Here is a 42,432-nt window from a genome sequence, read left to right on the forward strand (position 1 = left end):
CCAGGTCAGCCGGCAGCGTGTTTCGGCGCTCGCGCGATCGCGGCTGCGGACCGACCAGGCCAGCCTGCTGCCCGCTTTGGCGCTTGCGCGCGGCCCGACGAGGTCAGCCAGCTGCCCGCACCCGGCATCACCGGCGGCCTGCTCGCCATCGCCCGCTTCGCCGGTGGCGGTGCATCGCGCGCGGCCCAACCAGGTCAGCCGGCCGCGCGCTTCGGCGGGGCCTGCACGACCGTGAACGGCTCGTTGCGCACCTCGGACGCGGTGAGCAGCGCCCGGTCCAGCGCCCGCGCGATGGCGGCCGCGGCCGTGCGCAGCTCCGGCAGCAGGCGCTTGGGTGCCAGCCGGGAGACCGGTGCGGTCGTCGACACCGCCGCGTGGACCGTGCCGTCCGCGCCGGTGATCGGTACCGCGAGGCTGCCGACCCCGGGCATCGTCTCCTCGATCTCCAACGCGAACCCCTTCGCCCGGACCACGGTCAGCTGCTTGCGCAGATCGTCCACCGAGGACACCGTGCGGGAGGTCAGGTGTGTCAGCCCGGCTTCGTCGAACCGGGCCAGCTGCTCATCGACGTCGGGGGAGGTGGCCAGCAGCACCTTGCCCGTCGCCGTGGCCGAGGCGGGCAGGCGGCCGCCGATGCGGGAGTGCGAGTGGATGTTCGCCTCGCCGGCGACCTTCTCCAGGAACAGCACGTGGGCGCCGTCGAGGACGGCCAGGTGGATCGTCGCGCGGGTGGCCGCGAACAAGTCGGCCAGCGCCGGCCGCGCGACCGCGCGCAGCACCGCCGACGCCGGTACCCGCTGGCCGAGTTCGAACACCCGCAGCCCGAGCTGGTAGCAGTCGCCGCGGCGCTCCAGCAGGCCCCACTCGACCAGCTCCTGCGCCAGCCGGTACGCCGACGCCTTCGGCACGCCGGACCGGCGGCTCAGATCGCTCAAGCCCAGCTGGTAGGCGCCGGATTCGAAGGCGCCGAGCAGCAGCTGCGCCTTGCCGAGCACCGAATTGGGCCGGCCGTCGTCCTCGGTGGACATGGCACCTCCTCGCGGCTTGCGATTATCACCACCCGGAAAGATCCAAGTCCAGCGGACGTCACCGTCCGTTACCGGCGGGTTTCCGGCCGTCCCCGTCGTGAAACGGTCCGGTTACCCGGTTCGGTAGGCGGACCGCGGGCGTGGGCCGACCGGCGGTGAGGGCGAACACTCCCGGACACGTTCGTTCCGACCACACAGGGAGCCGCATGACGACGGTGCGATACGGCTACGCCACGGTCCCCGGCGGGCAGGTGCACTACGCGGAGCAGGGGATCGGCCCCGCCGTGCTCCTGCTGCACCAGACCCCGCGCTCGCTCGACGAGTTCCGCGAACTCCAGCCGTCGCTGGCCGGGGACCACCGGGTGCTCGCGCTCGACATGCCGGGGTTCGGCAACAGCACGCCGCTGCCCGCGCCCCAGCGCATCGAGGACTACGCCCACGGCGTTCTCGCGGCGCTGGACGCCCTCGGCGTGGACCGCACGGCGGTGCTCGGGCACCACACCGGTGGCGTGGTGGCGGTCGAGCTGGCCGCCGCGGCGCCCGAGCGGGTCACGGCCGTGGTCCTGTCGTCGACGCCGTGGGCGGACGCGGGTTACCGTGCGTCGCATGTGGACGGTCCTGGTGTCGACGACGCCGCTCGCGAACCCGGCGGCGGCCACCTGCTCACGTGGTGGGAGCAACGGCGGCCCCACTACCCGGAGGCGGCGACCGCGCTGCTCGACCGGTTCGTCAGGGACGCGCTGGCGCCCGGCGTCGATCCGCGCGAAGGCCACCTGGCGTGCGCGCGGTACGAAATGGAACGGCGGATCGGCGAGGTACGTGCCCCCGTTCTGCTCCTCGGCGGGAGCGACGACCCGTTCGCCTTGCCCGCCTTGGCTTCCCTGGAACGGAACCTGACCGCGGCCGCCGTCGTGGAGCGGGCCGTGATCGACGGCGGCACCGTCGCGCTCATGGAGGACAAGGCCGAGGAGGTCGCGGCGGTGGTGCTGCCCTTCCTGCGCCGGTCCGCTGATTGAACCCGCGCGTTGCCGATGTCCCGGCACACCAACCAAAGTACGGCAACTCGACCGGCTCTTCCGGAGGCAGCTATGACACAACCACAACGGCAACAGTCCAGGGCCGCGCTGGCCGGGTGGTTCGGCACCACCGTCGAATTCTACGACTTCTTCGTCTACGGCCTGGCGGCGTCACTGCTGTTCCCGAAGATCTTCTTCCCCGCGGCCGATCCGGTGGTGGGCACGCTCATCTCCCTCTCCAGTTTCGGGGTCGGCTACGTCGCGCGCCCGTTCGGCGCCCTGCTGTTCGGGCACCTCGGCGACCGGATGGGCCGCAAGTCCATTCTGGTCACCACGCTGATGATGATGGGCATCGCGACCACCGCCATCGGGCTGCTCCCGTCGTACGGCACCTGGGGCATCGCCGCGCCGATCCTGCTGGTGGCGCTGCGGATCGTGCAGGGTGTGTCGCTCGGCGGTGAGTCCAGCGGCGCCGTCCTGCTCACCGTCGAGCACGCCGAGAAGCACCGGCGCGGGTTCTTCGGCGGCATCCTCAACACCGGCACCGCGGTCGGGACCATCCTGGCCAACGCGATGTTCCTGCTCGTGGCGCGGCTGCCCGAGGCCGACCTGGTCGCCTGGGGCTGGCGGATCCCGTTCCTGGTCAGCGTGCTGCTCGTGGTCGCCGGCCTGGTGATCCGGCTCGGCCTGCGGGAGAGCCCGGAGTTCGCGGATGTCAAGGACACCGGCGCCGTGCACAAGCTGCCGCTGGTGGACGTCCTGCGCAAGTGCGGCGGCACGGTCGTCCTGGTGACGCTGGCGACGCTGGGCGCGGGTGTCACGATCACCGTGAGCTCGGTGTACGTGCTGACGTACGGCAAGACCGAGCTGGGCCTGAGCACGTCGGCGATGCTCGACGTCCTGCTGCCCGGGCTGTTCGTGGTCGTGATCGGCGCGCCGCTGTACGGCAGGCTGGCCGACCGGATCGGGCCGAAGACGGTCTTCGTCACCACCGCCGCGTCGATGGTCGTGCTCCCGTTCGCCTGGTTCCCCCTGCTGAACACGGCGAACCCCTGGCTGATGTTCCTCGGCTTCGCGCTGCTGTTCGCCGGGTACGCCGGCAACTTCGCGATGTTCCCGGTCTTCTTCTCGCAGGCGTTCCCGGTTTCGCTGCGGTTCAGCGGGATGGCGATCGGGTTCACCCTCGGCACGATCTTCGGCAACGCCTTCGCCCCCGCGATCAGCGCGTCCCTGCTGGAGTCGACCGGTACCTGGGTGTCCGTCGCCGCGTACATGGCGGCGGCATGGGCGGTGACCGCGGTCGGCGGGCTGCTGCTGCGGCCCGCCCCGTCCGAGCAACCGGAGATCCTCCGTGAGGCGTCCGGGGCGCCGGCGGCGTGAGGATCGGCGTCCGGGTTCCGCCGTGCGCGCCGCTGCCCGAGCTGGTGGCCTTCGTCCAGGAGGTCGAGCGCCTGGGGTTCGACGACGTCTGGTTCCCGGACTCGCAGCTGCTGTGGCGGGACGTCTTCGCCACAGCGGCCGCGGCCGCCGTGGGCACGTCGAGGATCGGACTGGGCACGGCGGTGACGAACGTCGTGACCCGCCACCCCTCGGTGGTGGCCGGTGCGGCGCGGACCGTGGCCGAGCTGGCGCCCGGCCGGTTCGTGCTCGGCGTCGGCGTGGGCAACAGCTCGGTCGTCCCGGCCGGGCTGGCCCCGTCGACCCGGTCCGGGCTGCGTGCCGGGCTTCAGGTGCTACGGACGTTGCTGGCCGGTGACGAGGTCGACTTCGGTGGCGTGCGGTCGCGGCTGCGCGACCCGGTGGCCGTGCCGCTGCACCTCGCGGCGAGCGGACCCCGGAACCTACGGCTGGCCGGGGAAGTCGCGGACGGCGCGATCCTGCTTTCCGGAGTTGCTCCGGAGCCCTTGGCGGCCGCGATGCGGCAGGTGGCGGCGGGCGGGTCCGTGCCGGTCACCGTGTCGGCGTTCTGCCGCGTCACGGACTCCGTGCGGCGGGACGCGCGCGAGCTGAAGCCGGTGTGCCTGAGCATCGCGGCCAACGGCGGGGCGGCGTTCCTCGAGGAAGCCGGCGTCCGGGTGCGTGTGCCCGAGCGGCTGCCGGAACTGCGTCCGGATCTGCTGCACGCCGAGTCCTGGGACGCCGCGGTCCGGGCTTGTGAGTCCCTTGTGGACGACAACGCCGCCGAGCTGTTCGCCCGGCGGTTCTGCTTGTACGGCACCGAGAACGAGATCGCGGCGCGGCTGCGCGAACTGGACCGGGCCGGCGTGTCGGCGGTGCTGCTGCAGCACGTCGGTTCCTACGACCTGCCGCGGCAGCTGACCGCCGACGTCGCCGGCCGGGTGCTTCCCGCGCTAGCCCGCTAGGTCGAGCGCGATGTCGGTGATCATGTCCTCCTGCCCGCCGACCATGCCGCGCCGGCCGGCCTCGACGAGGATCGCCCGGGTGTCCAGGCCATAACGCACCGCCGCTGCCTCCGCGTGCCGGAGGAAGCTGGAATACACCCCCGCGTAGCCCAGGCTCAGCGTCTCGCGGTCGACCCGGACCTCGCGGTCCTGCAACGGGCGCACCAGGTCGTCCGCCGCGTCCATGAGCGGGAACAGTTCGCAGCCGTGGTCCCACCCCATCAGGTCGGCCACCGCGATGAACGCCTCCAGCGGGCAGTTGCCCGCACCCGCGCCCTGGCCCGCCAGGGAAGCGTCGACCCGGACCACGCCGTTCTCCACCGCGACCACGCTGTTGGCGACGCCGAGGGCGAGGTTGTGGTGGGCGTGGATGCCGATCTGGGTGTCCGCGTCGAGGACGTCCCGGTAGGCGCGCACCCGGTCGCGGACGCCGTCCATGGTGAGCCGGCCGCCGGAATCGGTGACGTAGACGCACGCGGCGCCGTAGGACTCCATCAGCTTGGCCTGCTTCGCCAGCTCGTCCGGCTCGGCCATGTGGGACATCATCAGGAACCCGGCGACGTCCATCCCGAGTTCGCGGGCGGCGCCGATGTGCTGGGCGGAGATGTCGGCTTCGGTGCAGTGCGTCGCGACCCGGACCGACCGGACGCCGAGCCGGTGGGCCTGGCGCAGGTCGCTCACGGTGCCGATGCCGGGCAGCAGGAGCGTGGTGGGGATGGCGGTGCGGGTGACGTCGCAGACCGCTTCGATCCATTCCCAGTCGGTGTGCGCGCCGACGCCGTAGTTGATGCTTGAGCCGGAAAGCCCGTCGCCGTGGGCGATTTCGATGGCGGCGACGCCGGCTTCGTCGAGGGCGCCGGCGATCGCGCGCGCCTGCTCGACGGTGTAGCGGTGCCGGATGGCGTGCATGCCGTCCCGCAGGGTGACGTCTTGGATGTACAGGTCGGTCATCGGAGTGCCTCCTGCCGGGCGGCCATGCGTTCGGCGGTCCGCAGCGCGGCCGAGGTCATGATGTCGAGGTTCCCGGCGTAGGCGGGCAGGTAGTGGGCGGCGCCCTCGACTTCGAGGAACACCGACACCTTCACCGCCTCGCCGGCCGGTACCAGCCGGTGCAGCGGGTCGTCGGCGGGCACGGTGGCGAACTGGACCTTCTGCTTGAGCCGGTAACCCGGCACGTAAGCCTGTACGCGGCCGACCATTTCCTCGATGGACGCCGTGACGGCTTCGGTGTCTACTTCGGACACCAGGCAGTGCACGGTGTCACGCATGATGAGCGGCGGTTCGGCCGGGTTCAGGACGATGATGGCCTTGCCGCGGGTGGCACCGCCGACCTTCTCGATCGCGGACGCGGTGGTCTCGGTGAACTCGTCGATGTTGGCCCGGGTACCCGGACCCGCCGAGCGGGACGAGATGGAAGCGATGATCTCGCCGTAGTGCACCGGCGTCACCGCGCCGACCGCGGCCACGATCGGGATGGTGGCCTGACCGCCGCAGGTGACCATGTTGACGTTGGGCGCGTCGAGGTGCTCGCCGAGGTTGACCGGCGGGACGACGTAGGGCCCGAGCGCGGCGGGCGTGAGGTCGATGACGGTGCGGCCGAGGCCGCGCAGGACCTCGTCGTGACGTCGGTGCGCGCCCGCTGAGGTGGCGTCGAAGACGTACCCGACATCGGCGAACTCGTCCAGGCGGACGAGGCCGTCGACGCCTTCGTGGGTGGTGGCGACTTTGAAGCGGCGAGCGCGGGCGAGACCGTCGGAATCGGGGTCGATCCCGGCCATGGCCGCGATCTCGAGCTGGTCCGACAACCGTAGGACCTTGATCATCAGGTCGGTGCCGATGTTGCCCGAGCCGATGACGGCGACTTTCGCGCTCATGCGGCTTCTCCCTCGAAGCGGATCGTGACTTCGCCGAGGCCGGAGATCCGGGCGGTGAAGACGTCGCCGGGGGCGACGGGGACCATCGGACCCAGCGCGCCGGTGAGGACGGTGTCGCCGGCGCGCAGGGGCTCGCCGCGCCGGGCGAGGGTGGTGGCGAGCCAGGCGGCGGCGTTGAGCGGGTCGCCGAGGCAGTCGCGGCCGGTGCCCTGCGAAACGAGTTCAGTGCCGCGGTGGAGCTGCATCTCGACGTCGGCGGGCTCGATGTCGGCCTCGCGGGGGTCGCCGACGACGAACAGACCGGAGGAGGCGTTGTCGGCGATCGTGTCGACGATGGTGATGTCCCAGCCCGCGATCCGGCTGTCGACGATCTCCAGCGCGGGCGCGAGGAACGCGGTGGCCGCGCGGACGTCGGCGACCGAGCAGTCCGGGCTGGGCAGGTCGGCGCCGAGGACCAAGGCGATCTCCGCTTCCACCTTGGGCTGCAGGAGCCGGCCGGCCGGGACGGTCCCGCCGTGGGGGAGGGCCATGTCGGAGAACAGCGCGCCGAAGTCGGGCTGGTCGACGCCGAGCTGGCGCTGCACGGCCGGTGAGGTCAAGCCGATCTTGCGCCCGACCAGGCGATGCCCGGCCGCGAGCACGCGCTCGGTGTTGAGCCGCTGGACGGCGTAGGCCGCGTCGAGGTCGTCGTCGGCGAACAGATCGCGGATCGGCGGACAGGGCGTGGCAGTGGCGGCCGCGGCCGCGAGCACCTCGGCGGCCTTGGGGACGGCCTCGTTCATCGGGGACCTCCGGAGCAGGGATCGTGACCCGCCAGGTATAGGCCGTGGTCCGGGGGTGTGCCAAAGTTTGTCCCGTGACACGGAACAGCGAGAATGGCAACATGCTGGACAAGGCGGCCGCTGTCCTGGACGTCTACCGGCCGCATGGTGGCGCGTTCCGCCTGACGGAACTGGCAGCCCGGGCGGGACTGACCAAGACGACGGCGTTCCGCCTGGCCGGCGACCTGGTCCGCCTCGGGTTCCTGGAGCGCGCGGGCGATCGCTACCGGTTGGGCGGCGCGCTGTTCGAGCTGGGTTCGCTCGTGCCCCGCCGTCAGGACCTCCGCGAGGCCGCCTTGCCGTTCCTGCAGGACCTGTTCGAGAGCACCCGCCAGACCGTCCACTTCGGAATCCGCGAGGATCGCGAAGTGGTATACCTCGAGCGCATCCACGGCCACGACGCGGTCCCGCTGCCGTCCCGCATCGGTGGCCGGCTCCCGCTCACCTGCACGGCGATCGGCAAGGCCCTGCTGGCGTTCTCCGAGCCGTCACTGGCGGAGGCGATTCTCGCGGATCCCCTTCCGCAGCTGACGCCGGCTTCGATCACCGACCCGGTCCGGCTGCGCACGGCCTTGGAGCAGACGCAGGTGTCCGGCCTGGCTTACGAAGAGCAGGAAGCCGCGCTCGGCGTGAGCTGCATCGCGGCCCCGGTGTTCAGCGGAGCGGTCGCCGTCGCGGCGCTGTCGGTGGCAGTCCCACGCGAGCAATTCCGCCCGGCGCACTTGGCCCCGGCAGTTCGGACGGCCGCGCTCGGCTTGTCACGGACGTTGCGCCAAACCGCCGAGTCGAATTGACTGCCAAGTCTTCCAATGCAGTCCGATCGACAACGTGCTCCCGTTGTCCAGGCGGCGCGATTGCAAGACTTTGCAAGTCGACGCCGTGTGCTTCGCCGATCAAGGTGGCTCGATCACTCTGCGCTGTAGTACTTCTGTGGAGTCACTCAAGCTGCAGGTTCGTGGCTAAACTTAAAGTGGGATTATAGATCAACTCGGTCCTCGGACACTTACCATAACCCCACGCGTGTGGATCGAGGTTAGCCTCGATCCGCACTTGCCGTTTATCAAGTTCTCGCGATCAGCCGGGGCAGCTCAGTGAGCGAGTCGATGACCCAGTCGGCGTTCGCCTGCACTGCGGGGTCATCGGCCCACAGGCGTCCCCATGGGCCGCGCCGGATCAAGGCGGTCCACAGCCCGGCGCTGTGCCCCGCGACCACGTCGTTGTCGCGGTGGTCGCCGACGTACAGGAGCTCGTGGGGAGCGACGCCGGCCAGCTCGACGACGTGCCCGAAGAAGGCCGGATCCGGCTTGGCGACGCCCCATTCGGCGGAGGTCGCGATGGCGTCGACCGGGAGGTCGAGTTTGCGGAGCAGGCTCCCCGCCTTGGCGGTCTGGTTGCCGGCCAGCCCGACCCAGAACCCGCGGGCCTGAAGCTCGGCGAGCGCGGGCCGGACGTCCGGGTAGAGATCGGACTCCTCGATCCGCTCGCCGTTACCGGTCTCCTCTCGACGTTGCCGTTCGGCGGCCACGTCGAAGTCCGGCTTGAAGTACCGGAACGTCTCGGCGTTGTCCCGCCCCGTCGCCGTGACCGCGCCCAGTACGGTCGAGAACGTGTGCCGGCCGACGCCGATCCAGTCGGCCCAGGCGTGCCACTCGCGCGTGTCGTCGAGCACGGTCTCGCCGATGTCGAGGACGACAGCCCTCACCGGCATGGCGTTTCCTCTCGTCCGGTGACGTTCCGCGCTCGAGTCTGTCACTCGGCCGCCACCGAGACGCTCTGCCCCCTGACGACCACCAGCTGCAGCGCGCGCAAGTTGACCAGGTCGGCGAGCGGGTCGCCTGCGGTGACCAGCAGGTCCGCTGAAAGACCTGGTGCGAGTTGCCCGGTTGTATTGCCGATGCCCAGCGCCTCCGCGCTCGTCGTCGTGGCCATCTCGATGATGTCGGCGCGGTCGAAGCCGAGGCGGTCCATGAAGCTGGGTATCCCGGCGCCGGGGTCGCAGGCGAACCGCGGGAAGGGGTCGCCTGAGGTCTGCGGCCGGATGCGGTGCCCAGTGTCGAAGCGGCGTGCCGTGCTGGACACAGTGGACGGTCGACCGTCCACTGTGGTGTCCGCGAACGGCGGTAGGCTGCCGGGCTACGCATGGTCCGCCACGATGCCGAACGCGCGGATCTTGCGGTAGATCGTCGCCCGGGACATGCCCAGGTCCGCCGCCGCGTGTTCCTTGTTGCCTCGGTTGGCCGCCAAGCTGCGGACTATCGCGTCGCGCTCGATCGACTCCAGCTTCGTCAGCTGGCGGCGGGTGAACGTGCGGCACTCCGCCGGGAGGTCCGTCACCTCGATCGTGCCGCTCCGGCGTCGGCGGGCGGCGTCGGCGAGCACCTGGTCCAGTTGGCGGACGTTGCCCGCCCACGGGAGCCGCATCAGCTGGCGCAGGCAACGGTCCGACACCGTCAGCGGCCGGTTCGCCGCGTGGCGCGCGAGCAGGTGGGGGACCAGGCGCTGCAGGTCGTCGAGCCGGTGGCGCAGCGGCGGGACCTCGACCGTGTGCGCGAAGAACGGCATCAGGCGGCCCTGGACGTCCGGGTTCGCCGGTTCGTCACCGAGCGTCGCCACGACCCAGGCCGGCGCCTGGTCCGGCGGCGCGCCCTGCCAGCTGGTCAACAGGTCGGTGAGCCGGTGCAGGCCGTCCTCGGTGAGGGCGTCGGCGCGCCGGATGACGACCACCGGCGGTTCGCCGCGGGTCACGTCGTCGGCCAGGTCCTCGACCCACTCGTCGTAGCCGTCCGCGACGGCCGTGCAGTCGACGAGCACCGGACGGCGCCCGTGCCGGACCGCGACCGCCCGTGCCATCGCCGTCTTGCCGACGCCGCTTTCGCCGCTCAGGGCCAGCCAGCTCCCGTCGGCGAAGCTGCCGTCGGCCGTGGCGCACGCCTGCCGCCACTGCGGGTTGGCGCCCACCAGGCCGGGGAGCTGCAGGTCCTTGCGGGCGGCCCGGCGGCGGGAGTGGGCCTGGTTCTTGACGCGGAACACGCCGCCGGCGAGCGTCGTGCCGCTGTAGACCGGCCGGTACTCCAACCGGGCGATGGTGCCCGACGGCAGGTCGGCGACGACGGTCACCGGTTTCGTCGACCCGACCAGGTCCGCCGTGTGGGTGATGAGCGCGGCGCGGTCGGTCACGTCGTAGAGCTCCTCGGCGTGGCTGTTGACCATCACGACGTCCTGGTTGACGGCCAGGATCGCCCCGGAGCCGCGCTGGCAGGACGCGAGGTACTCGCGGAAGAGGGTGAGCTCCCGCGCGCCGGTGTTGGCCAGCATCGCCTCCTCGATCCGCTTGGCCGTCGTGCGCGCCAGCGTCAAGAGCAGCGGGCCGGACGTGTCCGCCCAGGACGTCAGGTCGAGCACCCCGGCCAGGTGACCCCGGATCGGGTGAATGATCGGCGCGCCCGCGCACTCGAACTCGGTGAGGCTGCTGTTGAAGTGCTCGAAACCCGACACCAGGACCGACTTCTGGCATTCGAGCGCGGTGCCGATCCCGTTGGTCCCCACCGACTCCTCGGCGTAGCTGTAGCCGGGCGCGAGCGAGATGCTGTCCAGCCCGGAGGTCAAGGCGCCGTCGGTGCTCACGCGGCTGACCACGAGACCGTTCGCGTCCGTCAGCAGGATCGCCACGGGGTGGTTGGCCATCTCCTCCGAAAGGTTCGCTAGAACGGGTGTCGCGCAGTGCGCCAGCAGGCTCTCTTCGTCGCGGTCGGTGACGAAAACCGGGTCAGGGGCGTCAGCGGCGACGCGGTTCTCGACCGCCCGGCGCCAGGAGGCGCTGATGACGTCCCGCACGCCGGGAACCTCGGGCAGCGGGGAGGACAGGAACATCTCCCGCAGGTCGCGCATCGGCCGGTCTTCTCGCGTCGTCACCAGCGTCTCCTTTGACGGTCGGTGCCCTCGGGCAGTGTGGTGGCCCTGCCCGTGCCCGACATCGTCGCTCAGAACCGCGGCCCGCTCCATCTCACATTGAGACAGAACCCGGATGCGATCCGCAACACACTCTCCTCCGTCAGACGACCGGCCGGGCTGAGAGACCCCGGTTTCGAGGAGGCCGATTTTGAGCAGGCAGAGTCTCACCAAAGCGCACAACAAGATCACCGAGCTGTCGTGGGAGCCGACGTTCGCCACGCCGGCCACCCGCTTCGGGACGGACTACACGTTCGAGAAGGCGCCCAAAAAGGACCCGCTGAAGCAGATCATGCGCTCCTACTTCCCGATGGAGGAGGAGAAGGACAACCGGGTCTTCGGCGCGATGGACGGCGCGATCCGCGGGAACATGTTCCGGCAGGTGCAGCAGCGCTGGCTCGAGTGGCAGAAACTGTTCCTCTCGATCATCCCGTTCCCGGAGATCTCGGCCGCCCGCGCGATGCCGATGGCGATCGACGCGGTGCCGAACCCCGAGATCCACAACGGACTCGCGGTGCAGATGATCGACGAGGTCCGCCACTCGACGATCCAGATGAACCTCAAGAAGCTGTACATGAACAACTACATCGACCCGGCGGGCTTCGACATCACCGAGAAGGCGTTCGCGAACAACTACGCGGGCACCATCGGCCGCCAGTTCGGCGAGGGGTTCATCACCGGTGACGCGATCACCGCGGCGAACATCTACCTGACCGTCGTCGCGGAAACGGCGTTCACCAACACGCTGTTCGTCGCGATGCCCGACGAGGCGGCGGCCAACGGCGACTACCTGCTGCCGACGGTGTTCCACTCGGTGCAGTCCGACGAGTCCCGGCACATCAGCAACGGCTACTCGATCCTGCTGATGGCGCTGGCCGACGAGCGCAACCGCCCGCTGCTCGAGCGCGACCTGCGCTACGCGTGGTGGAACAACCACTGCGTCGTCGACGCCGCGATCGGCACCTTCATCGAGTACGGCACCAAGGACCGCCGCAAGGACCGCGAGTCCTACGCCGAGATGTGGCGCCGGTGGATCTACGACGACTACTACCGCAGCTACCTGCTGCCGCTGGAGAAGTACGGTCTCGTGATCCCGCACGACCTCGTCGAGGAGGCGTGGAACCGGATCACGAACAAGTTCTACGTCCACCGCGTCGCGCAGTTCTTCGCCACCGGCTGGCCGGTGAACTACTGGCGGATCGATGGCATGACCGACGCCGACTTCGAGTGGTTCGAGCACAAGTACCCGGGCTGGTACGACCAGTTCGGCAAGTGGTGGGAAGCCTACAACCGGCTGAGCCGGCCGGGCCGCAACAAGCCGATCGCGTTCGAGGACGTCGGCTACGAGTACCCGCACCGCTGCTGGACGTGCATGGTGCCGTGCCTGGTCCGCGAGGACCTGGTGGTCGACAAGGTCGACGACCAGTGGCGGACCTACTGCTCGGAGACCTGCGCCTGGACCGACAAGGTCGCGTTCCGGCCGGAGTACGAGGGCCGGGCCACGCCGAACATGGGCCGGCTCACCGGGCAGCGCGAGTGGGAGACGCTGCACCACGGCCGGGATCTCGCCGACATCGTCAAGGACCTCGGGTACGTCCGCGACGACGGCAAGACCCTGATCCCGCAGCCGCACCTGGACCTCGACGACCCCAAGAAGCTGTGGACGCTCGACGACCTGAAGGGCATCCAGTTCGGCAGCCCGAACGTGACGCTCAACCAGATGTCGGACGCCGAGCGCGAGCAGTGGGCGGCGGCCTACCGCGCCAACCCCAACGTCACGGTCGCCTGACGGCCCGAGGACCCGCGGACGACGGCGGCGCCCGCCGCCGTCGTCCGTTCCCGAGAATCGAGACACCCATGGCCGACAAGCACCGCATCTCCTTCGAACCGGTCGACATCGAGATGGAAGTCGGTGAGGACGAGAAGATCCTCGACGCCGCCTTCCGCCAGGGCATCCACCTCATGCACGGCTGCCGTGAGGGCCAGTGCTCGGCGTGCAAGTCCTACGTCCTGGACGGCGAAATCCAGATGGAGCGGTACTCGACGTTCGCCTGCAACGACGCCGAGGTCGAAGAAGGCTACGTGCTGCTCTGCCGCGCGCACGCCTTCAGCGACTGCACCATCGAGCTGCTGAACTTCGACGAGGAGGAACTGCTCAACTCCGCACCACTGCAGGACGTCCGGACCGAGGTCGTCGAGATCGTCGAGCACACGCACGACATCGTCGGCCTCAAGCTCAAGCCGGTCGAACCCGCGGCGCTGGAGTTCAAGCCGGGGCAGTACGCCGAGCTGACCATCCCGGGCACCGAAGAAAAGCGGTCCTTCTCGATGGCGACCACACCGTCCACAACGGACCACGTCGAATTCGTCATCAAGAAGTACCCGGGCGGGAAGTTCTCGTCGCTGCTCGAGAGCGGCATCGAGGCCGGTCACCCGATCGACCTGCGCGGCCCGTACGGCAACTTCACCCTCAAGAAGGGGCACGTGCTGCCGCTGGTGCTCCTGGCGGGCGGGGCCGGGATGGCCCCCGTGCTCGCCTTGCTGCGGCACCTGAGCGAAACCGGCGACACCCGCCGGATCCGCTTCTACTACGGCGCCCGCACCCCCGCGGACCTCTTCTACCTCGACGAGATCCGCGCGTTGGGCGAGCGGTTGGCGGACTTCGGGTTCGTCGTCGCCCTGTCCGAATCCGGCGACGGCGGCGACGCGCTCGACGTGACGGCGGCCGCGGGCATGGTCACCGACGTCGTCGAAGCGCGGGAGCCCGAACTGCACCGCAGCGAGGTCTACCTGTGTGGCCCGCCGCCGATGGTCGACGCCGCGCTCGAACTGGCCGCACGCCAAGGAGTTCCGGACGACCAGGTGTTCTACGACAAGTTCACGACCTCGGTCAACGACGACTAGTCAGAGGAGACAGCACATGGCATCACCCGCGCCGAAGGTGCGCAGCTTCCCGAAGGTGGAGTTCACCGACTCCGAAGCCGGCGCGCTGGAGTTCCCGAGCTCCAAGAGCCGCGCGTACTCGTACTTCAAGCCGGCCAAGCTGCGGGCGACGGTGTACGAGGACGTGACCGTCGACGTGCAGCCCGACCCCGAACGCCACCTCTCCCAGGGCTGGATCTACGGCTTCGGCGACGGGCCCGGCGGCTACCCGCAGGAGTGGACCCAGGCGAAGTCCTCGAACTGGCACGCCTTCCTCGACCCGAACGAGGAGTGGGAGCAGACCCTCTACCGCAACAACTCCGCGGTGGTCCGGCAGGTCGCGCTCGGGCTCGAGAACGCCAAGCGCGCCAACGCCTACGACGGCTGGAACCCCGCCTGGCAGAAGTTCATCGCCCGCAACCTCGGCGCCTGGATGCACGCCGAGAACGGGATGGCGCTGCACGTGTTCACCTCGATCCAGCGGTCGGGCCCGACGAACATGATCAACACCGCGGTCGCGGTGAACGCCGCGCACAAGATGCGCTTCGCCCAGGACCTCGCATTGTTCAACCTCGACCTGGCCGAGTCGCTCGGCACCTTCGACGGCGGCGTCCACAAGGAGGTCTGGCAGTCGGCCGAGGAGTGGCAGCCCACCCGGCGCGTCGTCGAGGAGCTGACCGCCGTCGGCGACTGGGCCGAGCTGCTGTTCGCCACCAACGTCGTCTTCGAGCAGCTCGTCGGCCAGCTCTTCCGGTCGGAGCTGGTGATGCAGATCTCCGCCAAGAACGGCGACTACATCACCCCGACCCTCGTCGGCACGGGCGAGCACGACTACAGCCGCGACCTCGCCTACACCCGCGCGCTGTTCCGCCTGCTCACCCGCGACGAGCAGTTCGCCGACGGCAACAAGGAGCTGTTCGGCCGGTGGCTCTCGACCTGGGTGCCCCGGTGCCTGGACGCCGCGCACGCGCTGCAGCCGATCTGGTCGCAGCCCGCCGAGAAGACCCGGACCTTCGCCGACTCGCTCGCCGCGACCAAGGAGAAGTTCACCCAGCTGCTCGAGGAGATCGGGCTCGACGTTCCGAAGGAGTTGGAAAAGTGAGCGGTCCCATGCAGTTCGGTTCCCAGGCCGGCTCGTCGAACATGTGCGGCGTCACGCTGATGAACACGCCGATCGGGCGTGTCGTCGCGGACGTGATGGGCGCCAAGGACGGCGTCGAGCTCGTCGAGTACCCGTCGATGATCCGGGTCGATGGCACGCGGCTGCTCGAGTTCGACTACGACGAGCTGACCGACGCGCTCGGGCAGCCGTTCGACGGCTCGATCTTCGAGGAGATCAGCTCCACCCACTACGGGCGCATGGTGCACCTCGACGACCGCACCCTGCTCTTCGCCAACCCCGAGGACGCCGCCGAGTACATCGGTTTCGACCTTTCGGCACACGGCTGACGCCGCGCAGTTCCGGCCGTGGTGGCGGGTGCTCGGCAGAGCCCCGCCACCACGGTCACCCACCAGACACGAAGGGATGAGGATGTACGAGAAGGACGGCGAGCAGTACTTCATCGTCGACGCACACATCGCACTTTGGGACGCGCGGGCCGAAAACCAGCTCAACGTCCACGGCAAGCAGTTCATCGACTGCTTCTACGACTACCACCGCAACCTCAGCCCCGAGGAAGTCGTCTGGGACTACGACACCTACACCTACTACGGCGGCGACCGCCTGATGAAGGACCTCTTCCAGGACGGCTACGTCGACCACGCCATCTTCCAGCCCGCCCGGCTGGGCGCGTTCTACAAGAACGGCTTCGGGCAGACCGAAGAGGCGCTCGAGCTGGTGGCGCGGAACCCGGGGAAGCTGACCTACAACCACAACTGGGACCCCCGGTTCGAGCAGGCCGGCCTGGACCAGCTCCGCCGGGACGCCGAGCGGATGAACCTCAAGGGCGTCAAGCTGTACACGGCCGAGTGGCACGGGGATTCGCGCGGCTACAAGCTCGACGACCCGTGGTCGCGCCGGTACCTCGAGACCGCCGCCGAACTCGGGATCAAGAACATCCACGTCCACAAGGGACCGACGATCCGCCCGCTCGACCGGGACGCCTTCGACGTCGCGGACATCGACAAGGTCGCCACCGACTACCCCGAGCTGAACTTCATCGTCGAGCACGTCGGCCTGCCGCGCCTGGAGGACTTCTGCTGGATCGCCACGCAGGAGACGAACGTCTACGGCGGGCTCGCGGTCGCGATGCCGTTCATCCACAGCCGGCCGAAGTACTTCGCGCAGATCATCGGGGAGCTGCTCTACTGGATCGGCGAGGACCGGATCCTCTTCTCGAGCGACTACGCGCTGTGGACGCCGAAGTGGCTCGTCGAGCGGTTCGTCGACTTCCAGATCCCCGAGGACCTGCCGGAGTACCCGGCGCTGACAGTCGAGCAGAAGAAGAAAATCCTCGGGCTCAACGCGGCCTCGCTGTACGGCCTCGACGTGCCGCGCCAGCTGCGGCTGCCCGCGGGTGCGCGATGACCACCGCGGTTTCGGTGGAGGCCGAGGTCCTCGCCGCGCTGGCGACGGTGCTCGACCCGGAGCTGGACCAGCCGGTGACGGAGCTCGGGTTCGTGCGCTCGGTGACGATCGACGACGCGGGCGTCGAAGTGCACCTGCGGCTCCCGACGTCGTTCTGCGCGCCCAACTTCGCCTTCCTGATGGTCTCCGACGCCCACGACGCGCTGGCGGCCGTGCCGGGGCTGGGCCGGATCCGGGTGTTCCTGGACGACCACCACGACTCGGACAAGATCAACTCCGGGATGGCCGCCGGGGCCGGGTACGTCGGCACGTTCGGGGCCGAGGCGCAGGACAGCCTGGACGAGCTGCGCCGGACCTTCCAGCGCAAAGCGCACCTCGCCGCCGTCGAGCGGTGCTGCCGCTCGGTGCTGGCGGGCGGTGCCTGGACGCTCGAAGAACTGCCGCTGCTGGAGCTGTTCGACCTGCCCGAAGGCCCGCTGAAGTCGGCACTGCTGCGGCGGCGGGAAGCGGTCGGCCTGCCCACCACGTCGCATTCCCGCGTGCTCGTCGACCACGACGGAACCGCCGTGGCGAAGGCGGACAGCGCGTTGTGGCTGCGGCTGGCCGCCGCCACCCGCGTGTCCATCGAGGGCAACGCCCACTTCTGCCGGGGACTGCTCGCCACCCGGTACGGCGACTCCGGCACCGACCCCGTCATCACGAACACCAGGAGCCGCTCATGAAAGCCGTCCAAGTCACCGGCTACCACCGGAACCTCGAGGCCCGCGACGTCGCCGAGCCGAAGGTCACCGGGCCGCTGGACGTCGTGGTCCGGGTCGGCGCGGCCGGGGTCTGCCGGACCGACCTGCACATCCTCGAAGGCCAGTGGGCCGAGAAGAGCGGGGTCGCGCTTCCGTACACGATCGGCCACGAGAACGCCGGGTGGGTGCACGCGATCGGCGACGCCGTCACGAACGTCGCGGTCGGCGACAAGGTCATCCTGCACCCGCTGATGACCTGCGGCCTGTGCCGGGCCTGCCGCCTCGGCGACGACGTCCACTGCGAGAGCTCGCGGTTCCCCGGCATCGACACCGACGGCGGGTACGCCGAGTACCTCCTGACGTCGGCGCGCTCGTGCGTCAAGCTCGACGACAGCCTCGAGCCCGCCGACGTCGCCGCGCTCGCCGACGCCGGGCTGACTGCGCAGCACGCCGTGGCCAAGGCCGCGGCCGTGCTCCGGCCGGGCGATGTCTGCGTCATGATCGGCGCCGGCGGGCTCGGCCACATCGGCATCCAGTGCCTGAAAGCGATGAGCGCCGCGACGCTCGTCGTCGTGGACCGCAACCCCGCGGCGCTGAAGCTGGCCGAGCAGATCGGCGCGGACGTCACCGTCGTCGCCGACGGGTCCCATGTGGACGCGGTCCTCGACCTGACCGGCGGCCACGGCGCCGAAGCCGTCATCGACTTCGTCGGCGAAGGCGGGTCGACCACCGAAGGCGTGCGGATGCTGCGTCGCGCGGGCAGCTACTACGTCGTCGGTTACGGCGAAAACATCAACGTGCCCACGATCGACGTCATCTCCACCGAGATCAACTTCGTCGGCAACCTCGTCGGGTCCTACACCGATCTGCAGGACCTGATGGTGCTCGCGGCGCAGGGCAAGGTGAAGCTGCACACCGCCCGGTACCGGCTCGAAGACTTCCAGCAGGCCATCGACGACCTCGGCGCGGGCAAGGTCCGCGGCCGGGCCATCCTCATTCCCTGAAAGGAAAAAACCATGGCGAAGGAGCTGCGGTTCAGCGTCGATGCGCGGCGCCAGCTCGAGCTGGGGGTCAACGCCCTGGCCGACGCGGTGAAGGTGACTCTCGGTCCCAAGGGCCGCAACGCGGTGCTGGAGAAGCTGACCGGTCCACCGACCATCACCAACGACGGCGTGACCATCGCCCGGGAGGTCCAGCTGGAGGAGCCCTTCGCGAACATGGGCGCCCAGCTGGTCAAGGAAGTCGCGATGAAGACCAACGGCGCGGTCGGCGACGGCACGACGACCGCCACCGTGCTCGCCCAGGCGATGGTGCGGGAAGGGCTGGCGGCGCTGCGCGAAGGCGCGAACCCCATGCGGGTCCGCCGCGGGATCGAGGAGACCGTCGAGGCCGTCGTCGAGCGGCTGCGCAAGTCCGCGGTCGAGGTCGCGGGCGAAGCCGAGCTGGAGCGGATCGCGACGCTGGCCGCCAGCGACGACGAGCGCATCGGCCGGGTCATCGCCCAGGCGCTGTCGGCGGTCGGGCGCCAAGGCGTCGTCGAGGTCGAGGAGTCGGACTCGCCGGGGCTGGGCGTCGACGTGGTCGACGGGATCGAGTTCGACCACGGGTACACCTCGCCGTACATGGTCACCGATCGCGACCGGATGGAGGTGAGCTTCGACGACCCCGTCATCCTGCTCACCAACAAGAAGATCAGCCAGGTCCAGGAGCTGATGCCGACCCTGGAGGCGGCACGGCGCCTCGACCGCCCGCTGGTCGTCCTCGCCGAGAACGTGGATGGCCCGGCCCTGCAGCTGATCGTGAGCGGGAACGTCCACGGCACCTACGCCGCGGCCGTGGTGCGCGCGCCCGGCTTCGGCCACCGGCGGATCGCCGAGCTGGAGGACTTGGCCGCCGCACTCGGCGGACGGGTCGTCAGCGAGGACTCGGGCGTCACGCTGACCGAGGTGACCGAGCGGGACTTCGGCCGGTGCGAGCACATCACGATCACCGAGGACACGACGACGATCATCGGCGGCGCGGGCGACGAGGCCACCGTGCGGGCGCGCATCGGGCAGCTGGAGAAGCAGCTCGAGCGGGCGCGGATCGAGCACGACCAGGACAGCCTCCGGCTGCGGATCGCCCGGCTGTCCGGCAGCATCGCGGTCGTGCGGGTGGGCGCGGCGACCAGCGTGGAGCTCAAGGAGCGGATGCTGCGCGTCGAGGACTCCTTGGCGGCGGCCCGCGCGGCGCTGGAGGAGGGTGTCGTCCCCGGCGGCGGCGCGGCGCTGGCGCAGGCGGCGACCCACGTCGAGCTGCCGGGACTGGAAGGCGACGCGGCACAGGGCCGCGAGATCGTGCGGCGCGCGTTGGGCGAGCCGTTGCACTGGATCGCCGAGAACGCCGGCTACGAGGGCGAGGCGGTGCGGGAGCGGGTCGCGGCCATGGACAACGGCCACGGGTTCGACGCGCTGACCGGCGAGTACGCCGACTTGTTCGCCGCGGGAGTCATCGACCCGCTGAAGGTGACCCGGTCGGCACTGGAGAGCGCGGCGTCGATCGCGGCGCTGCTGATCACGACCGAGACGGCGATCGTCGAGAAGGTCCTGGTCAACCCGGGAGCGATCATCGCGCCCGGGGTGGGTGATCTGGCGGAGGGCATGGTCCGCCCGTCGAACATCTACTAGCGGGGGAGGAGACCCGCGCCGGCACGCTCCCGAGGCGTACCCGGCGCGGGTCTTCGCGTGTGGGGGCGCGGGCCGCGTCGACATCGGGCACGCGGCTTCGCGGTCGTGGCCGTCCGCGGCTCAGGCTGCCCGGGCAGGGGCCGGCGCGTAGGGGAGCGAGGATAGGAGGCGAGCGGCCGGCGCTTGGCTATCCGGCCGCGACGACCTGCGGCTCGAGGCGCCCGGCCAGCGTCATCGCGTCGGTGAGCAGGTTCGCCGGGGTGGTGGCGTACTCGACGAGCCCGGTGGCCAAGGCCGCCCGTACCCGGTAACACACCGCCGCCTCCGCCGCGTCGGGCTGGATGACGCCGCCGGACATCACCCGGACGTCCGCCGCCTCGGCCAGCGCCCAGCCCGTGCCGATGGCGTCCCCGTTGATCGCGGCGACCACCGGCAGGGGGTGCGCGCGCAGGGCGTCGAGGACCTCCGCCGGCCGGAGGCCGTCGCCGGTCGCGAGGTCCGGGGCGAACACCGTGCCTGTGCCGGTGAGCACGATCGAGCGCTGCGAGCCGATGTAGGCGAGCGCGGCACCCAGCCGGTCCAGGAGCTCGGGATCCGGCCGGAACCGGACCACGACGACTCCCCGCCGGTAGTGCAGGTCCAGCATGATGCCCTCCTCGACGGGGGAAGTCGTGCGCTGAAACCCGTCGAGGCGCAGCATAAAGGCGGTACCGGGCATGCTCCGTCTCACATTGAGACCACACGACCGGGCCACGTGCTCATCCGGCTCGGCCCCCCACCGCCGTCCCGACCGGACCTTCCGGACATACCCCGTTGATCAGCCACGACCGCCGCCCGCCGGGTGGATTCGTGCCACGATGGAGGCGAGATCGGCCTAAGGAGGTCCGCCAGTGCCCGAGTGGGACGGTCGCGGCCTGCCGCCGGTCGCGCGGGCGCGCGTCGGGCGCTTCGCCGAGTCCGGGCTGAAGACTTCGCTGCTGAGCGTGCCGGGTGCGGTCGGCGCCGAGGTCGCGGGCTTCACCGCCGTCGGCGAGGTCATGGGCTGCGTCGTGCAGCAGACCGCCTGGACCTCGCTCGGCCAGTGGGCGGGCGACCAGGTCCGGCAGAGCGCCGACCTGCTCCGCAACGGCTACGCGACCGCGCTCGACAGGCTCGCCCAGGAAGCGACCGCGCTGGGCGCCGACGGCGTGCTCGGCATCGAGTTCACCACCACCTCGCTCGACGGCGTCATGCAGGAGGTCGTCGCGCTCGGCACCGCCGTGCGCGCCGAGACCACCCAGCGGCCGCGGCGGCTGTTCACCACCGACCTGCCCGGCCAGGACGTCGGCAAGCTCATGCAGGCGGGCTGGGTGCCGGTGCGGGTCGCGGTCGGTGTCGCCGCCCGCGCCGCCTATGACTACTCCATGCAGTACCAGACCAGCACCTGGGCGGGGAACGTCGAGGTCGACGCGCCGACGAAGGTCGTCAACGAGGTACGGGCCGCGGCCCGCACGGAGTTCGCCCGCGCCATCCGCGACAGCGGCGCCGACGGCGGCATCGTCTCCGATCTGCGGCTTCGGACGTGGCCGGTGCAGGAGCGCGCGGTGGTCGGCATCGCCAGCGTGACCGGCACCGCGATCGCCCAGTTCCACGCCGGCCGCGCGGCGCCGACCAGCGCGCTCAAGATCCTGCCGTTGAACCGTTCCTGAGGAGGCTTCGTGACCACCGCGGACCCCGCCGCGCAGCACATCCCCGAGGATGCGATGCGCCGGCTCGCCGAGATGAAACCCGGGCAGAAGACCAGCTTGTTCACCTCGGACCTGAGCGTCAACGAGTTCCTCCTCGTGCGCGAAGCCGGGTTCCGCCCGCTCGGGCTGGTGCTCGGCTCGAGCATCTACCACGTCGGGTTCCAGCTGGGCCGCTGGAGCAAGAACCAGGAGATGGACCGGCTTTCCCAGGCGATGTACCACGCCCGCGAGCTGGCGATGTCGCGGATGGAGGCCGAAGCGGACGTCCTCGGCGCGGACGGCATCGTCGCGGTCCGGCTCGAGATCGAGTTCAAGGAGTTCGGCAGCGACCTGGCCGAGTTCATCGCCGTCGGCACCGCGGTCAAGGCCGACGAACCCGGCGAATGGCGCAACAACACGGGAAAGCCGTTCACCTCGGACCTGTCCGGGCAGGACTTCTGGACGCTGGTGCAGGCCGGCTACGCCCCGCTGGGCATGGTGATGGGCACGTGCGTCTACCACATCGCCCACCAGCGGTTCCGGCAGATGATGGGCAACATCGGCCAGAACGTCGAGATCCCGCAGTACACCGAAGCGCTCTACGACGCGCGTGAGCTGGCGATGTCCCGCATGCAGGCGGAGGCCGAGCAGCTGGCGGCGGAAGGCATCGTCGGCGTGCAGCTGCTGTCGCTGCCGCACCGCTGGGGCGGGCACACGACGGAGTTCTTCGCGATCGGCACGGCGGTGAAGCCGCTGCGCGCCGACCACCACATCGCCAAGCCGCAGCTCGTGCTGCCCCTCACCGACTGATGGGCGGCGAGCTGGACTTCCACCTGGTGGTGGCCGCCCTGCGCCTGGACCGCGCGGACGTCGAGTCCTACCACCGGGTCCTGTCCGAGACGCTGGGCAGCGCGCTGCCACCGGGCATGGTCGAAGTCGACCGCCGGCGCACGTTCGCCGACCGCGTCGCGGGGCGCGACGGCCAGGCGGTCGCGGTGCGGGTGACCACCCCGGACCGGGTGCTGGTGCTGAGCGCGGGCAAGCACGGCGGGGTGGCGGCGGAGATCCACCAGGTGGTGCGCGGCGTGGTGATCAGCCGCAAGGAAGCCGCGGTCGACGACTGGCTCGCGGCGCTGGCGCAGGAGCTGACGGCGCTGGCGTCGAAGGACGCGAAAGCACGGGATGCGCTCTCTCGTCTGCTCGGCGGCTGAGAAAGCCTTGCAGGACAAGGAAAGTGCATCGGGGGCCGGATCGAGCGCCCCCGATGCACAGTGTAGGTCGTGGGTACGACGTTTTCGTTACCCGACCGCCACCCGCAGGATCTTGTTGTGGCTGTTGTGCGGTGTGCTGTCCTTGTCGCCGTCGACGCTGGTCGCCAGCCACATCTGGCCGCCCGGCGCCGGTTCGACGGTGCGGAGCCTGCCGTAGGTGCCGTTGAAGAACGTCTGGAAGTTCGTCAGCGAGCTACCGCTGATCACCGCCCGGTAGAGGCGTGCCCCGCGCTGGCAGGCGACGTACAGCGCGTCGTGGATGATCGTGATCCCGCTGCACGAGCCTTGCGCCACCGGGTAGGTCTTCTTCGGCGCGATGAACCCCGCGGTGCCGCACGAACCCGACGTCCCTTCGCACGTCGGCCAGCCGTAGTTGCCGCCCTTCACGATCAGGTTCGTCTCGTCCATGATGCTGTTGCCGAACTCCTGCTCCCACAGCCTGCCCTGCGAGTCGAACGCCAGGCCCTGGACGTTCCGGTGCCCGTAGCTCCACACCGCGTTGTGGAACGGGTTGTCCGTGGGGATCGTGCCGTCGGGGTTGATCCGCAGCACCTTCCCGTTGGGGCTGCTGGTGTTCGACGCGTTGCCGCCGTTCTGCGCGTCACCCGTGCCGGCGAACAGGTAGCGGCCGTCCGGGCTGAAGCGCAGCCGGCCGCCGTTGTGGAACTTGTTGCGGGCGATGCCGGTCAGCAGGATCTGCTCGGTGCTCGTGGTCAGCGAATCGGCCGCCGGGTCGTACTTGATCCGCACGATCCGGTTGTCGTTCGGGGAGGTGTGCATGATGTAGAGCCAGTGGTCGGAGCCGAACGACGCCGGGTTGATCTCCAGCCCGGTCAGGCCGCCTTCGCCGTCGGTGCTCTGGACGTTCGGCACGGTGCCGATGGTCTTCTTCGCGCCGGTCTTCGGGTTCAGGTGGACGATCGAGTGCGCGTCACGCTGGTTGTAGAGGATCGTGCCGTCGGGCAGGGTGACCAGGCCCCACACGACGTCGTCGTCGGTCCCGACCTGCGTCGCGCCGCAGACGCCCTGCGACGGCGTGCAGTTCGACCCGCCGGTCGTCGTGACGTCCACGACCGGCGTGCTCGGCTCGCTGAGGTTCCCGTTCCCGTCGACGGCCCGCACCCGCAGGTGGTAGGCGGTGCTCGGGGTCAGCCCGCCGAGCGTGGTGCTCGTCGTGTCGGCCGTGCCGATCTGCGTGCCGCTGTTGTAGATCCGGTAGCCGGTGACGCCGACGTCGTCGGTCGAGGCGGTCCACGCCAGCCCGATCGAGGTGCTGTTGACGGCGGTGGTGTGCACGTCCGCCGGCGCCGACGGCGGCGTGTGGTCGTCGGACGGTGGCGTCTTCACGGTCAGGGTGCCGCTGGCCTGCGAGACGTTCCCGGCGGCGTCCCGCGCGTTGACGTAGAAGCCGTAGCTGCCGTTGGGGCTGAGGTTGCCGCAGGTCGCGGTGAGGGCGCCGGTCGTGCCGGCGCAGAGCTGGCCGTCCCGGTAGACGTCGTATCCGGCGACGCCCTCGTCGTCGGTCGCCGCGGTCCACGAGACGGTGGCGCTCGTGGGCGTGACCCCGACGAGCGTCGGTGTGCCGGGCGGCGACGGCGGCACGACGTCGCCTGCCGCCCCGTAGACGCCGAACTCCTGCAGCGAATAGCCCTTCGACGCGTCGGTGCGGCAGCGTTTCGTGCCGTAGACCCGCACGTAGCGGCCGGTGCCGTCGAGGGAGGTCAGGTCTTCGACGCCACCCTTTCCGGCGGTGGTGGCGTAGATCCGCGTCCACGTCGCGTGGTCGTTCGAGGTGTCGATCTCGTAGGCGGTGGCACACGAGGCATCCCACTGCAGCCGGACGCGGCTGACGTGCACGGCCGCGCCGAGGTCGACGTAGATCCACTGCGGATCGACGCCGGCGGCGCTCGCCCACCGCGTCGCCGAGTCACCATCGACGGCGGCCGGCGCCGGGCAGCACCCGCCCGCCGAGGACGCGGTGACCGGTTTTCCCTGCGACAGCAGGGGATCCGCGGCCAGCGCGGGCCCTGCCGTGGTGAGCGTTCCGGCGACGAGCGCGGCCACGACCGCCGCCACCCGGATCCGTCTGGTCATCCCGTCCTCCTGCGCAGTCGTGGCCCCCGGTCCGCGCACGCGCACGCCCGTTCCCGTCGGCGAACGACCCGTCGGCACAGGCGGAGGCGGACACCTGACGACGACGGCGGGGTTCTCCGGGCCCGGGACCGACCTGGAGCCAGGGCGATCTCGGGATCGACCCTACGAGCGGAACGTCCGGCTGGTCAACCGGCGCCGCACCGGCGTCCCGCTCACCGAAACCGTTGAGGGAAAAGGACTTTCAGTTCGCCGGCACCCTCCCGAGGAATCCGCGGACTTATCCGGCGATGGCGTCCAGGTGGGTTTCCAGCGCGAAGTGGATCGGCGGCTGGGAGCGGCGGATGGTCGTCCTGTTCCCGTACGGTCCCCGCAAGCCCCGCCCGCACGCCGGGCCCGCCTCCGCGCTCGCGCCGCCTTTCCGGGTGGGCGTAGGTCGCGCCCGCGGTTCCTTGAGGTCGGTCTTGTCGGGTTCCTTTCAGCCCCGGACGGTGCGATCACGAGCTCCGTCGCGCCGGATGCCGGCGACGAGTTTCTCCCAGTTCCGGTACGCGACGAGCTCGCGTTCGGCCGTGTTGCTGGTTGCGGTGTCCAAAAAGGCCCGTGCGGATCCCGCACGTTCGCGGTTGAACGGGTAGTCGGAGGCGTACATGATCCGCTCTGCTCCCACTGTTTCCCGGCTCCACCGCAGGTACTTGTGGCTGGCGATGCCGCCCGGGGTGATGAAGATGTTGGTGCGGAAGTAATCCGCGATCGGGCGCCGAAGGGTGACGAGCGAGTCCATGGCGGCGACGCGGTCGAGGTAGAACAGCACGACTTCGCCCCAGTGCCCCAGGATGAGCTGCAGGCCGGGAAACCGATCGAAGACACCCGCGATGATCATCCGCAGGACGGTCAGGCCGGCGTCGTAGTGCCAGCCGAACGTGCCGGTGGCCAGCATGCTGTCCACCGGCTCGCCGAACCGGCGGTAGTACGCATCGGTGACGCTGGGCACCGGCGCGCGAGGATGCAGGTAGACCGGAGCACCCAGGTCCTCGGCGGCTTCGTAGATGTCCCAGAATTCGTCCGCGTCCAGGGCGCGGCCGCCGGAGTGCGCGTTCACCAGCGTTCCCGAGAATCCGAGTTCGGTGATCGCGCGCCGCAGTTCGTCGGCCGCGGCTGCCGGCGCCGGGGTGGCCAGCGTCGCGAACCCTTGCAGGCGTCCGGGATGGCGGCGGATCGCTGCCGCGAGGCCGTCGTTGACGGCCACCTGCAGGGCGACCGCCTCGGCGGCGGGCAGGTTCTGCAGGCCGGGAGTCGTCAGGGACAGCACCGCCGTATCGATCCCGGCATCATCCATGGCCGCGATCCTGCCCTCGCCGACGTCGAGCAACGCAGGCGTGATATCCCCGGCGAGAGCCCGTTTCATCATCGGTTCGGCCAGCTGCGGGTCGTGCCGTTTCCAGGCCTCGGCCACCTCGGCGGTGAGGAAGTGCTCCTCCAGTCCGTACAGCCTCATCGCGGAGTCAGCTCCGGACGGTCTTGAGGGCACCGGCCCAGGATTCGAGCTGGTCGAACAGGATCGTGGCCGCCTGATCGTGCGCGGCCGCGGGGGTGAAGGTGGTGAAGTTCCGGAAGTCGTTGACCAAGGAGAAGGACAGCTGCTGACGGACGTGGGCGATCTGCAGTTCGCTGCAGATCGCGCGGAGGTGCTCGATGGCCCGGGCGCCGCCGAGTGAACCGTAGGAGACGAAGGCGGCGGCCTTGTTGTTCCACTCGCCGTAGAGGTAGTCGATGGCGTTCTTCAGCACCGCGGAGGTGGAGTGGTTGTACTCGGGGGTGACGAAGACGAAGCCGTCGAACTCGGCGATGGTGGCGGCCCAGGCCTTGGTGTGCTCGCCGGTGTACTTGCCGGCGCTGGCGGGAATCGGCTCGTCGAGATGGGGCAGGGGGTGGTCGAGCAGGTCGATCAGTTCGTAGTCGGCGCCGGTGCGTTCCTTGGCCCTGGTCAGGACCCAGTCGGCCACGGCCTCGCCGTTGCGGCCGGGTCGGGTACTGCCGAGGATGATCGCGAGCTTCAGGTCGCTCATGGTGTCGCCTCCGAAACTTGGGACTTGAATCTTCAAGTCAAGTTACGCTCGTTGACTTGAACTTTCAAGCGTGACGTCTTGGCTACTACACTCCTCCCATGCCTGCTCCGAAGGACCCCGACGTGGACGAGCCGCGCTGGCTCACCGACGATCAGCTGGCAGTTTGGCGCGGGTTCATGAAACTTCTGCAGCGACTGCCCGCGGCACTGGAAGCACAGCTTCAACAGGACTCGAAGCTCAGCCTGCTCGAGTACCACGTCCTGGCGCACCTGTCGGACCAACCCGGACGCCGCATGCGACTGAGCGAGCTCGCCACGTTGGCCACCACGGAGCTGTCCCGCCTCTCTCACCTGATCGGCCGGCTGGAAAGCCGTGGCTTCGTCCACCGCGAGCCGGACCCCGAAAACGGGCGCTACACGCTAGCCGTGCTGACGGCGACGGGCTACGCCCACCTCGTCGGCGCGGCACCCGCACACGTGGAGCGGGTACTCACTCTGTTCGTCGACGTGCTCACCCCGCGCGAGCTGCAGACCCTGCACCGGATCTCCGGGAAGGTGCTCGACCGCATCGACAGCGGGCCAACTAGCCCGCAAGACGGATGACCTTCCTCATCGTGTCGCGTGCCATGTCCGTCTCAGCTCTCGGTGGGTTCGCGAACTCGTGGGCGAGCTGAGCACCCTCAGCCCCGAGTTCCGTGGCTTGTGGGCCGCGCACGACGTCCTGAGCCGCCACGACGGCGTGTCGGCGACGCCGAACTCGGCTGGCTGCCACGGCCCGGATCGACTATCCAGAAAGGATGACAACCACCGTGAATCCCACCGTCGCCGTGGTCGGGCCGGGGGCGATCGGCACCACCGTCGCGGCGGCGTTGCATGAGGCCGGTCGCACTCCGATGCTCTGTGGTCGCACGGATCGTGAGCGTCTGGAGCTTCGGGATGCCGAAGGTCTCGTCGTTGTGCCCGGTCCGGTGCGGACCGAGCCGGCACAGTCCGAAGAGACGGTCGACCTTGTCTTCCTCGCCGTCAAGACAACCCAAGTCGACGCGGCGGCGCCGTGGTTGGCGGCGTTGTGCCGTAGCGGCACCGTGATTTGCGTTCTGCAGAACGGCGTCGAGCAGGAGTCGGCCGTCGCGCCGTATGTCCCCGGCTGTCCGGTACTGCCCGCTGTCGTGTGGTTCCCGGCCGAGGTCCAGCCCGGGGGTTCGGTGTGGCTGCGTGGCGAAGCCCGCCTGACGGTGCCCGATGTACCGGCGGGCCGTGTGGTGCTCGAGGCACTGCGCGGCACTCGGTGCTCGGTCGACCTCGCCGCGGATTTCACGTCCGTGGCATGGCGCAAGCTGCTGCAGAACGCGGTCGCCGGCCTGATGGTCCTCAGCGGCCGCCGGTCCGGCATGTTCGGCCGTGCGGACATCGCCCGGTTGGCCTTGGCCTACCTGCGCGAGTGTCTCGAGGTCGCCCGAGCCGAAGGCGCGGTCCTGGGTGACGAGGTGCCGCAAGAGATCCTTGACAGTTTCCAGGCATACCCGGCCGACATGGGGACCTCGATCCTCGCCGACCGTGAAGCCGGCCGGTCGCTCGAATGGAACATCCGCAACGGTGTCGTACTGCGACGTGGCCGGGTTCACGGCATTCCGACCCCGATCAGCGATGTGGTGGTGCCGCTGTTGGCGGCCGCGAGCGACGGACCCGGCTGAGCATCAGCACCGCTACGGACGCCGTCTCCGGAGTCCGATGGTCGTGATTCGACGTGCTGAGCCCCGCCGTCGGAACCCGATGGCCAACCGGGCCGTACAGGTGTTGAGCTGCTCCCGGCTGGTCGCCGCCGCTGGGCGCCCGGGGAAACAAGGCCGAAGCCGGCTACTCCTGCGGGTGCAGGACTACGCGTCCGAATGGCCCGCGCTCGGCGAGGGTGGTGTACGCGGCTTTCACTTCGGCCAATGGGTATGTCGCGGCAATGGGAATGTCAAGGTCACCCGCGACGGCGAGGTCGGCCAGCGTGCGGAGGGCCGGGAGGCCGCCGGCGTCCATGGTGCCTTTCGTTGCGACGCCGTGCTCTTTGGCGGTCTGGTAGTCGACTGCGGTGTTGATGCGGTCCGGGCGTACGCCTAGATCGAGCGCGAGCCGGACGTAGCCCGATCCGACCGTGTCGATGAAGGCGTCGATCTTGCGGCCGTCGGCGGCATTGTGGACGTCTTCGGCGATGTCACCGTCGAACGGAACCGGGATGATGCCGTGTGTCCGCAGGTGCTCGGCCTTGGCCGGGTTGCCGATACCGAGCACGGTCGCGCCGGCCCGCCGGGCGAGCTGTGCGGCGGTGAAACCGACACCGCCGGTGGCGCCGGATACCACGACGACCTCCCCGGCGGCGGGCTCGACGGAGTTGAACCCGGCCAACCCGGCCATGGGTGTGACGAAGAGGGAACCGGCGACGTCCCAGGTCAGACCGACCGGCTTGGCGATCAGCTGTGTTGTCGGCACGGCAACGTATTCGGCGTGGGCCGACCATTCCTGTGACCAGCCGAGTACTTCGTCTCCGGGACGCACGTCCTGGGTGCCGTCGCCGACGCTGATCACTACGCCGGCCAGGTCTCGGATGGGCGTGTAGGGCGCTCCGTATAGCGCGGACAGAGCGCCTGGATTGAGGCATGACGCGTGAATCCGCACGACCGCTCGTCCTGGAGAAGCTACTGGCTGGGGCAGGTCGTCGATCCACAGTTGGTCGATTCCACCGAAGCCGTCATACCGCACTTGCCGCATGAATGATTCTGCCTTCCCATCGGGGCCGTAGCAGGAGAGGAGATTGTCGACGATGTGCTCGACGGAGCCGGTCTCGGAGGCTCGCCGGCGACGAGGGTCAGTCGAAGTAGTGGCCCTTGTCGATGTCTTCGATCAACCCCGGCTCGGTCGGTTGCCAGCCGAGTAGTTCCCGGGTCAGGGCGGCCGATGCGGGCTGGTCGACCGACAGGAGTCCGCCGAGGAAACCGAAGTCCTCGGCCGGAGCGGAAGCTGCGGGCAGGTTCAGGTGGCGACCGATCGCCGTGGCGATGTCGCGGGTCGGGACGCCCTCGTCGCCGACCGCGTGCAGCATCGATCCGGCCGGGGCCCGCTCCACGGCCAGCCGGTACACCCGCGCGGCGTCCTTCACGTGGACCGCGGGCCAGCGGTTGGACCCGTCACCCACGTAGCCGGACACCCCTTTTTCTCGCGCGATGTCGACCAGGCGGCCGATGAAGCCGTGATCGCCCTCGCCGTGTACCGACCGGGGCAGCCCCACGACCGACGAGCGGACTCCTCGGCGTGCGAGCCCGAGTGCCAGTTCGGCGTTGGCCGTCCGGCCGGCGGCCGCCGAGCCGGCCGGTGGGCGATCGCGCTCGGTGGCCACCTGTCCCGGGATCGCAGGTGTCCCGGCCGTGACGACCAGCGGTTTGCCGGTGCTCTCCAGAGCGGCGCCCAGCGTCTCGATGACTCGTGCGTCCGTGGCGATCGAGGCGTCGAACTGGGTGAAATCGTGCATGAACGCCAGATGGACGACCCCGTCGGACCCGGCGGCACCGGCGCGCAGGACATCCAGGTCGTCAAGGGAACCGCGAACCACTTCGGCGCCCGTGGCGGCGATTTTGGCGGCCGACGAGTCGGACCTGGCGAGCCCGACAACCTGATGGCCCGCTCCGATGAGCTCGGGGACGACGGCTGAGCCGACCCAGCCCGACGCGCCCGTGACGAAGATCCGCATGAGAAGTCCTTCCGCGAAACGAGTGATGAGACCGACTCCCATCATGGTAGCAAGTGATAGCAGTGACTGCTATCGCCTAGACTCAGAGGCATGGGCCGATGGGAACCGAATCCGCGGGGCAGGCTGGCCAAAGCCGCGGTCGAGCTGTTCGCCGCCCAGGGGTTCGACGAGACCACCGGGGCCCAGATCGCGGCGCGTGCCGGCATGCACGAGCGTTCGTTCTTCCGCCTGTTCCCCGACAAGCGCGAAGTGTTCTTCCACGCCGTGGAAGCGGCGCGGCGGGAGGCCGTCGCGGTCATCGCCGGCCTGCCCGCGGAGGTGGCTCCGGTCGACGCCGTCGCTGCCGCCTTGGAGCAGCGCTGCGAGATCATCCAGCAGCACACGGACGCTGCCCGGATCCGGCACGACCTCGTGTCGGCCAACGCCGAACTGCACGAGCGGGACCTGAGCAAGCACGCCGAACTGGCCGCCGGGATGGCCGAGGCGCTGTGTGAACGTGGCGCCCCGGAGTCGCTCGCGAAGCTGCTCGCGCACACCGCGGTCACGGTGTTCCGGCTGGCCTTCGATCGCTGGATCGCCGACCCCGAGCACCAGGACCTGCCGGTGATGTTCCGCGACGGCCTCAGCGAGCTGGCGTCGGCCCTCGCCTCCCGCGCGCCCTCGGCGTGAGCCGGCGCCGTCGCTAGCCGGTCTGCGCGAGGCCGTCGAGGAGCAGGTCGATCATGCGCCGCGCCTGGTAGCCGGGGAAGGTGCCGGCTCCGATGCAGAGGTTGCCGACGTCGAGCTTCAAGTCGAGGCCCGGATATCGCCGCGGGTCCGGCCGGCCGCTGCCTTCAGCAGCCGGTCGAGAACGGGCAGCAGGCGGTCGCCGCTGCCCTGATCCAGGCGCTCGACCTCGGCCGCGTCCACTACGCCGGCAACTCGATGGGCGGGTTTCTCGCCGCGCGCCATCCGGAGCTCGTGCTCACGGCGACCGCGATGGGCTCGTCCTCGGAGGCCGAGTGCAAGCTTGCGGAGTACGAGCCCCTGGTCGGCGCGATCGAGGCGAACGGCACCACACCGGTCATCGACGTTCTGTTCGGGATCATGTTCGGGAAGACCAGCCTGACGTCGCGGCCCGACGCGGTGCTCGCGATCGCCGGTGTTCCTACTGGAGCACCGGTTCGAACAGGGCCGGTGGCGCCGGGGGCTTCGCCAGGAGAGCGGCGAGCCGTGGGATCTGGCCGGCCACGGTCTTGCTGTGCTCCCTGAACCCCTCGATCGAGGTGAACTCCTGGATCACCAGCAACGGCCCGTCTGCCTCGCCGTGGGTGCGGTGCACCGTGTACCGCAGGCATCCTGGTTCGGCGCGGATCCGCGGAGCGAGCTCGGCGAGCAACGCGACGAGGTCCTCGCGTCGTCCGTCCTTGGGCTCCATTGTGGACACCGTCACGACCGTGCCGGTCCGGGCCGGCTGGCCGGCCTGTAGGTGTGCGAGCGCCTGGTCCGCTTCGGCTCGGTTGCCCAGCCGGAACTCCTGGCTGCGCGCCTCGGAGGCCGCGGCGGCGACGGCGATCGCGCCGACCTGGTCGGCGCTCACCCAGTCCGGTGCCTCGGTGCCGGTGACGCGGGTGCTGACCGGGCCGAGGATGAGGGCGTGGACCCGCCGGGGACCGGTGAGTTCGGCTTCGGCGACTCGTCGCATCATCAGCAGGGCGGCCTGCTCCATGCTGACCAGGCCACTGCCGGGAACCGGCGTGAGCGCGGAAGCCCCGACGATCAGCGTGTAGGTGCCGTGGGTGCTCAGCTTGGGCAGGAAGGCCCGCAGGACGGCCATGTGCGTGGAGGCGAGCCCGACGAAGGCGCTCTGCCAGTCGTTCTCGTCGATCTCCCAGAGCGGTTTGCCGGCCCACCAGCCACCGATCGGAGCCACCACGTCGTCGACGCCGCCCAGTCTGCGCTCCATCTCGTCGGCGAGTTGCGCAGCTCCGGGGAACGTCGTGTAGTCGTGCGCCACCAGGTGTAGCCGGTCGCCGGCCGCGTCGCCGAGTACGTGCCGGAACTCGTCGGCACGTTCCTGGCTGCGGGTCGGTACCACGACGTCCGCGCCGGCGGCGAGGTAAGCGCGGACCACGCCCTCACCCACGGCACCCGTGCCGCCCGGCACGACGACCCGGCGACCGGACAAATCGGGATGGCTAGTGCTGGTGCTCATGGATTCACTCCTTGGAGATGTTGGTATAACCAACGTTGGCCGCACCAACATAACACGGCATGTTGGGCTCGCCAACGGTTAAGGTGGGCGCATGGCGGTTACGAACCACGCGTTGCAGCCTCCGGCCCGGCTGCACGGGCTTGTCAGCTGGCAGGCGAACAAAGTGGCCACGCTGGGTGCTCGGCTGACCGCGGAACGCATGCCGTTGGGTGCCCGCGCCGATTTCGCCGTGCTGGCCGCGCTGGAGGAGTACGGGGCGCTCAGCCAGGCGGAGATCGGCCGCCGTCTCGGCCTGGACCGGAACGATGTCAGCGGCATACTCGCCCGGTTGGCAGGCAGCCACCGGGTGGACCGGCACGCCGACCCCGACAACCGGCGTCGCAACCTCGTCACCCTCACCGCCGCGGGAAGGCGATACCTCGAAGAACTCCAACAGCACGCCGACGCCGTCCAGGCCGAACTCCTGGCCGGTCTCAGCAGGACTGAACAGCGGCAACTCCAGGCTCTGCTGGGAAAGCTGCTCGACAGCCACTCGGCACAACCGGCGTAGGCAGCGCCCATATCGTCGGCCGACCGAGGCGTGAGGTTGAATCCGGGCATACAGCCCGAGACAAGCTGTTCTGGTTCGGGCGAGCAGCCGGTGCGGGCCCGAGCGCTGCGTGCGGTGCGTCGGGAACGGCCAAGGACAGGCTGGAGCGTCAGTTCCACGGGAACTGACTTCCCAAGCACGGCGCTCCGGACGGCGGCCGGCGCGTCGGAGGGGGAACGACGCCGGGCCGGAGACCGGCGGTGCCGAGCCGGTCGATGTGGTGCGCCAACGCCTGGCAGCTCGGCCGGTTCGGTGTCCGGATCGGCGTAGCTGCGGGAGGCGTCCGTGACGTACGGCAACGACACCGGGCGGCGGCTGGCGGCCGGCGCGCGCAGGTCTTTACCGAACCCGAACACACCTCGGACCCGGTCTGAGCATCGCGGGCTTAGCGTCCGGGGGCATGTCACCTCGCGTCCGTCTTCTCCTGACTTCGGTACTGGCCGTGGCTCTGGCTTCGACCGCGGCGGCGTGCACGGCCGGCAGTCCGGCGCCGCTGCCCGCCGGCGCGGCGGGCGGCAAGCCGAACGTCGTCCTCGTGCTCACCGACGACCTGTCCATGAACCTGCTTCCGTACCTGCCGCACGTGCAGGACATGGCCAAGACCGGCACGTCCTTCGCGAACTACACGGTGACCGATTCGCTGTGCTGCCCGTCGCGGTCGTCACTGTTCACCGGCATGCTGCCGCACGACACCGGCGTGTTCACCAACGGCGGCAAGGACGGCGGCTATGGCGTGTTCCACGGCCGCGGCGACGACAAGTCGACCTACGCGACGACGTTGCGGCAGGCCGGGTACCGCACCGCGATGATGGGCAAGTACCTCAACGGGTACGACCCCAAGAGCGACGGGGTGCCGCCGGGCTGGACCGAATGGGACGTCGCCGGCAACGCCTACGGCGAGTTCGACTACGACCTCAACGAGAACGGCACGCTCAAGCACTACGGCAAGAAGCCCGAGGACTACCTCGTCGACGTCATGGCGGGCAAGGCCGCGCAGTTCGTCTCCGCCTCGGCGGCCGCGCACACGCCGTTCGCGATCGAGCTCGCCACCTTCGCCCCGCACGGCCCCTACACCCCGGCGCCCCGCGACGCCGACGCCTTCCCCGGCCTCACCGCGCCGCGCGCTCCCGCGTTCGACACGGTGCCGGCTTCGGCGCCGCCGTGGCTCGCGTCCCGGACTCCGTTGACGGACAAGGAAAAGACGACGATCGACAAGGACTTCCGCAAGCGCGCGCAGGCCGTGCAGTCGGTGGACAAGATGATCGGCACGGTGCAGGAGGCACTGGACAAGGCCGGGGTCCGCGGGACGACCGACATCGTGTTCACCTCGGACAACGGCTACCACATGGGCGAATACCGCCTCACCCCCGGCAAGCAGACGGCGTTCGACACCGACGTGCACGTGCCGCTGGTGGTCACCGGCCCGGGCGTCAAGGCCGGCGCGACGGTGAACCAGCCGGTGGCGAACATCGACCTGCGGCCGACGTTCGAAGCACTCGCCGGCGCCGAGACCCCGGCCGAGGTGGACGGCGAGAGCCTGGTGCCGTTGCTGACCGGCACGGCGCCACCGGTGTGGCGGACGGTCGGTCTGGTCGAACACCACGGGCCGGACTTCGACCGGACCGACCCGGACAAGCCGAAGAAGAACAGCGGCAATCCCAGCACCTACGAAGCGATCCGCGGTACCGCTTACACCTACGTCGAATACGCCGACGGCACCAAGGAGTTCTACGACCGCACCACGGACCCGCGGGAGCTGCGCAACACCGCGGCGCAGTTGCCGCCGGACGAGGCGAAGCGGTTGCACGACACGCTGCGGGCCATGATCACCTGCCACACAGCGGCGGCTTGCCGCCACTGACCACGCCGCGGCTCGCGCGTCCGGCATCCTGGCTTCGGGGCAAGGCAGTGTGCTGCCACTGGACGGAGGACTGGCGATCACCTGACGCAACCAGCGATCATCGGCCTTTGAGCAGGGCCCGAGCCGTGACAACCTTCTGGATCTGGTTCGTCCCTTCGTAGATCTGCGTGATCCTGGCGTCCGGCCGAGGAGCAGAAGGCCCCCCACCGCGGACGAACACGGCTGGGGGTCCCAGGTGCCGAGCACCTGGGACCCCGTCCTCAGCCGATGGCGATGGCGAAGATGTGCATCGCCGCCGTCCCGGTGTTCGCTCCGTCGCTGACGTCCGGCAGGGTCACCGACTGCACCGTCTTGCCCGCCCGCAGCGGGATCGGGGCGTAGTACAGGCTCACCTGCTGGTTCAGCCGGCCACTGCTGTTGTTGAGGTACGGCAGCGTGGTGAGGACGTCGCCGCCGGTCGCCGCGTTGGCCCACCAGTCGGCGAAGCTGACGCTGTGGGACTCGGAGGTGCCGTCGGTGTAGGTCACCGTCGCGGTGCCGGTGGGGCTGCCGTAGTCGCCGGCGCCGATCAGGCCGAGGGTGTGGCCGGTGCCGGAGACCAGGATGGTCTGCCCGCCGGCCACCCCGCCCGCGACGACGTTGTCCGGGCTGCCCGGCGTGACGTCGGGCCAGGTGAAGGTCAGGCCGTCGTGGGTGAAGGTGGCGCCCGGAGTGAGACTCGGCGTCGCGGCGGCCAGCGCCTGCGCGGAGAAGCTGGCGTTGCCGCCGTCGAAGTTGCCCGCGCCGGGGGTGGCGTCGTCGCTGACGCCCACGTTGTTGTAAGCCGCGGGCAACGACGGGTACGGCGGGTGCGGCAGGATCACGGTGGTCGCGTCCACCGAGGTGCCGGGTCCGTTGACGGAGGTGAACGCGGCCTCCGCCGACACGTCGAACTTCCCGGGCTGCGCCGCGGCCGGCACGCCGACCTGCCACGTGGTGCTGACGGTCTGCCCGGCGGCGACGGTGGCGAAGGTCGCCGGCGAAGTCGCCTGCGCGGTCCAGCCGGTGGGCACGCTGAGCGCCAGGGTCACGTCCCGCAGCGGCCGGGCCCCCGCCGGGTTGGGCAAGGTGGTCGTGACGGTGTACGTCGTGCCCGCTTGCACCCGGTCGGGCGCGCTGAGCGTGAACGGCTGCTTGACCACGACGGGCGTCGAGCCGGTGACGCCGTCGACCGTGACGCTGATGGTCGCGACGCCGGGCGCGATCAGGGACACCTTGCCGGTCCGGCTCACCTGGGCCACGCGCGGATCGCTGCTGCGGTACACGACCCGCTTGTGCGCCAGGTCGGCGAACGACTGGTCGGTGTTCACCGCTTCCACGACGTGGTCGGCGGGCACGTGCTGGGCGGCCTGGGCGGTGTCGTCGGCGATCCACGGGTTCTTGCCTGCCAGGTCGATGCTCTGGCCGGGCGCGAACACCACCTGGCCGGGCTGCACCGTCACGTACTGCGTCCGCGGGGTGATGGCGCCGGTGACGGCCACCGTGGCGGTGCCGGCGAGGTGGGCGGCGTCGGCGCCGACGCCGAACCGGTAGGAACCTTCGTACACCACCTGGCGGTGCTTGGCCTCGTCCCAGAGCGACAGGTCGCTCAGCCGCACCGGGATGGTCAGGTGCTGGGTCTGGCCGGGGGCCAGCACGCCGGTCTTCTTGAAGCCGGCCAGTCGCTGGCGCGGCAGTTCCACGCCGGGCACGGTGAACGCCGTGGCGGCGTACAGCTGCGCGACGGTGGCGCCGGGGGTGCTGCCGGTGTTGGTGACATCGAGGTCGATGGTGACTTTGCCGTCCGCGCGGGCGGTCCTGGTGTCGGCGTGCACGTGCGAGTAGGCGAAATCCGTGTAGGAGAGCCCGTAACCGAACGGGTAGGCCGGCGTGCCGGTGAAGTACTGGTAGGTGCGGCCGAGGCCGCTGGTCTGCGACGGCGTCAGCCCGTAGTTCTTCATATCGGGCAGCTGCGTGTCGTCGGCGTACCAGGTGAAGTTCAGGTGCCCGCTGGGGTTCTGCTTGCCGAACAGCACGTCGGCCAGCGCGGTGCCCTGGCTTTCCCCGTTGTACGCGCTGAACACGATGGCCGGGTAGCCGCTCTTGGCGTGGTCGAGGGAGACGGCGCCGCCCGCCTGCACGGCGAGCGCGGTGCGCGGGTTGCCGGCCGCCGCAACCTGGTCGAGCAGCGAGTCGTAGTTGCCCGGCATGGCGATGCTCGTGCGGTCCCTGCCCTCGGTCGCCACATTCGTGTCGGTGCCGGCGAACACCACGACCAGGTCGGCCGTCTTGACGGCGGCCATGGTCGCCGCCGAGCAACTCGCCGCGGTGGTCGTGCCGGTGGACGTCCCGCACGCGTCGAAGGTGATCGTGGCGGCCGGGTTGGCCGCCTTGAGCGCGGACGTGATGCCCTGCACGGCGTTCACCTGCAGCGCGGGCTCGCCGGAGTAGTCGCCGAGGGTGACCTTGCCGGCGAGGTCGCCGACGACGACCACGTTGCCGAGTTTCGCCGGATCGGCAGGCAGCAGTGGCGTGCCGGAAACCTTCTCGTTCTTCAGCAGCACCAGCGAGTTGTCCGCGACCTTCGTGGCCAGCGCCTGGTGCGCGGCGCTCTGGATCTGGTCCTTCGTGATCTTCGTGTAGCCCACGCGGTCGGCCGGGTCGAACTCGCCGGTCTGCATGCGCATGGTGAACAGGTGCACCAGCGCGTCGTCGACGACGCCCTCGGAGAGGACGCCGGCCTTGATGGCCTCCTGGATGTTGGCCAGGGTGTCTTCCGAGCCGGTGCAGTTGAGCTGGGTGCCCGCGCGCAGCGCGTACGCCTGACCGCCCGCGGCGCCGGAAACCTGCTGGCCGGTCGCGGTGTTCGTCCACTGCGTCGCCGCGTTGGCGGTGGTCGTGGTCCAGCCCGGCGGCGCCCAGTTGTGGCTGCCGGGCGCGTAGACGTCGCCGACCGCGCCGCAGTCGGACGTCGTGTAGCGGTCGAAACCGTAGGTGCGCTGGGCCAGTTCGTTCGCCGTGTACGTGTTCGCGGGCGCCGGCGTGCCGTTGATCGCGTTGTACGACGTCATCAGGCCGGAGACGTGCGCGTCCTGGATCAGGTCCCGGAACTGCCGGGTGTAGTAGTCGCGGATGTTGGCGTCCGTGGTGTCGGAGGAATCCGCGTGACGGTCGTTCTCGACGTCGTTGAGCGCGTAGTGCTTGGCCGTGGCCGCGACCTTCAGGTACGGCGTCATCGGCCGGCCCTCTCGCGTCTGGCCCTGGTAGCCGTTGACGAACGCGCCGGCCATCTTCGCGACCAGGTACGGGTCTTCGCCGAACCCTTCGTCGGTGCGGCCCCACCGCGGGTCGCGGTCCAGGTTCACCGTGGGCGCCCAGTAGGTCAGGGAGCCGTAGCCGTTCTTGTCCGGGCCGATGTTGTTCTGCGCGACGCCCCACAGCGACTTGTCGAGCATGCCGCGGGCCTCGTCGGAGATCGCCGTGGTCTCCTGGTAGATCAGCTCCGGGTCCCAGGACATGGTGCTCGCCAGGTTCGTCGGGAAGCTGGTGGCGTGCACGCCACCGGTGACGGTGCCGGCGTTGGTGTTCGCGCCGAGCGTGTTGAGCCCGTGCTGGCCCTCGCTCCAGTACGTGTACTGCTGCACGCCGAGCCGCGGGATGGCCGGCGCGCTGTTGGTGTGCAGCTGCAGCACCTTTTCCGGCAGCGTCATCCGGGAGACGAGGTCGGCGGCCCGCTCGGCGAAGCTGTAGTGGGTGTCGCGGTAGACCGGCGGCGCGGTCCCAGCCGGCTGCGGGCCGGCCCACGCGGACGGGACGAACGTGGCCGCGGTCATGGTGGCGGCGAGCAGGGAAACGGCGGTGAGCCGTGCCCTTCGCCGGCCGGGGAGGAGCAAGGACATCGGATCTCCGTCACAGAGCGTCGGTGGGGACCACCTGGGTGCTTGCTGAGTTCCGGTGAAATCCCCGGCCTGGTCGAACACCATCGTTAGCAGCCGATCCCGTTTCGGGGCAAGGGTTTCGGCTCCGCCTGGTCGCCGGGCTGTGCTTTCCGGATGTAACTTTCAGCCGGCGACCCCGCGTGCCACATTCCGGCGCGGCCGGGACGGCCCTGCTGACCGCCGCGCGCGAGCTGGCGGTCGACCTCGGCGTGCGCGAGGTCACGCTCACCGAGGTGACCAGCCGCGTCGGCCTGCATCCGTCGGCGCTGCGGCGCTACTTCGAATCCCGCGAAGAGCTGCTGCTCGAACTGGCCGAGCGGGAGTGGCCCGAATGGCGTGAGCGGCTGCTGGCCGGTCTCGGCGGCCGCCGCCTGACCGCGACGGAGGTCGCCGACGTCGTCGCCGGGTCCCTTGACGCGCTCCCGCTGTTCTGCGACCTGCAGACGCACGTCGGCCTGAGCCTGGAGGGCGCGGTCCGGCTCGAGCGGGCGCGCCGGTACAAGACGGCGGCCACGGAGTCCTTCGACGCGATGACGGCCGCGCTCGTGGAGGCCGGCGAAGGCCTGGACGCCGACGGCGCGCGCACGATCCTGACGGCGGCGATGAGCTGCGCGGCGTACCTGTTCCAGCTGTCGCGGCCGACGCCGACCCTGCGCCGCCTCTACGACGAGGTGCCGCGGTGGGCGCACAGCGCGCTGCGGTTCCGCGAGCAGCTGACGACGCTGCTGCGGGCGGTCGCCCTCGGCGTGACGCGGGAGCCGTGACAGGTCGGGAGCCGGTCTGGCCCTTGCTCTTCGCAGATGCCAGCTAGCGGCTGGTTCGGGTTTGCCTGGACGCCGGTGAGGATACTGGCCGAGTGCAGAGCAACGAACGAAGGAAGCGGGCAGCCGAGCGCAGTGCCGCGGTCGAAGGTGTGGCTGCCTACCTTGCCGACGAAGACGGAGATGTCCACAACATCACCGAGGCCGCCGTCCGGGAGGACGCGATGATGGCGGCGTTGAACCTGACCGCGTTGGCGGCAGTGGCTGTCACGGCCCTTGCCGAAGCAACGGGCCGTACGCCGTTCGAGGCTTTGCGCTCGATCGACGGCGGAGAACGTTGACGAGGTGTCACCCGGTGCCGATGCCGAGACCAGACGAGTGGTCGCGGCGACCGGCCGGGCCGCTGTCGTGGGCGATGCCGGCGTGGTCGGTCAGGTGTGGGTCAGTGGTTCGTGAGGGCTGGGTGGGTGCGGATCCGTTCGGCCAGTTCCCTTGCCTCGCGGGAGTTGCGGTAAAGCGGCGTGTTCAGGGTGGCGCAGATTTCGGACAGCCGGGTGGCGAGCTGGGCGACGCCGGTGGTGGCGGCCGTGCTGATCACGGGGTGGAGCGAGGCGCCGGCCGCGTCGAGGTCGCGGGTGGCCAGGTATCCGTCGGTCATTTCCAGGCGGGCCGAGGCCTCGCCGCCGTAGCGGCGGTTGCGCTCGGCGTCGGTCGCGTACAGCCGTAGTGCGCGCTCGGCGGCCTCGATCGCCGGGACCGGCTTGCCCACCTGAACCCAGGCGCCGGCGTTGCAGAAGAACTGCCGCGCTTCGTCGAACCCGAACTCGCCGCCGACGAGGTCGTGCAGTTGGTCGGGTTCGGTGGCGCGCTCACGCGCCTGGTGGCCCATGCCGATCACCTTCCGGGTTTCGCGGATGTCGCCGAGGTGGGCCCAGGCCCGGCTTTCGATGTTGCACAGCCGCACGAAGCCGGTGCCGCGCTGCAGGTATTCGCGGCCGGATTCGGCCAGGGTGGCCGCCTCCCGCGGGTTTCCCGACCAGAACGCGATGAGCGCCTGGGTGCCGCGCAGCCACGCCTTGAGTCCATTGTGGCCGATGACTTCGGCGTAAACCCACGCGGCGCGCGACTGTTCGGCGGCGGCGCCGTAGCAGCCCAGTTCCATGCTGGCGCTCGCCAGCAGCCCGCACGTCTGGCCGGCGAGCAGGTAGAGGTGGGACTGCTGGGCCGGATGGGCACGCCGTCGCAGCAGCTGGTAGACGCGGTCGCGCACGCGGATGAGCTCGCCGAAGATCTCGGCCGGCTGGGTGAGGATGTAGCTGCGCGCGAGCTGGACGACGTCGTGGTCCAGCTGCTCGAGGGTGATCGCGCCGACCTCGGTGACCTCGGCGCGTTCGGCGTGCAATCCGGACGCGTGCGCGGCGGCGCGGACCGCGGCGGGGCCGAAGGGTTCGGTTTCCGCGACGGACGCGGGTTCCGGGGGAACCGCGGTGGTGCCGGGCTGGGGAAGCTGGTCGAGCACGAGCCGTTCCGATTCCGGCAGCAGCGGCAGTTCGTCGTCGCCGAGCAGAGCGCGCGGCACCGTGCCGTAGACACGGGCGAGCAGGGCGAGGACGTGGACGGTGGGGCGGAGCCCTCGCTGCGGCCATGCCTCGTATTCGCTGATCCGTTTGCCGGTCATCGGTGCCCGGCCGTCGCCGACGAGGTCGTTGCAGCGGGCCGCGACCTCCGTCTGGGAGAGGCCGTGGGTGTAGCGCCAGGCCTGCCGCAGGTTGAACTGCCAGCGGGCGGCCATCTCCACCGCGATCCGGGCCGGCGGGCAACCGCTGCCGAGCAGCTGGTGCCGCAGCCGTTCCCGTTCCGTCTTGTTCCCCGGCTTCGACCTGGTGGTTCCCATGATGCCGCTCCGTGACCGATCGGGTGATCCACACCGCTGACGACGGGTCACCGTAGCGCATCAGCGGTTTCCGGCCCAGTTCCGCTGGTTTCCGGGAAAATCCGGCGAAAACTCCTGTCCGCTGGGAATCCGCTCGCGCCCGGCGGCCGGAATGCTGATCCGCCGAACCCGAACCATGCGGAGGATCCGTGTCCCGTTGTCGCGCCGGTGCCGACACGTCGAGGTGGTCATGACGGTGCGCTGGGTGGAGAACGCCCGCAGCGAGCGGACATCGCCCGAGCGCGTCCGGCCCGCGCAGGCCGTGCGACCAGCCGTCCCGGCCGGACCGCCGGCCGGGACGGCCCAGCGCGGGGCGGACTGGCGG

40 protein-coding genes and 1 pseudogene are annotated in these 42,432 nt (G+C 70.1%); 23 read left to right on the plus strand and 18 right to left on the minus strand.

Translation table 11 applies throughout. The features are described from left to right. Both G3I65_RS56540 and G3I65_RS25025 read right to left on the minus strand, forming a co-directional pair. Positions 1 to 189: hypothetical protein (locus G3I65_RS56540; protein WP_203612498.1), on the minus strand; the 189-nt coding region annotated here is incomplete at its 3' end. Positions 190 to 194: 5 nt separating this feature from the next. Continuing rightward, positions 195 to 1,028: an IclR family transcriptional regulator gene (locus G3I65_RS25025; RefSeq protein ID WP_160698264.1), complete on the minus strand. Its 834-nt coding sequence runs from the start codon at positions 1,026 to 1,028 to the stop codon at positions 195 to 197. A 206-nt stretch (positions 1,029 to 1,234) separates the two neighbouring features. On the opposite strand from G3I65_RS25025, the gene G3I65_RS25030 reads away from it, so the two are divergent. The 3 genes from G3I65_RS25030 to G3I65_RS25040 all read left to right on the plus strand — a co-directional run bounded on the left by G3I65_RS25030 (position 1,235) and on the right by G3I65_RS25040 (position 4,407). Next, a complete protein-coding gene (locus G3I65_RS25030; protein ID WP_160698265.1) occupies positions 1,235 to 2,044 on the plus strand; it encodes an alpha/beta fold hydrolase in 810 nt (269 codons plus the stop codon). A gap of 72 nt (positions 2,045 to 2,116) precedes the next feature. Next, positions 2,117 to 3,424 carry an MFS transporter gene (locus tag G3I65_RS25035; RefSeq protein ID WP_160698266.1) on the plus strand — a complete coding sequence of 436 codons (1,308 nt, stop codon included), beginning with the start codon at positions 2,117 to 2,119 and terminating at the stop codon, positions 3,422 to 3,424. After that, entirely contained in the window at positions 3,421 to 4,407 is a 987-nt protein-coding gene (locus G3I65_RS25040; RefSeq protein ID WP_160698267.1) for an LLM class flavin-dependent oxidoreductase, read from the plus strand. Before G3I65_RS25035 ends, G3I65_RS25040 begins: the two co-directional genes overlap by 4 nt. On the opposite strand, the gene dmpG is transcribed toward G3I65_RS25040, so the two are convergent. From dmpG to G3I65_RS25055, 3 genes are read right to left on the minus strand one after another with little or no spacing between them, the layout of a single operon-like run. Next, positions 4,396 to 5,397: a 4-hydroxy-2-oxovalerate aldolase gene (gene dmpG, locus G3I65_RS25045; RefSeq protein ID WP_160698268.1), complete on the minus strand. Its 1,002-nt coding sequence runs from the start codon at positions 5,395 to 5,397 to the stop codon at positions 4,396 to 4,398. The two genes, G3I65_RS25040 and dmpG, sit on opposite strands and share 12 nt — an antisense overlap. Beyond that, complete coding sequence (locus G3I65_RS25050; RefSeq protein ID WP_160698269.1) at positions 5,394 to 6,320, minus strand: acetaldehyde dehydrogenase (acetylating); 927 nt, start codon at positions 6,318 to 6,320, stop codon at positions 5,394 to 5,396. The genes dmpG and G3I65_RS25050 overlap by 4 nt, the downstream gene beginning before the upstream one ends. After that, positions 6,317 to 7,102 carry a 2-keto-4-pentenoate hydratase gene (locus G3I65_RS25055; protein ID WP_160698270.1) on the minus strand — a complete coding sequence of 262 codons (786 nt, stop codon included), beginning with the start codon at positions 7,100 to 7,102 and terminating at the stop codon, positions 6,317 to 6,319. The genes G3I65_RS25050 and G3I65_RS25055 overlap by 4 nt, the downstream gene beginning before the upstream one ends. Before the next feature lie 74 nt (positions 7,103 to 7,176). Here G3I65_RS25055 and G3I65_RS25060 point away from each other — a divergent pair, with 74 nt between their 5' ends. After that, positions 7,177 to 7,935, plus strand: a complete 759-nt coding sequence (locus G3I65_RS25060; RefSeq protein ID WP_203612499.1) for an IclR family transcriptional regulator — start codon at positions 7,177 to 7,179, stop codon at positions 7,933 to 7,935. Between the two features lie 266 nt (positions 7,936 to 8,201). On the opposite strand, the gene G3I65_RS25065 is transcribed toward G3I65_RS25060, so the two are convergent. From G3I65_RS25065 to G3I65_RS25075, 3 genes are all read right to left on the minus strand, one after another. Beyond that, positions 8,202 to 8,849 carry an HAD family hydrolase gene (locus tag G3I65_RS25065; RefSeq protein WP_160698271.1) on the minus strand — a complete coding sequence of 216 codons (648 nt, stop codon included), beginning with the start codon at positions 8,847 to 8,849 and terminating at the stop codon, positions 8,202 to 8,204. A gap of 41 nt (positions 8,850 to 8,890) precedes the next feature. Beyond that, on the minus strand, positions 8,891 to 9,109 hold the full coding sequence (locus G3I65_RS25070) for an amidohydrolase family protein (protein WP_160698272.1): 219 nt from the start codon (positions 9,107 to 9,109) through the stop codon (positions 8,891 to 8,893). Positions 9,110 to 9,274: 165 nt separating this feature from the next. Continuing rightward, positions 9,275 to 11,053 carry a helix-turn-helix domain-containing protein gene (locus G3I65_RS25075; RefSeq protein WP_309235684.1) on the minus strand — a complete coding sequence of 593 codons (1,779 nt, stop codon included), beginning with the start codon at positions 11,051 to 11,053 and terminating at the stop codon, positions 9,275 to 9,277. Between the two features lie 187 nt (positions 11,054 to 11,240). Between G3I65_RS25075 and G3I65_RS25080 the strand changes: the two genes are divergently transcribed. The 8 genes from G3I65_RS25080 (at position 11,241) to groL (ending at position 19,944) form a co-directional block, all read left to right on the plus strand. Further along, entirely contained in the window at positions 11,241 to 12,878 is a 1,638-nt protein-coding gene (locus G3I65_RS25080; RefSeq protein ID WP_160698273.1) for a methane monooxygenase, read from the plus strand. Positions 12,879 to 12,946: 68 nt separating this feature from the next. Beyond that, entirely contained in the window at positions 12,947 to 13,993 is a 1,047-nt protein-coding gene (locus tag G3I65_RS25085; protein WP_160698274.1) for an FAD-binding oxidoreductase, read from the plus strand. Between the two features lie 16 nt (positions 13,994 to 14,009). Then, complete coding sequence (locus tag G3I65_RS25090) at positions 14,010 to 15,113, plus strand: aromatic/alkene monooxygenase hydroxylase subunit beta (RefSeq protein WP_160698275.1); 1,104 nt, start codon at positions 14,010 to 14,012, stop codon at positions 15,111 to 15,113. After that, positions 15,110 to 15,460 carry a propane 2-monooxygenase effector subunit MimD gene (gene mimD, locus G3I65_RS25095; protein WP_309235686.1) on the plus strand — a complete coding sequence of 117 codons (351 nt, stop codon included), beginning with the start codon at positions 15,110 to 15,112 and terminating at the stop codon, positions 15,458 to 15,460. The genes G3I65_RS25090 and mimD overlap by 4 nt, the downstream gene beginning before the upstream one ends. 82 nt (positions 15,461 to 15,542) lie before the next feature. Beyond that, a complete protein-coding gene (locus tag G3I65_RS25100; RefSeq protein ID WP_160698276.1) occupies positions 15,543 to 16,538 on the plus strand; it encodes an amidohydrolase family protein in 996 nt (331 codons plus the stop codon). Continuing rightward, complete coding sequence (locus G3I65_RS25105) at positions 16,535 to 17,260, plus strand: metal-sulfur cluster assembly factor (RefSeq protein WP_160698277.1); 726 nt, start codon at positions 16,535 to 16,537, stop codon at positions 17,258 to 17,260. The genes G3I65_RS25100 and G3I65_RS25105 overlap by 4 nt, the downstream gene beginning before the upstream one ends. After that, positions 17,257 to 18,282: an NAD(P)-dependent alcohol dehydrogenase gene (locus G3I65_RS25110; protein WP_160698278.1), complete on the plus strand. Its 1,026-nt coding sequence runs from the start codon at positions 17,257 to 17,259 to the stop codon at positions 18,280 to 18,282. Before G3I65_RS25105 ends, G3I65_RS25110 begins: the two co-directional genes overlap by 4 nt. Before the next feature lie 12 nt (positions 18,283 to 18,294). Next, positions 18,295 to 19,944: a chaperonin GroEL gene (groL, locus tag G3I65_RS25115; protein ID WP_160698279.1), complete on the plus strand. Its 1,650-nt coding sequence runs from the start codon at positions 18,295 to 18,297 to the stop codon at positions 19,942 to 19,944. A 187-nt stretch (positions 19,945 to 20,131) separates the two neighbouring features. Here groL and G3I65_RS25120 read toward each other — a convergent pair whose 3' ends face one another. Further along, complete coding sequence (locus G3I65_RS25120) at positions 20,132 to 20,590, minus strand: enoyl-CoA hydratase-related protein (protein WP_160698280.1); 459 nt, start codon at positions 20,588 to 20,590, stop codon at positions 20,132 to 20,134. Positions 20,591 to 20,834: 244 nt separating this feature from the next. On the opposite strand from G3I65_RS25120, the gene G3I65_RS25125 reads away from it, so the two are divergent. The 3 genes from G3I65_RS25125 to G3I65_RS25135 are packed head-to-tail and all read left to right on the plus strand — an operon-like array spanning position 20,835 to position 22,861. Then, positions 20,835 to 21,632 carry a heavy metal-binding domain-containing protein gene (locus G3I65_RS25125; protein ID WP_160698281.1) on the plus strand — a complete coding sequence of 266 codons (798 nt, stop codon included), beginning with the start codon at positions 20,835 to 20,837 and terminating at the stop codon, positions 21,630 to 21,632. Between the two features lie 9 nt (positions 21,633 to 21,641). After that, positions 21,642 to 22,460 (plus strand): heavy metal-binding domain-containing protein, encoded by an 819-nt coding sequence (locus tag G3I65_RS25130; protein WP_309235688.1) that lies wholly within the window; start codon positions 21,642 to 21,644, stop codon positions 22,458 to 22,460. Further along, positions 22,460 to 22,861 (plus strand): hypothetical protein, encoded by a 402-nt coding sequence (locus G3I65_RS25135; RefSeq protein WP_160698282.1) that lies wholly within the window; start codon positions 22,460 to 22,462, stop codon positions 22,859 to 22,861. The genes G3I65_RS25130 and G3I65_RS25135 overlap by 1 nt, the downstream gene beginning before the upstream one ends. A gap of 87 nt (positions 22,862 to 22,948) precedes the next feature. Here the strand turns inward: G3I65_RS25135 and G3I65_RS25140 are convergent, their stop codons facing one another. The 3 genes from G3I65_RS25140 to G3I65_RS25150 form a co-directional block, all read right to left on the minus strand. After that, positions 22,949 to 25,015 (minus strand): PQQ-dependent sugar dehydrogenase, encoded by a 2,067-nt coding sequence (locus tag G3I65_RS25140; RefSeq protein WP_166640549.1) that lies wholly within the window; start codon positions 25,013 to 25,015, stop codon positions 22,949 to 22,951. Positions 25,016 to 25,490: 475 nt separating this feature from the next. Next, positions 25,491 to 26,468, minus strand: coding sequence for an amidohydrolase family protein (locus tag G3I65_RS25145; RefSeq protein WP_309235689.1), 978 nt, complete (start codon positions 26,466 to 26,468; stop codon positions 25,491 to 25,493). Between the two features lie 49 nt (positions 26,469 to 26,517). Then, positions 26,518 to 27,081, minus strand: a complete 564-nt coding sequence (locus G3I65_RS25150; protein WP_160698284.1) for an NADPH-dependent FMN reductase — start codon at positions 27,079 to 27,081, stop codon at positions 26,518 to 26,520. Positions 27,082 to 27,179: 98 nt separating this feature from the next. Between G3I65_RS25150 and G3I65_RS25155 the strand changes: the two genes are divergently transcribed. The 3 genes and pseudogenes from G3I65_RS25155 (at position 27,180) to G3I65_RS25165 (ending at position 28,774) form a co-directional block, all read left to right on the plus strand. After that, positions 27,180 to 27,683 carry a MarR family winged helix-turn-helix transcriptional regulator gene (locus tag G3I65_RS25155; RefSeq protein WP_160698285.1) on the plus strand — a complete coding sequence of 168 codons (504 nt, stop codon included), beginning with the start codon at positions 27,180 to 27,182 and terminating at the stop codon, positions 27,681 to 27,683. A gap of 40 nt (positions 27,684 to 27,723) precedes the next feature. Continuing rightward, positions 27,724 to 27,957 (plus strand): annotated as a pseudogene (locus G3I65_RS25160) (hypothetical protein); the annotation flags it as partial. Next, positions 27,878 to 28,774, plus strand: a complete 897-nt coding sequence (locus G3I65_RS25165) for an oxidoreductase (RefSeq protein WP_160698286.1) — start codon at positions 27,878 to 27,880, stop codon at positions 28,772 to 28,774. The pseudogene G3I65_RS25160 and the gene G3I65_RS25165, both read left to right, overlap by 80 nt. Positions 28,775 to 28,937: 163 nt before the next feature. Here the strand turns inward: G3I65_RS25165 and G3I65_RS25170 are convergent, their stop codons facing one another. Further along, complete coding sequence (locus G3I65_RS25170) at positions 28,938 to 29,837, minus strand: NADP-dependent oxidoreductase (protein WP_160698287.1); 900 nt, start codon at positions 29,835 to 29,837, stop codon at positions 28,938 to 28,940. A 97-nt stretch (positions 29,838 to 29,934) separates the two neighbouring features. Then, the gene (locus G3I65_RS25175; protein ID WP_160698288.1) at positions 29,935 to 30,813 is read right to left on the minus strand and encodes an SDR family oxidoreductase; all 879 of its coding nucleotides are present in this window, start codon (positions 30,811 to 30,813) and stop codon (positions 29,935 to 29,937) included. A 90-nt stretch (positions 30,814 to 30,903) separates the two neighbouring features. Between G3I65_RS25175 and G3I65_RS25180 the strand changes: the two genes are divergently transcribed. After that, positions 30,904 to 31,482 carry a TetR/AcrR family transcriptional regulator gene (locus tag G3I65_RS25180; RefSeq protein ID WP_160698289.1) on the plus strand — a complete coding sequence of 193 codons (579 nt, stop codon included), beginning with the start codon at positions 30,904 to 30,906 and terminating at the stop codon, positions 31,480 to 31,482. A gap of 117 nt (positions 31,483 to 31,599) precedes the next feature. On the opposite strand, the gene G3I65_RS57515 is transcribed toward G3I65_RS25180, so the two are convergent. Further along, complete coding sequence (locus G3I65_RS57515) at positions 31,600 to 31,764, minus strand: hypothetical protein (protein WP_239071426.1); 165 nt, start codon at positions 31,762 to 31,764, stop codon at positions 31,600 to 31,602. A gap of 196 nt (positions 31,765 to 31,960) precedes the next feature. Beyond that, on the minus strand, positions 31,961 to 33,007 hold the full coding sequence (locus tag G3I65_RS25190) for an SDR family NAD(P)-dependent oxidoreductase (RefSeq protein WP_160698290.1): 1,047 nt from the start codon (positions 33,005 to 33,007) through the stop codon (positions 31,961 to 31,963). A 91-nt stretch (positions 33,008 to 33,098) separates the two neighbouring features. Between G3I65_RS25190 and G3I65_RS25195 the strand changes: the two genes are divergently transcribed. Together G3I65_RS25195 and G3I65_RS25200 are read left to right on the plus strand one after the other, a co-directional pair. After that, positions 33,099 to 33,557, plus strand: coding sequence for a MarR family winged helix-turn-helix transcriptional regulator (locus G3I65_RS25195; RefSeq protein ID WP_160698291.1), 459 nt, complete (start codon positions 33,099 to 33,101; stop codon positions 33,555 to 33,557). 481 nt (positions 33,558 to 34,038) lie between these two features. Next, on the plus strand, positions 34,039 to 35,457 hold the full coding sequence (locus G3I65_RS25200) for a sulfatase (protein ID WP_309235691.1): 1,419 nt from the start codon (positions 34,039 to 34,041) through the stop codon (positions 35,455 to 35,457). A gap of 260 nt (positions 35,458 to 35,717) precedes the next feature. On the opposite strand, the gene G3I65_RS25205 is transcribed toward G3I65_RS25200, so the two are convergent. Then, positions 35,718 to 39,374 (minus strand): glycoside hydrolase family 3 C-terminal domain-containing protein, encoded by a 3,657-nt coding sequence (locus G3I65_RS25205; RefSeq protein WP_160698293.1) that lies wholly within the window; start codon positions 39,372 to 39,374, stop codon positions 35,718 to 35,720. Between the two features lie 179 nt (positions 39,375 to 39,553). Between G3I65_RS25205 and G3I65_RS25210 the strand changes: the two genes are divergently transcribed. Both G3I65_RS25210 and G3I65_RS25215 read left to right on the plus strand, forming a co-directional pair. Continuing rightward, complete coding sequence (locus G3I65_RS25210; protein WP_160698294.1) at positions 39,554 to 40,177, plus strand: TetR family transcriptional regulator; 624 nt, start codon at positions 39,554 to 39,556, stop codon at positions 40,175 to 40,177. A 92-nt stretch (positions 40,178 to 40,269) separates the two neighbouring features. After that, entirely contained in the window at positions 40,270 to 40,515 is a 246-nt protein-coding gene (locus G3I65_RS25215; RefSeq protein ID WP_309235692.1) for a hypothetical protein, read from the plus strand. 101 nt (positions 40,516 to 40,616) lie between these two features. Here the strand turns inward: G3I65_RS25215 and G3I65_RS25220 are convergent, their stop codons facing one another. Beyond that, complete coding sequence (locus G3I65_RS25220; RefSeq protein ID WP_160698295.1) at positions 40,617 to 42,068, minus strand: helix-turn-helix domain-containing protein; 1,452 nt, start codon at positions 42,066 to 42,068, stop codon at positions 40,617 to 40,619. Positions 42,069 to 42,432 lie beyond the last annotated feature (364 nt).

The sequence above is a fragment of the Amycolatopsis sp. SID8362 genome (assembly GCF_010550475.1).
In the GTDB taxonomy this organism is placed as follows: domain Bacteria; phylum Actinomycetota; class Actinomycetes; order Mycobacteriales; family Pseudonocardiaceae; genus Amycolatopsis; species Amycolatopsis eburnea.

What these genes read in the sequence shown, in the direction of transcription:
- G3I65_RS25025 (WP_160698264.1), bottom strand. Translation starts at nt 1,028, where the DNA reads ATGTCCACCGAGGACGACGGCCGGCCCAATTCGGTGCTCGGCAAGGCG.
- G3I65_RS25030 (WP_160698265.1), top strand. Translation starts at nt 1,235, where the DNA reads ATGACGACGGTGCGATACGGCTACGCCACGGTCCCCGGCGGGCAGGTG.
- G3I65_RS25035 (WP_160698266.1), top strand. Translation starts at nt 2,117, where the DNA reads ATGACACAACCACAACGGCAACAGTCCAGGGCCGCGCTGGCCGGGTGG.
- dmpG (WP_160698268.1), bottom strand. Translation starts at nt 5,397, where the DNA reads ATGACCGACCTGTACATCCAAGACGTCACCCTGCGGGACGGCATGCAC.
- G3I65_RS25050 (WP_160698269.1), bottom strand. Translation starts at nt 6,320, where the DNA reads ATGAGCGCGAAAGTCGCCGTCATCGGCTCGGGCAACATCGGCACCGAC.
- G3I65_RS25055 (WP_160698270.1), bottom strand. Translation starts at nt 7,102, where the DNA reads ATGAACGAGGCCGTCCCCAAGGCCGCCGAGGTGCTCGCGGCCGCGGCC.
- G3I65_RS25065 (WP_160698271.1), bottom strand. Translation starts at nt 8,849, where the DNA reads ATGCCGGTGAGGGCTGTCGTCCTCGACATCGGCGAGACCGTGCTCGAC.
- G3I65_RS25070 (WP_160698272.1), bottom strand. Translation starts at nt 9,109, where the DNA reads ATGGACCGCCTCGGCTTCGACCGCGCCGACATCATCGAGATGGCCACG.
- G3I65_RS25085 (WP_160698274.1), top strand. Translation starts at nt 12,947, where the DNA reads ATGGCCGACAAGCACCGCATCTCCTTCGAACCGGTCGACATCGAGATG.
- G3I65_RS25090 (WP_160698275.1), top strand. Translation starts at nt 14,010, where the DNA reads ATGGCATCACCCGCGCCGAAGGTGCGCAGCTTCCCGAAGGTGGAGTTC.
- G3I65_RS25100 (WP_160698276.1), top strand. Translation starts at nt 15,543, where the DNA reads ATGTACGAGAAGGACGGCGAGCAGTACTTCATCGTCGACGCACACATC.
- G3I65_RS25105 (WP_160698277.1), top strand. Translation starts at nt 16,535, where the DNA reads ATGACCACCGCGGTTTCGGTGGAGGCCGAGGTCCTCGCCGCGCTGGCG.
- G3I65_RS25110 (WP_160698278.1), top strand. Translation starts at nt 17,257, where the DNA reads ATGAAAGCCGTCCAAGTCACCGGCTACCACCGGAACCTCGAGGCCCGC.
- groL (WP_160698279.1), top strand. Translation starts at nt 18,295, where the DNA reads ATGGCGAAGGAGCTGCGGTTCAGCGTCGATGCGCGGCGCCAGCTCGAG.
- G3I65_RS25120 (WP_160698280.1), bottom strand. Translation starts at nt 20,590, where the DNA reads ATGCTGGACCTGCACTACCGGCGGGGAGTCGTCGTGGTCCGGTTCCGG.
- G3I65_RS25135 (WP_160698282.1), top strand. Translation starts at nt 22,460, where the DNA reads ATGGGCGGCGAGCTGGACTTCCACCTGGTGGTGGCCGCCCTGCGCCTG.
- G3I65_RS25140 (WP_166640549.1), bottom strand. Translation starts at nt 25,015, where the DNA reads ATGACCAGACGGATCCGGGTGGCGGCGGTCGTGGCCGCGCTCGTCGCC.
- G3I65_RS25150 (WP_160698284.1), bottom strand. Translation starts at nt 27,081, where the DNA reads ATGAGCGACCTGAAGCTCGCGATCATCCTCGGCAGTACCCGACCCGGC.
- G3I65_RS25155 (WP_160698285.1), top strand. Translation starts at nt 27,180, where the DNA reads ATGCCTGCTCCGAAGGACCCCGACGTGGACGAGCCGCGCTGGCTCACC.
- G3I65_RS25165 (WP_160698286.1), top strand. Translation starts at nt 27,878, where the DNA reads ATGACAACCACCGTGAATCCCACCGTCGCCGTGGTCGGGCCGGGGGCG.
- G3I65_RS25170 (WP_160698287.1), bottom strand. Translation starts at nt 29,837, where the DNA reads ATGCGGCAAGTGCGGTATGACGGCTTCGGTGGAATCGACCAACTGTGG.
- G3I65_RS25175 (WP_160698288.1), bottom strand. Translation starts at nt 30,813, where the DNA reads ATGCGGATCTTCGTCACGGGCGCGTCGGGCTGGGTCGGCTCAGCCGTC.
- G3I65_RS25180 (WP_160698289.1), top strand. Translation starts at nt 30,904, where the DNA reads ATGGGCCGATGGGAACCGAATCCGCGGGGCAGGCTGGCCAAAGCCGCG.
- G3I65_RS57515 (WP_239071426.1), bottom strand. Translation starts at nt 31,764, where the DNA reads ATGGCGCGCGGCGAGAAACCCGCCCATCGAGTTGCCGGCGTAGTGGAC.
- G3I65_RS25190 (WP_160698290.1), bottom strand. Translation starts at nt 33,007, where the DNA reads ATGAGCACCAGCACTAGCCATCCCGATTTGTCCGGTCGCCGGGTCGTC.
- G3I65_RS25195 (WP_160698291.1), top strand. Translation starts at nt 33,099, where the DNA reads ATGGCGGTTACGAACCACGCGTTGCAGCCTCCGGCCCGGCTGCACGGG.
- G3I65_RS25205 (WP_160698293.1), bottom strand. Translation starts at nt 39,374, where the DNA reads ATGTCCTTGCTCCTCCCCGGCCGGCGAAGGGCACGGCTCACCGCCGTT.
- G3I65_RS25220 (WP_160698295.1), bottom strand. Translation starts at nt 42,068, where the DNA reads ATGGGAACCACCAGGTCGAAGCCGGGGAACAAGACGGAACGGGAACGG.